This window comes from Cryobacterium sp., assembly GCF_025463825.1.
Lineage (GTDB): Bacteria > Actinomycetota > Actinomycetes > Actinomycetales > Microbacteriaceae > Cryobacterium.
Genome location: NZ_JAODBG010000093.1, coordinates 1 through 56,722, shown reverse-complemented (window position 1 = coordinate 56,722; position 56,722 = coordinate 1). Strand labels below are relative to the sequence as shown.

54 protein-coding genes, 7 tRNA genes and 4 pseudogenes (1 of these 65 cut by a window edge) are annotated in these 56,722 nt (G+C 68.3%); 51 read left to right on the top strand and 14 right to left on the bottom strand.

Annotated features, from left to right (window positions below; translation table 11 throughout):
- Both JWP54_RS11480 and JWP54_RS11475 read right to left on the bottom strand, forming a co-directional pair.
- A protein-coding gene (locus JWP54_RS11480) for an HRDC domain-containing protein (protein ID WP_297372063.1) crosses the window boundary here: on the bottom strand, window positions 1-334 show its start. It extends 863 nt beyond the left edge of the window; only the first 334 of its 1,197 coding nucleotides appear in the window; the start codon lies at window positions 332-334; the stop codon falls past the left edge of the window.
- Window positions 335-797: 463 nt separating this feature from the next.
- Window positions 798-1,352, bottom strand: a pseudogene (locus JWP54_RS11475) (DUF3000 domain-containing protein); the annotation flags it as partial.
- 65 nt (window positions 1,353-1,417) lie between these two features.
- On the opposite strand from JWP54_RS11475, the gene JWP54_RS11470 reads away from it, so the two are divergent.
- The gene (locus tag JWP54_RS11470; protein ID WP_297372001.1) at window positions 1,418-2,653 is read left to right on the top strand and encodes an alpha/beta fold hydrolase; all 1,236 of its coding nucleotides are present in this window, start codon (window positions 1,418-1,420) and stop codon (window positions 2,651-2,653) included.
- Window positions 2,654-2,686: 33 nt separating this feature from the next.
- Here JWP54_RS11470 and JWP54_RS11465 read toward each other — a convergent pair whose 3' ends face one another.
- Both JWP54_RS11465 and JWP54_RS11460 read right to left on the bottom strand, forming a co-directional pair.
- Complete coding sequence (locus JWP54_RS11465) at window positions 2,687-3,133, bottom strand: SufE family protein (RefSeq protein WP_297371997.1); 447 nt, start codon at window positions 3,131-3,133, stop codon at window positions 2,687-2,689.
- A gap of 75 nt (window positions 3,134-3,208) precedes the next feature.
- Window positions 3,209-4,111, bottom strand: coding sequence for a sulfurtransferase (locus JWP54_RS11460; RefSeq protein ID WP_297371995.1), 903 nt, complete (start codon window positions 4,109-4,111; stop codon window positions 3,209-3,211).
- Window positions 4,112-4,276: 165 nt separating this feature from the next.
- On the opposite strand from JWP54_RS11460, the gene zapE reads away from it, so the two are divergent.
- The 10 genes from zapE (at window position 4,277) to JWP54_RS11410 (ending at window position 13,492) form a co-directional block, all read left to right on the top strand.
- On the top strand, window positions 4,277-5,332 hold the full coding sequence (gene zapE, locus JWP54_RS11455; protein ID WP_297371992.1) for a cell division protein ZapE: 1,056 nt from the start codon (window positions 4,277-4,279) through the stop codon (window positions 5,330-5,332).
- A gap of 191 nt (window positions 5,333-5,523) precedes the next feature.
- Window positions 5,524-6,744, top strand: coding sequence for an ammonium transporter (locus JWP54_RS11450; RefSeq protein ID WP_297371989.1), 1,221 nt, complete (start codon window positions 5,524-5,526; stop codon window positions 6,742-6,744).
- A 169-nt stretch (window positions 6,745-6,913) separates the two neighbouring features.
- Entirely contained in the window at window positions 6,914-7,378 is a 465-nt protein-coding gene (locus JWP54_RS11445; protein WP_297371987.1) for a type II toxin-antitoxin system PemK/MazF family toxin, read from the top strand.
- A gap of 291 nt (window positions 7,379-7,669) precedes the next feature.
- Window positions 7,670-8,362, top strand: coding sequence for a hypothetical protein (locus tag JWP54_RS11440; RefSeq protein ID WP_297371984.1), 693 nt, complete (start codon window positions 7,670-7,672; stop codon window positions 8,360-8,362).
- A complete protein-coding gene (locus tag JWP54_RS11435) occupies window positions 8,284-10,119 on the top strand; it encodes a hypothetical protein (RefSeq protein WP_297371981.1) in 1,836 nt (611 codons plus the stop codon). Before JWP54_RS11440 ends, JWP54_RS11435 begins: the two co-directional genes overlap by 79 nt.
- Before the next feature lie 3 nt (window positions 10,120-10,122).
- Complete coding sequence (locus JWP54_RS11430; RefSeq protein ID WP_297371978.1) at window positions 10,123-10,383, top strand: LuxR C-terminal-related transcriptional regulator; 261 nt, start codon at window positions 10,123-10,125, stop codon at window positions 10,381-10,383.
- A gap of 146 nt (window positions 10,384-10,529) precedes the next feature.
- Window positions 10,530-10,970, top strand: coding sequence for a DUF6325 family protein (locus JWP54_RS11425; RefSeq protein WP_297371974.1), 441 nt, complete (start codon window positions 10,530-10,532; stop codon window positions 10,968-10,970).
- Window positions 10,971-10,980: 10 nt separating this feature from the next.
- Window positions 10,981-11,238: an SHOCT domain-containing protein gene (locus JWP54_RS11420; RefSeq protein WP_297371971.1), complete on the top strand. Its 258-nt coding sequence runs from the start codon at window positions 10,981-10,983 to the stop codon at window positions 11,236-11,238.
- 122 nt (window positions 11,239-11,360) lie between these two features.
- Window positions 11,361-12,794 carry an SPFH domain-containing protein gene (locus JWP54_RS11415; protein ID WP_297371968.1) on the top strand — a complete coding sequence of 478 codons (1,434 nt, stop codon included), beginning with the start codon at window positions 11,361-11,363 and terminating at the stop codon, window positions 12,792-12,794.
- Window positions 12,795-12,799: 5 nt separating this feature from the next.
- Entirely contained in the window at window positions 12,800-13,492 is a 693-nt protein-coding gene (locus JWP54_RS11410) for a DUF2071 domain-containing protein (RefSeq protein ID WP_297371965.1), read from the top strand.
- A 25-nt stretch (window positions 13,493-13,517) separates the two neighbouring features.
- Here the strand turns inward: JWP54_RS11410 and JWP54_RS11405 are convergent, their stop codons facing one another.
- From JWP54_RS11405 to JWP54_RS11380, 6 genes and pseudogenes are all read right to left on the bottom strand, one after another.
- Complete coding sequence (locus JWP54_RS11405) at window positions 13,518-14,237, bottom strand: bifunctional 2-polyprenyl-6-hydroxyphenol methylase/3-demethylubiquinol 3-O-methyltransferase UbiG (protein ID WP_297371962.1); 720 nt, start codon at window positions 14,235-14,237, stop codon at window positions 13,518-13,520.
- Window positions 14,234-14,803: a hypothetical protein gene (locus JWP54_RS11400; RefSeq protein ID WP_297371959.1), complete on the bottom strand. Its 570-nt coding sequence runs from the start codon at window positions 14,801-14,803 to the stop codon at window positions 14,234-14,236. Before JWP54_RS11400 ends, JWP54_RS11405 begins: the two co-directional genes overlap by 4 nt.
- 31 nt (window positions 14,804-14,834) lie before the next feature.
- The gene (locus JWP54_RS11395; RefSeq protein ID WP_297372059.1) at window positions 14,835-15,203 is read right to left on the bottom strand and encodes a hypothetical protein; all 369 of its coding nucleotides are present in this window, start codon (window positions 15,201-15,203) and stop codon (window positions 14,835-14,837) included.
- A 272-nt stretch (window positions 15,204-15,475) separates the two neighbouring features.
- Window positions 15,476-15,721: pseudogene (locus tag JWP54_RS11390) on the bottom strand (HNH endonuclease signature motif containing protein); the annotation flags it as partial.
- A gap of 294 nt (window positions 15,722-16,015) precedes the next feature.
- The gene (locus tag JWP54_RS11385) at window positions 16,016-16,378 is read right to left on the bottom strand and encodes a hypothetical protein (RefSeq protein ID WP_297371956.1); all 363 of its coding nucleotides are present in this window, start codon (window positions 16,376-16,378) and stop codon (window positions 16,016-16,018) included.
- Between the two features lie 200 nt (window positions 16,379-16,578).
- The gene (locus JWP54_RS11380; protein WP_297371953.1) at window positions 16,579-16,869 is read right to left on the bottom strand and encodes an antibiotic biosynthesis monooxygenase; all 291 of its coding nucleotides are present in this window, start codon (window positions 16,867-16,869) and stop codon (window positions 16,579-16,581) included.
- Window positions 16,870-16,935: 66 nt separating this feature from the next.
- On the opposite strand from JWP54_RS11380, the gene JWP54_RS11375 reads away from it, so the two are divergent.
- A complete protein-coding gene (locus JWP54_RS11375; RefSeq protein WP_297371950.1) occupies window positions 16,936-17,832 on the top strand; it encodes a fructose-bisphosphatase class II family protein in 897 nt (298 codons plus the stop codon).
- Window positions 17,833-17,880: 48 nt separating this feature from the next.
- Here JWP54_RS11375 and JWP54_RS11370 read toward each other — a convergent pair.
- Window positions 17,881-17,953 (bottom strand) — tRNA-Val (locus JWP54_RS11370).
- A gap of 160 nt (window positions 17,954-18,113) precedes the next feature.
- On the opposite strand from JWP54_RS11370, the gene JWP54_RS11365 reads away from it, so the two are divergent.
- The 20 genes from JWP54_RS11365 (at window position 18,114) to JWP54_RS11270 (ending at window position 33,361) form a co-directional block, all read left to right on the top strand.
- Window positions 18,114-18,185, top strand: a tRNA-Gly gene (locus tag JWP54_RS11365).
- Between the two features lie 58 nt (window positions 18,186-18,243).
- Window positions 18,244-18,317, top strand: a tRNA-Cys gene (locus tag JWP54_RS11360).
- Window positions 18,318-18,355: 38 nt separating this feature from the next.
- Window positions 18,356-18,427 (top strand) — tRNA-Val (locus JWP54_RS11355).
- A 221-nt stretch (window positions 18,428-18,648) separates the two neighbouring features.
- The gene (locus tag JWP54_RS11350; RefSeq protein WP_297371947.1) at window positions 18,649-19,080 is read left to right on the top strand and encodes a DUF4383 domain-containing protein; all 432 of its coding nucleotides are present in this window, start codon (window positions 18,649-18,651) and stop codon (window positions 19,078-19,080) included.
- Between the two features lie 100 nt (window positions 19,081-19,180).
- Window positions 19,181-19,252: transfer RNA gene (locus tag JWP54_RS11345), tRNA-Gly, on the top strand.
- Between the two features lie 58 nt (window positions 19,253-19,310).
- Window positions 19,311-19,384: transfer RNA gene (locus JWP54_RS11340), tRNA-Cys, on the top strand.
- A gap of 22 nt (window positions 19,385-19,406) precedes the next feature.
- Window positions 19,407-19,478: transfer RNA gene (locus JWP54_RS11335), tRNA-Val, on the top strand.
- A gap of 176 nt (window positions 19,479-19,654) precedes the next feature.
- Window positions 19,655-21,661, top strand: coding sequence for a threonine--tRNA ligase (gene thrS / locus JWP54_RS11330; protein ID WP_297372056.1), 2,007 nt, complete (start codon window positions 19,655-19,657; stop codon window positions 21,659-21,661).
- Window positions 21,662-21,664: 3 nt separating this feature from the next.
- Window positions 21,665-22,300: an HIT domain-containing protein gene (locus tag JWP54_RS11325; protein WP_297371945.1), complete on the top strand. Its 636-nt coding sequence runs from the start codon at window positions 21,665-21,667 to the stop codon at window positions 22,298-22,300.
- Window positions 22,301-22,420: 120 nt separating this feature from the next.
- Window positions 22,421-23,323 (top strand): pyridoxal 5'-phosphate synthase lyase subunit PdxS, encoded by a 903-nt coding sequence (pdxS, locus tag JWP54_RS11320; RefSeq protein WP_297371943.1) that lies wholly within the window; start codon window positions 22,421-22,423, stop codon window positions 23,321-23,323.
- A 10-nt stretch (window positions 23,324-23,333) separates the two neighbouring features.
- Entirely contained in the window at window positions 23,334-23,927 is a 594-nt protein-coding gene (gene pdxT, locus JWP54_RS11315) for a pyridoxal 5'-phosphate synthase glutaminase subunit PdxT (protein WP_297371940.1), read from the top strand.
- A gap of 39 nt (window positions 23,928-23,966) precedes the next feature.
- Window positions 23,967-24,413 (top strand): DUF1697 domain-containing protein, encoded by a 447-nt coding sequence (locus tag JWP54_RS11310; RefSeq protein ID WP_297371936.1) that lies wholly within the window; start codon window positions 23,967-23,969, stop codon window positions 24,411-24,413.
- A 123-nt stretch (window positions 24,414-24,536) separates the two neighbouring features.
- Window positions 24,537-25,301: a YebC/PmpR family DNA-binding transcriptional regulator gene (locus JWP54_RS11305; RefSeq protein WP_297371933.1), complete on the top strand. Its 765-nt coding sequence runs from the start codon at window positions 24,537-24,539 to the stop codon at window positions 25,299-25,301.
- Between the two features lie 7 nt (window positions 25,302-25,308).
- Complete coding sequence (gene ruvC, locus JWP54_RS11300; protein WP_297371930.1) at window positions 25,309-25,959, top strand: crossover junction endodeoxyribonuclease RuvC; 651 nt, start codon at window positions 25,309-25,311, stop codon at window positions 25,957-25,959.
- A complete protein-coding gene (ruvA, locus tag JWP54_RS11295) occupies window positions 25,956-26,609 on the top strand; it encodes a Holliday junction branch migration protein RuvA (protein ID WP_297371927.1) in 654 nt (217 codons plus the stop codon). The genes ruvC and ruvA overlap by 4 nt, the downstream gene beginning before the upstream one ends.
- Window positions 26,606-27,640, top strand: coding sequence for a Holliday junction branch migration DNA helicase RuvB (gene ruvB / locus JWP54_RS11290; RefSeq protein ID WP_297371924.1), 1,035 nt, complete (start codon window positions 26,606-26,608; stop codon window positions 27,638-27,640). Before ruvA ends, ruvB begins: the two co-directional genes overlap by 4 nt.
- A gap of 99 nt (window positions 27,641-27,739) precedes the next feature.
- Window positions 27,740-28,174: a preprotein translocase subunit YajC gene (gene yajC / locus JWP54_RS11285; protein WP_297371922.1), complete on the top strand. Its 435-nt coding sequence runs from the start codon at window positions 27,740-27,742 to the stop codon at window positions 28,172-28,174.
- A gap of 64 nt (window positions 28,175-28,238) precedes the next feature.
- A complete protein-coding gene (gene secD / locus JWP54_RS11280) occupies window positions 28,239-30,002 on the top strand; it encodes a protein translocase subunit SecD (RefSeq protein ID WP_297371920.1) in 1,764 nt (587 codons plus the stop codon).
- On the top strand, window positions 30,002-31,012 hold the full coding sequence (secF, locus tag JWP54_RS11275; protein ID WP_297371917.1) for a protein translocase subunit SecF: 1,011 nt from the start codon (window positions 30,002-30,004) through the stop codon (window positions 31,010-31,012). The genes secD and secF overlap by 1 nt, the downstream gene beginning before the upstream one ends.
- 96 nt (window positions 31,013-31,108) lie before the next feature.
- Entirely contained in the window at window positions 31,109-33,361 is a 2,253-nt protein-coding gene (locus tag JWP54_RS11270) for a bifunctional (p)ppGpp synthetase/guanosine-3',5'-bis(diphosphate) 3'-pyrophosphohydrolase (protein WP_297371914.1), read from the top strand.
- A 681-nt stretch (window positions 33,362-34,042) separates the two neighbouring features.
- Here JWP54_RS11270 and JWP54_RS11265 read toward each other — a convergent pair.
- A complete protein-coding gene (locus JWP54_RS11265) occupies window positions 34,043-35,275 on the bottom strand; it encodes a DUF349 domain-containing protein (RefSeq protein ID WP_297371911.1) in 1,233 nt (410 codons plus the stop codon).
- Between the two features lie 162 nt (window positions 35,276-35,437).
- Window positions 35,438-36,250 (bottom strand): peptidylprolyl isomerase, encoded by an 813-nt coding sequence (locus tag JWP54_RS11260; RefSeq protein WP_297371908.1) that lies wholly within the window; start codon window positions 36,248-36,250, stop codon window positions 35,438-35,440.
- A 185-nt stretch (window positions 36,251-36,435) separates the two neighbouring features.
- On the opposite strand from JWP54_RS11260, the gene JWP54_RS11255 reads away from it, so the two are divergent.
- The 13 genes from JWP54_RS11255 to JWP54_RS11195 all read left to right on the top strand — a co-directional run bounded on the left by JWP54_RS11255 (window position 36,436) and on the right by JWP54_RS11195 (window position 50,998).
- Entirely contained in the window at window positions 36,436-37,773 is a 1,338-nt protein-coding gene (locus tag JWP54_RS11255; protein ID WP_297371905.1) for a replication-associated recombination protein A, read from the top strand.
- 203 nt (window positions 37,774-37,976) lie between these two features.
- Window positions 37,977-38,606, top strand: coding sequence for a 30S ribosomal protein S4 (gene rpsD, locus JWP54_RS11250; protein ID WP_088456307.1), 630 nt, complete (start codon window positions 37,977-37,979; stop codon window positions 38,604-38,606).
- 133 nt (window positions 38,607-38,739) lie between these two features.
- Entirely contained in the window at window positions 38,740-39,105 is a 366-nt protein-coding gene (locus tag JWP54_RS11245; protein ID WP_297371897.1) for a DUF948 domain-containing protein, read from the top strand.
- Window positions 39,106-39,205: 100 nt separating this feature from the next.
- On the top strand, window positions 39,206-39,427 hold the full coding sequence (locus JWP54_RS11240) for a hypothetical protein (protein ID WP_297371894.1): 222 nt from the start codon (window positions 39,206-39,208) through the stop codon (window positions 39,425-39,427).
- An 83-nt stretch (window positions 39,428-39,510) separates the two neighbouring features.
- On the top strand, window positions 39,511-42,165 hold the full coding sequence (gene alaS / locus JWP54_RS11235; protein WP_297371891.1) for an alanine--tRNA ligase: 2,655 nt from the start codon (window positions 39,511-39,513) through the stop codon (window positions 42,163-42,165).
- A gap of 3 nt (window positions 42,166-42,168) precedes the next feature.
- Window positions 42,169-42,642 (top strand): Holliday junction resolvase RuvX, encoded by a 474-nt coding sequence (ruvX, locus tag JWP54_RS11230; RefSeq protein WP_297371888.1) that lies wholly within the window; start codon window positions 42,169-42,171, stop codon window positions 42,640-42,642.
- Window positions 42,643-42,722: 80 nt separating this feature from the next.
- Window positions 42,723-44,036: an endolytic transglycosylase MltG gene (mltG, locus tag JWP54_RS11225; RefSeq protein WP_297371885.1), complete on the top strand. Its 1,314-nt coding sequence runs from the start codon at window positions 42,723-42,725 to the stop codon at window positions 44,034-44,036.
- Entirely contained in the window at window positions 44,029-44,976 is a 948-nt protein-coding gene (locus tag JWP54_RS11220) for a shikimate dehydrogenase (protein WP_297371883.1), read from the top strand. Before mltG ends, JWP54_RS11220 begins: the two co-directional genes overlap by 8 nt.
- A 5-nt stretch (window positions 44,977-44,981) precedes the next feature.
- Entirely contained in the window at window positions 44,982-46,190 is a 1,209-nt protein-coding gene (gene aroC, locus JWP54_RS11215; protein WP_297371880.1) for a chorismate synthase, read from the top strand.
- Window positions 46,191-46,350: 160 nt separating this feature from the next.
- Window positions 46,351-46,848 carry a shikimate kinase gene (locus tag JWP54_RS11210; protein WP_297371877.1) on the top strand — a complete coding sequence of 166 codons (498 nt, stop codon included), beginning with the start codon at window positions 46,351-46,353 and terminating at the stop codon, window positions 46,846-46,848.
- Between the two features lie 5 nt (window positions 46,849-46,853).
- Window positions 46,854-47,942, top strand: a complete 1,089-nt coding sequence (gene aroB / locus JWP54_RS11205; protein ID WP_297372053.1) for a 3-dehydroquinate synthase — start codon at window positions 46,854-46,856, stop codon at window positions 47,940-47,942.
- An 89-nt stretch (window positions 47,943-48,031) separates the two neighbouring features.
- Window positions 48,032-49,537, top strand: coding sequence for a M1 family metallopeptidase (locus JWP54_RS11200; protein ID WP_297371873.1), 1,506 nt, complete (start codon window positions 48,032-48,034; stop codon window positions 49,535-49,537).
- A gap of 87 nt (window positions 49,538-49,624) precedes the next feature.
- The gene (locus JWP54_RS11195) at window positions 49,625-50,998 is read left to right on the top strand and encodes a transcriptional regulator (protein ID WP_297371870.1); all 1,374 of its coding nucleotides are present in this window, start codon (window positions 49,625-49,627) and stop codon (window positions 50,996-50,998) included.
- A gap of 161 nt (window positions 50,999-51,159) precedes the next feature.
- Here the strand turns inward: JWP54_RS11195 and JWP54_RS11190 are convergent.
- Window positions 51,160-51,684, bottom strand: a pseudogene (locus JWP54_RS11190) (DUF6518 family protein).
- Window positions 51,685-51,815: 131 nt separating this feature from the next.
- On the opposite strand from JWP54_RS11190, the pseudogene JWP54_RS11185 reads away from it, so the two are divergent.
- The 6 genes and pseudogenes from JWP54_RS11185 (at window position 51,816) to JWP54_RS11160 (ending at window position 56,523) form a co-directional block, all read left to right on the top strand.
- Window positions 51,816-53,309 (top strand): annotated as a pseudogene (locus JWP54_RS11185) (aldehyde dehydrogenase family protein).
- Between the two features lie 87 nt (window positions 53,310-53,396).
- Window positions 53,397-53,831: a DUF779 domain-containing protein gene (locus JWP54_RS11180; RefSeq protein WP_297371867.1), complete on the top strand. Its 435-nt coding sequence runs from the start codon at window positions 53,397-53,399 to the stop codon at window positions 53,829-53,831.
- Window positions 53,832-53,884: 53 nt separating this feature from the next.
- The gene (locus JWP54_RS11175) at window positions 53,885-54,334 is read left to right on the top strand and encodes a type II 3-dehydroquinate dehydratase (protein ID WP_297371864.1); all 450 of its coding nucleotides are present in this window, start codon (window positions 53,885-53,887) and stop codon (window positions 54,332-54,334) included.
- A gap of 78 nt (window positions 54,335-54,412) precedes the next feature.
- Window positions 54,413-54,973 (top strand): elongation factor P, encoded by a 561-nt coding sequence (efp, locus tag JWP54_RS11170; protein WP_297371861.1) that lies wholly within the window; start codon window positions 54,413-54,415, stop codon window positions 54,971-54,973.
- Complete coding sequence (nusB, locus tag JWP54_RS11165; RefSeq protein WP_265397809.1) at window positions 54,973-55,392, top strand: transcription antitermination factor NusB; 420 nt, start codon at window positions 54,973-54,975, stop codon at window positions 55,390-55,392. Before efp ends, nusB begins: the two co-directional genes overlap by 1 nt.
- 111 nt (window positions 55,393-55,503) lie before the next feature.
- Entirely contained in the window at window positions 55,504-56,523 is a 1,020-nt protein-coding gene (locus JWP54_RS11160) for a DUF4190 domain-containing protein (RefSeq protein ID WP_297371857.1), read from the top strand.
- Window positions 56,524-56,722: the final 199 nt, after the last annotated feature.

The following is a 56,722-nucleotide window of genomic DNA, read 5'->3' as shown; positions in this document are numbered from 1 at the left end:
GGCCGAGCAGGCGGGCGGCGAGCTCGGTGTCGAAGATGCGGCCGGGGTCCAGTCCGACCTCGCGCAGACAGGCGAGGTCCTGGCTGGCGGCGTGCAGGATCCATTCCTCCCCGGCCAGGGCTTCGTTGAGTCCACTGAAGTCGCCGATGGCCGGCGGGTCGAAGAGGAAGGTGCCGGCATCGCGGCGGTAGAGCTGGATCAAATAGGCGCGCTGGGAGTAGGTGAAGCCGGATGCGCGCTCGGCGTCGATGCCGATGGGGCCGGTGCCGGCGGCGAGTTTGTCGACGGCCGCAAGGTAGGCCGCGCGGCTGTCGATGACCTGGTGGCCCACCATCGCGCGGTCAGCCACGGGCTGCACGACGCGCCGACAGGTCTGCGACGCCGAGCATGCTCGGTGCACGGGTGCTCGGTACGGCCGCACCCGGGTCATGGCCGCCGGCGAAGAAACTGTGGCCGGTACTGCCCTGCGCGGTGGCGAGTCCGACCGGATCGGCTCCGCCCGTGTGTACTGCAATGACGTTCATTCCCACGGACTCCCTGGCGGTGCGCTCAGCGCCGCGCTCATCGGGGCCGGTGATCGGGGCACCGGCCGTTTCCTTGCCGCCGGGCTCCTGGCCGGGGGCGACCACTCCAAGCGTATGCAGTCCGGGGCCGCTGCGTCGCCCCGTGGGCGAAGTCGGGCCGATCCCTTCGAGGGGGCCGAGGGTGATTCCGTCCCCGGAATCGGTTCGGCTCTGGGGAGCAGGCGGGGCAGCCTCGGTGCCGGCCGGATGCGGCCCGCGGGGCGGGGTGGGCATCTCGCCGGCCGGGGGCAGACCGGCCAACATGCAGAGCAGCTCGCCCCAGCCTTCGACGTGGGCGGCGAGGTCGTTGTTCAGCGGGCTCCAGGAGGCGCGCAGTTCGATCTGTGCGCCGTCACCCTGACGGGCGAGTTCGCCGAAACCCGAGGACAGGATCTTGGTGGCCGTGCCGGATGCGGCGGTGTATACGGCGCCCCGGGTGTCCAGGGCGTCGACGAGCCAGGCCCAGGCCACCTCGGCGAGGAACGGGTCGATGCCGATGTCGGTCTCGAGGGGGGCCTGCGCGAAGCAGACCACCCGGAACGGTCCGCCCCAGCTGTCCGGTTCGTCGGGGTCGTAGAGCAGGATGAAGCGCCCGGTGCCGAAGTCCGAGTCGCTTCCGTGCCGCACCGGCGCCACATCGGCCGAGAGCGCGATAGCGTACGGCGCCAGGTTTCCCGGCGCCGGAATCTCGGTGACGACCAGCTCGGATCGCGGCCGGGCGTGACGGATGGCGTCGAGCGCCGCGGCGAACTGCGCGGGGCGCTGGGGCTCATCCTCTATATCGGGCACGTCTGCAGACTAGAGTTTTTTCCGTGCGCTGGTGCGAGGCACGCCGAGTAGCGCGGAGGTAGGTTATGGCCGATCACGAGGCACGACGCTCGTCCGGACCGTCCCTGGCATCGGCCGGGCTGGTGCTGCTGGGAGGGGTACTCGCCGTGTCGGCGGCCGCGTCACTCGCCGTCGGCGTCCTGACAGCTGTGATGGCACGCCGGATCGTGACGCCGCCCACCACAAGAACCGACGACACCAGGGTCTGGGGTGTGGACCTCGACGCCGGCACCATCACGCTCGCGCCCACCGCGGATTCGGTGCTGCCCGGCGACTATAGTTTCTGGTTCTCGGCCGATTCCGGCCACGCCCGCCTGGGCGGGATCGAGAACAGTTCGGCGACCAGTGTCACCCGCCGCATCCTAGGCGTCGACTACGGCGATCTCGCCGCCGCGGCAAGGGGTCGGCTGGGCGGGTATTCGTTCCTCGGGCCGTGGGACCTCGGCCTCGACTTCGAGGACGTGACGGTGAGCACCGACCGCGGCGAGGCCCCGGCGTGGCTGATCCCGGCTGCCACGCCGACCGGCCGCTGGGCGATCCTGGTGCACGGGCGCGGTGTGCGCCGGCAGGAGACCCTGCGCGCAGCCCCGGTGTTCCACGCGGCCGGCTATACGTCGCTGCTGATCTCCTACCGCAATGACGGGGACGCGCCGGCCAGCGCCGACGGCCGCTTCGGACTGGGGGACACCGAGTGGCGCGACGTGGAGGCGGCCATCGATTACGCCCTGCGGCACGGGGCCACTGGGATTGTGTTGATGGGCTGGTCCATGGGCGGCGCCATCTCCCTGCAGGCCGCCACCAGAGCCTCCCATGACGGCCGGCTGCTCGGGGTCGTGCTGGAGTCTCCTGTGATCGACTGGGCGGATGTCGTGGCCTACCAGGCGCTGCTGCTCCGGCTGCCCGCGCCGGTGGTGCGCGGTGCGCTGGTTGTGATGGGTAGGCGCTGGGGCCGAATCGTGACGGGTCTGCACCTGCCGATCGACTTCCCCCGCCTGGACTTCGTGGCCCGGGCGGACGACCTGAGCGTGCCGATCCTGATCCTGCACAGCGACGACGACGGATACGTGCCATCGGCGCCGTCCCGGAAGCTCGCCGAGCGCCGGCCGGACATCGTCACCCTGGTGCCGTTCGCCGGGGCACGGCACACCAAGCTCTGGAACTACGACCCTGCCGCCTGGAACGGGGCGATGCTGGGCTGGCTGACCGAACTGGCTTCCGCGCGTCCCGCGATCGAGTCGGCCGATACCGCGAGGGGTGCGTAGCGAGCCCGGCCGGCGCCAGCCGTAGGGAACCGGCTAGGCCAGTGCCGCCGTGCGCTCGCGCAGCTGCCGCTTGGTGCGGCCGAGCATCGCGGTCATGCCGCGAAGGCGCAGCGGCGACACCGCCTGGCTGAGACCGATCGTCTGTGGGAAGTCGTCGGGAACTCCCAGAACGGCATCCACTGAGAGCCCGTCGAGGCCCTGCGCCAGGATCGACGCGAAGCCGCGGGTGGTGGGGGACTCCGCCGGGGCGGTGGCGTAGAGGTGGACCAGGCCGGCCGGGTCCACCTCGACGAAGATGAACACCGGTGACTGGCACTCCACGACTCGCTCGAAGAGGTCGGGGTGGTCGCGGTACCGCTCCGGGAGGGCGGGAAGCTCGTTGGAGAACTCGAGCAGCAGTTGCAGTCGGTCCGGTTGTTCCAGTGCCAGGAAGTCCTCGCGAATCTCGGCGAGCTGGCTGGGCAGGTCACGTGTTGTCATCGTCTCAATTGTCCCACAGGCCGGCCTCGGAGTGTCCGGCGGCAGGCGCCGGGGCCGGCGTCGTCAGTGCGGCGCTCATCGCGGCTGCGGCGCCGCACCGGCGTCGGCGCCCTGCACGATCGGCACGCGGACGGCGCTGCCCCATTCGGTCCAGGAGCCGTCGTAGTTGCGCACGTTCTCCAGGCCCAGCAGGTGCGTCAGCACGAACCAGGTGTGGCTGGAGCGTTCACCGATGCGGCAGTACGCGATCACCGGCTCGTCCCCGGTGAGGCCGGCTTCGTCGCGGTAGATGGCGTCCAGCTCCGCCCGTGAGCGGAAGGTGGCGTCCTCGGCGGCCGCCCGGGCCCAGGGAACGGAGGCGGCGGAGGGGATGTGGCCGGCCCGCAGCGCGCCCTCCTCCGGGTAGGCCGGGGCGGTGGTTCGTTCGCCGCTGTACTCCTGGGGTGAGCGCACATCGATGAGGGGATGCCCGAAATGCGCCAGCACATCCTCCTTGTACGCGCGGATGGGAGCGTCCTCACGCTCCACCACCGGGTATGCAGTCGGTTCCGCCAACTCCCGGTCGGTGGTGACCTCCCGGCCCTCAGCCAGCCACTTCTCGCGGCCGCCGTCGAGCAGGCGCACATCGGAGTGCCCGAACAGGGTGAAGACCCACAGCGCGTATGCCGCCCACCAGTTGCTCTTGTCGCCGTAGATCACGACGGTGCTGTCCCGGCGGATGCCCTTGCGGCCGAGCAGCTCGGCGAAGGCCGCGCCGTGGATGTAGTCGCGCTCGACAGGGTCGTTGAGGTCCGTGTGCCAGTCGATCTTGACCGCACCCGGGATGTGGCCGGTCTCGTAGAGGATCACGTCTTCGTCGGATTCGACGACGACCAGGCCGGGGGTGCCCAGGTGCTCCTGCAGCCACTCGGTGGAGACCAGCCGTTCCGGATGGGCGTAGTCGGCGAAAGCGGGAGACGGATCTGTTGCGACGGTCATGGTTCCTCCTGGTGGGCCGGCCCACGCTCGCGGACGTGCATCGGTCTGCGGTGTTGCACGGGTCCAGCCCCGGTGTTCGTGCAATTAGGCTGGTGGACACCCTCTACAAGGATGAAGCCCCTACCGATATTCCGCGAGGATGCCGGGTGCACAGACAGGAACCGGATGCCAGAGAAGGCCGCCCCGACCCGCCAGCTTCCCCTCAGGCTCGTCGACAGGTCGCCGTCGATCACGGGCGCGGAGATCGTGGCCGAACTCGTGCCGCCGCCGCAATTCGAGCACGCGTCGTTCGAGTCCTACCGGCCCGATCTCGACTACCCCTCGCAGCTGGACGCCGTCGAACGGCTGAACGCCTTCGCGGCCTGGCGGGGCCGTCCGGGCGGCTTCTTCTCCCGTGCGCGCCGGGCCAAGCCCGAACTACCCGGCATCTACCTCGACGGCGGGTTCGGCGTGGGCAAGACCCACCTGCTGGCCGCACTCTGGCACGGTGCCCCCGGGCCCAAGTACTTCGGGACCTTCATCGAGTACACGGCCCTGGTCGGCGCGCTCGGCTATGCCGAGACGGTGAAGGAGCTCACCGGCGCGAAGCTCATCTGCATCGACGAGTTCGAACTGGACGACCCGGGCGACACCATGCTCATGACGCGGCTGCTCGCCGAACTGATCGCCTCGGGAACCCGGGTCGCCGCGACGTCCAATACCCCGCCCAACTCGCTGGGCGAGGGGCGCTTCGCGGCGGCCGACTTCCTGCGCGAGATCTCCGCCATGTCGTCGAACTTCGAGACCGTGCGCATCGACGGCCTCGATTACCGTCGGCGGGACGCCTCCGGCCAGGCCGCAACCGTTGGGCCCGAAGAGTTCGCCGCGATGACGGATGCCCTGGCCGGCCGCGGCTCACGGGTCAGTGTCGACGACTTCGGCGCGCTGATGCGGCACCTCAGCACAGTGCATCCGTCGAAATACATCAAGATGATCGCCGGAATCGACGTCATCGCCCTCCGCAATGTGTACCTGCTCACGGACCAGACGGATGCGCTTCGCCTCGTGGCGTTCATCGACCGCGTCTACGACGCCGAAATCCCCATCATCGCCAGCGGCATGCCCCTGCACGACGTGTTCGACGCCGAGATGATGGGCGGCGGCTACCGGAAGAAGTACCAGCGGTCCCAGTCGCGGATGGTGGCGCTGAGTACTGGGGAACTGCCGCCGCACGCGGAGTGAGGGCCTCCGGCGAAACACGCTATTAACGTTCGCGCCGACTGCGTAACATTCCCGAAACACGCCAGAACGGCCCGTGAAACGTCCTGGTCGGAGACTGGGTGGCGTACCCGGGACCGACACGGCACCATGCACGTTCACAGTGCGAGCCCTCGAGGTACACCCAGCAAAATCGAGAGGTGTGAGGACAGACTATGGACACGGGAAGCATTGCATGGGGGTTGACGGCCACCGCACTGGTGCTGTTCATGACCCCTGGGGTCGCGTTCTTCTACGGCGGACTGGTCAAGGCCAAGAGCGTCGTCAGCATGATGATGATGAGCTTCGGAGCCCTGGGCCTGATCAGTGTGCTGTGGATCCTGTACGGATTCAACATGAGCGCGGTCGACGGGCCCCTGCAGTTCGCGGGTAACCCCTTCTCCGACTTCGGGCTGGGCGCCCTGGCCACGGGGGAGAGCGCCAACCTCGACCTTCTCGGCGCCACCTACGGCGCGACCTTCGCGATCATCACCATCGCGCTGATCTCCGGCGCCGTCGCCGACCGTGCCAAGTTCGGTTCCTGGATGATCTTCGCCGGCATCTGGGCCACCCTGGTCTACTTCCCGGTCGCAGCCTGGGTCTGGGGCGGTGGCTGGATCATGGAACTCGGCACGACCCTCGGCCTCTCCGGCGTCATCGACTACGCCGGTGGTACCGCGGTGCACATCAACGCCGGTGCTGCCGCGCTCGCCCTCGCACTGGTCCTCGGCAAGCGCATCGGTTTCCAGAAGGGCATCACCAAGCCGCACAACGTGCCGCTGGTCCTGCTCGGCGCGGCCATCCTGTGGTTCGGCTGGTTCGGCTTCAACGCCGGTGCCGAATGGCTGAACGGCCTCGAGAACGTCGGCCTGATCGTGGTCAACACCCTCGGTGCGACCGCGGCCGCCATCCTCGGCTGGATGGTCGTGGAGAAGGTCAAGGACGGCAAGGCCACCTCGGTCGGCGCCGCCTCCGGCGCCGTCGCCGGCCTCGTCGCCATCACCCCGGCATGCGCCAACCTCGAACCGGGCTGGGCCCTGCTGCTCGGTGTCCTCGCCGGTGCCGTCTGCGCCATGGCCATCGAGATGAAATTCAAGTTCGGCTTCGACGACTCGCTCGACGTCGTCGGCATCCACCTCGTCGGCGGCATCATCGGCACCCTGTACCTGGGGTTCTTCGCGATCGACACCGGCCTCTTCGTCGGTGGCGACCTCGGCCAGTTGGCCGTACAGGCCATCGCTGCCTTCGCCGTGCTGATCTACTCGTTCGTCATCGCCTACATCCTGGGCCTAGCCATCGAGAAGACCATCGGCTTCCGCGTCAAGAACGAAGACGAAGTCGCCGGCATCGACACCTCGCTGCACGGCGAAGAGGGCTACGCCCTCGCCAATGTCTAGGTAGCACAACCCCGCTCGCGGCTTCGCGGCAATCAGGGCGGTGAGGTAGTGTTCGGGTGTGTCACGCACCCGGCGCTTCCTCACCGCTCTCAGTTCTGCCCTCTTCGGCAGCCGGCCGTCTGCTCGCCCGTATGCCCCACCACGAGCGCCCGCGCGGCAGGCGACGACGATGCCGGTCCCGAAGGGCACCCGGCGGGCCACGATCGAACCGGGCACCGGCCAGTCCGGGCCCGATGCCACGGTGCAGCTCGAACCTGCGGCCGTTCGCCGCCCCGGCTGGGGCTACGCTCCCCAGAACGACGGCGCGCTCGATCCCGGCGAGGTGGTCTGGACCTGGGTGCCCTTCGAAGAACGCGATGGGCGTGGCAAGGACCGGCCGGTGCTGGTAGTCGCGACACTCGCCCGCGGGGCCGTCCTCGCGGTGCAGCTGACCAGCACCGACCATTCCGGGGACGCCGATCACGTTCCACTGGGAATCGGGGCCTGGGACCGCGACCGGCGCCCGAGCTGGGCGGCCATCGACCGGATCTTCCGGCTGCGGCCGGGGGGAGTGCGCCGGGAAGGCACCTTCGTCGACGCCGCCCGCTATCGCACCGTCGAAATCGCGCTGCGCCGTCGGTACGGCTGGCGCTGACGATCCTGATGCGCCCGTGGCTCGGGGATGCGCGCAACGAGCGCAACCCCTTGACCGCCGGCTGCCCCTGCGGCAGGATCACTCCACTGGCGGTGACCCGAACGCCGCGAGAAGCTCCGTCAAGGTTCCGGAATGCCGGGGCCTTGACGGAGTCAACCAGAACCTCAGCCTGAGTGCCACAGACCCTGATTCTCGCCCAGAACCTCATACAGCCCCTCACGCAGCCGTCGAAAAAGCGTCCCGGCTCCCCACGCGGCGCCGCTGGAGGGAGGCAGATCGAGGACCTTCCGCATGACCTCTTCAGTCCACTTCGCCGGGCCAGGCGACCTCGAACCGGCCCCGCCGCACACCTTCGTCCTGTCGCCCGGCCTCACCGTGGAGCCCACGTGGTACCTGCACCGCCAGCGGCTGGATTCCCCGCTCGAGCGCCTGCAGAAACCCGACGCGCGCGTCCTCGTCCTCTGGGATGCGGCCGGCTCGGGCAAGACCACGCTGATGGCGGGACGGGCGCGGCGGCTGCTGGCAGCCGACCGCGTTGTCGAGTGGATCTCCGGGGCAGACCTGAACGACCCGGGCGTCGCGGACGAGGTTCGGGACCGGCTCACCGAGCAGGGCGGCGGTACTGACCTGGTCGGTGCCGGGCCTCGGTACCTGTTCGTCGACGACCTGCATCGCGCCCAGACGTCGCGGCAGACCGGTGCCAAGGACCTCAGCGGGCTCCTGGACGATCTGAGCGGAATACCCACCGGAGTGCGCCTGATCGTCTCCAGGCGCCACCGTCCAGCCGCCACCGTCCCGCCGCCGGCACCGCACCGCTGGAAGCGGCCGGGGTGCTCATCGAATGCTCGGACACCTCGCTGGCCTGCACCCTGGCTGAGACCTTGCAGCTTGCGGCACTCCACCACGTGGACCTCTCCGCAGACGATGCGACCGCTCTCTGGCGGCACACCGGTGGCTGGGCGACGGGCCTCGCGCTGGCCCTGACCTGGCGTCACGCCGACGGGCAGACGCTCGACCTGAGTCTTTTCGACGGGGACACTCCCGCCGTAGCCGACTACCTGGCGACAGAAGTGGTCACCGGTCTGGATGACGGAAATCGGGATGTCCTGATGCGGTCGGCCCTGAGCGAGGTGGTGGCGCTCGAGCTGGTTGTGGCGGTGTCGGACCGCTCCGATGCCGGGGACGTCCTCGAGCGGCTCGCCCGCCGAAACACGCTCATCGGACGGGAGCGCGGCGCCCATGGCGGTTCGGGGTACCGGTACCATCCGATCCTGCTCGCCTACCTCCAGGCCGAGGGTCGCCGGCGGGACGCAGGCGCAGCGACGGCCCGGCACCTCGTCGCGAGCCGCTGGTACTCCGACCGCGCGCTGGGCGCGGCGGCCCTCGAACAGTCGCTGCTGGCCCACGATCCCATCCACTCCCTCGAACTGCTCGAACGATTCGGCCTCGGGCTCATTCTGACCGGAGAGCCTGACCTGGTGCGCCGGGCCCTGGGGCTGCTGCGCGGCCGGTCGGACTCCCCGGCCACCGTGTGCCTCCGCGTGTTGCTCGAGCCCCTCTCGGACCCGGCCCGGCGAGGACCGCACCATCTCCTCGGGGCCGCCGCCGAGGCCGTGCGGGTACACGCCGACCGTACCCCGAACGCGGCGGCCGCCGACGCCTGGGCGTTCATGGTGGAGATTCTGCAGGCCCTCTACGCGACCGAACAGGCAGACGTCGCGCACCGGTATGCGGCTCTGCAAGTCAGTGCACTCGTAGCGACCGCGCGGCAGGACCCGTTCGTCGATCTGCTGGCGGCCCTGGCGGAAGGCCGCTGCCTCGACCGGCTCGGCCAGTCAGCCGCGGCCGAGGACATCCTCCGGCAGGTGTCCGAAGCGGCCAGAAGCTCCGGGCTGCCCTGGCTGTTCCTGCAGGCCAGCGACCTGGCGGCGACGGCGGCCGGGCACGCGGGCAACTGGCTGCACGTCGCCATGCTGGAGGGCCAGATGGCTGTGGCCCTCACCGGCCCGCCCCGGCCCACCGAACTGCTCACCGCCGGGCTCACCGCCGGAATCGCTGCCTGGCCGATCGCGCCCGGTGCGGGCCGGGCGCTCCTCTACGCCATGATCCACCGCTATGACCACTGCGAGGTCCTGGACGTTGACACCCTGATGGAGTTGGCTTCACCGGACGCCCTGATGGCGGATGTCGGCGTCACCGTTCCCGCCGAGGTCCTCCTCCTGCTCAGCCAGCTGGACAACGCGTCGCATTCTCGCCAGGCTCTCGACCGGTTGCTGCTGCTGATGCGTGAACTCGGTGCGGAGCATCCGCGGGCCCTGAGCCTGTGCTGCATACCCCTGATCGAGGTCAGCGAAGCACTGGACGGTAAGACCGAGACCCAGTCCATCGTCCGGTTGATCGAGCGAGCGCTGGGGGAGGACTGCCTCGAGGTGCTGCTGATCCGGTTCCTCCTGACTCCGCCCACCCGCGCCGGCCACCCGGCAGAGGAGCGGCTGCGGTCGGCCGCCCTCGAGGAGCGAACCGCATGGCGCGGGGCCACCATCGTCAGCGCCTGGATCGCCCTGGCCCACGTGGCCGAACTGACCGGTCGGCACGTCGAATCGGACCTCCGGCTACTGAAGGGCCTCCGGCTCGCCAGCAGGATCGGCTGTGAGCGCGCCTTCCTCGCCCGCGGGGGTGAAGGACTCGCCCTCCTCCGCGGGCGGCTGGGCCGGCTCGGTGATCTCGACGAGTGCGCGTGACACGTGCTGACCGCGGCCGACGGAACGCGCCCGGACGAGCATCCGCGCAGCCTGGAGCACCTGCAGAGCCCTCCGACACTCACCCCACGGGAACGGGAGGTGCTGCGGGAGTTGCCGTTCCACCAGTCGGTCGCGAATATCGCGCGCAAGCGCAATGTCAGTCCGAATACCGTGAAAACCCACCTGCGGAACATCTACCAGAAGCTCGAAGCGGCGAACCGGGCGGACGCCGTCGCCATCGCCCACGACCACGGGTTGCTGTGAGAGGACCCGCACATTCACCCGTTCCGGGTGACCCGGCCACCATCGCGCGCGGTGACACTGAGCCCAACCGGGTGGCAGAACCGAGCGCCCATCCGCCCGCACGACCGACGAGAGGACGAACGATGCCGGAATTCGAGTATGGACCCGTGGAGATACTCCTGATCTCGTTCGAAGGAGACAAGCCGGGGCCCGCCATCGGAGCGGCGCTGCAGAACCTGATCGAGGAGAAGACCATCACCTTGCTCGACCTGATCTTCGTGTCGCTCAGCGCGGACGGTGACCCGCGGATCGTCGAGATCGACGATCTGCCCGACAGGTCCCAATTACCCGACATCGAGTTGGGCGAACTCGGCCTGGCCGGCCTGGACGACGTCGAAGAGCTCGCGTCGGAGCTCCCTCCGGGCGCGTCGGCGGCGGTCCTCGTCGTGGAGCTCGCCTGGGCGCGGCACTTCGCGTCTGTCCTTGCGGCGTCCGGCGGGGCCGTCCTCCATCAGGAACGGATCCCCGCTCCGGTCGTCAACGCGGTGCTCGAAGCAGCGCGCTGGCGACTCCTCGTATCCAGCGCGCACAGCACCGCCGAACAGTAAGGATCCAATCATGTCACCACGTCGAATGGGGCGCCCAGGGCTCATCGGGATGGCTGCCCGCACGGCGGTTGTCGCCGGCACCGCCACCGCCGTCAGCGGCAACATGCAACGGCGCCAGCAGGCCCGCGCTCAGGACGCGCAGGCCCAGGCGGATGCCGAAGCCCAGGCCCAACAGCATTACGACTACGCGCAGCTGGCACAGCTGCACAGCGCCGGGGTGCTGAGCGCCTCGGAGTTCACGGCAGCGAAGGGGAAATTGCTGGCCTGAGCCGACAATCGACTTTCAGGACGCCCCACGGCGGGGTGTTGGACCGCCAGCCTACTGGGAGGGAGCGGGGCGCTTCTGGCTGCGCGACGTCATGTTCGCCAGGCGCGGACCGGAAGGAACACATGTTTGAATTCCTCAGTCCGATTCTCGGTATCGGCTTCCTCATCGTCGTGGTGGGGGTGATCGTCCTCGTCTACGCTCGTTCCGTCTACAAGAACGCCGGGCCCGACGAGGCACTCGTCATCACCGGTAAGAAGTCGAAGAAGACCATCGTCGACGGGGCCACCCTCGAGGAGTCCGGCCAGCGGGTCGTGCACGGCCAGGGTGTATTCATCACACCGTTCTTCCAGAAGGCGTTCAAGATCAGCCTGCGCAGCCGGGCCATCGAGATCACGGCGGTCGCGCAGGACCGCAACGGCATCACCCTCACCGTCGAGGCCGTCGCCATCGTCAAGGTCGGCGACGACCCCACCGCGATCCGGGCGGCCGCCCAGCGCTTCACCGGCCAGGACAAGAACATCGACAACTTCGCGCAGGAAGTGCTCAGCGGTTCACTGCGGTCGTCCATCGGCGCCACCGACGTCATGACCATCATCCAGAAGCGCGATGAGCTCGGCACGTCCGTGTTGGCCACCGCACGGGAGTCCCTCGCGAACCAGGGCGTCGACGTCGACTCCTTCGAGATCAAGGGCATCACCGACGCCAACGACTACATCCGCGACCTCGGTCGCGCCGAGCAGGCCAAGGTCCGCCGTCAGGCCGAGGTCGCAGAGCACCAGGCCAACCGAGAGGCGCAGGAAGCGTCCATCATCGCCGAGCAGGCCGTTGCCGAGGCCCAGAACACGCTCGCCCTGCGCAAGGCCGCGCTGCAACTGGACACCGACAAGGCGTCGGCCGAGGCCGCAGCCGCCAAGCCGCTTGCCGAGGCCAAGGCCCAGCAGAACATCGTGCAGGAGCAGGAACTGACCGCCAAGCGCCGCGCCAGCCTGCGCAAGGCCGAGCTGGACTCCGAGGTCAACGCCGTCGCGGATGCCGATGCGTACCGCGTGCGCATCTCCGCCGCCGCCGCCGCTGAGGCCCGCGTGGCCGCCGCCAACGCCGACAGGGACAGCCGCGTCGCGTCAGCGGAAGCCATCCGCGCGGAGGGCCAGGCCAACGCCGACGCCATCCTCGCCCGCGGTTCGGCCGAGGCCGAGGCCACCCGCCTCAGCGCCCAGGCCGTCGCCGAGCAGTCCGAGGCGCTCATCCAGTTGCGGCTGGTTGAGATGCTCCCCAAGATCGCGCACGAGCTCGCGGCGCCGATGAGCAACATCGACCAGCTCACCGTGATCTCGACCGATGGTGCCAGCCAGCTGAGCAAGAACGTCGCCTCGGGATTCTCCGAGGTCGACGCCGTGCTCACTTCGACCATGGGTGTGGGCATCAAGGACCTGCTCGGTGGCCTGATCGGTGGAACCGCCGCCGGTACCGCGTTGGCCACGGCGCACGCTGCCGACGGCTATGTGCCCGTCTACACCTCGGTCGGCACCCCGGTCGCAGTGGACGACGCCGTCTGACCCCCATGTCAGAGGCCTGGCCGATCTCGGCTGTCGCTCCGCCGCTGGTCGGCCGGGCGACGGCCAGCCAGCGCTGGTCGGATCTCGCCTTCCTGCACTGGCGGGTCGACGCCGATCAGGTGGTGTCGTTGCTTCCGGCCGGCCTCCGGCCCGACGTCTTCGACGGCTCGAGCTGGGTGGGGCTGATCCCGTTCGTGCTCGATCGGGCCACGGTGTTCGGCAGTGCTCCGATCCCGTACTTCGGCTCCTTCGTCGAGGTGAATGTGCGGCTTTACGCGGTTGACTCCCGGGGCCGGCGGGGTGTGGTGTTCGTGTCGCTCGAGGCCTCCCGGCTGGCGTCGGTACTCGCTGCCCGTGCGCTCTTCGCGATCCCGTACATGTGGTCGCGCACGCGAGTGGAGGTCGCGGCGGGGGAGTACCGGTACTCCTCCACCCGCCACTTCGCTCCCCGGGCGCGCAGCCGGATCGCCGTTCGCCCCACCAATCGCGCCGTCGTCGACGATCCGCTGGCCGATGTCCTCACGGCCCGCTGGGCCCTGTTCACCGGGGTGCGCGGCCGCACCATCCGTCTGCGCAACCATCACGAGCCGTGGCGGCTGTATTCCGCGGAGCTGGTGACCCTTGAGGACACCCTGCTGGCACCCGACTCGGTGCTGTACTCACCAGGGGTCACGACGTGGTTCGGCACCCGGGACTAGCAGCACGCCGGGACGCGTCGGCGGGCTAGCGCCGACGGGCGCTCAACACAGCATCCCTGAGGACGACTGACGCGCCGTCCGCACCCTTCGCCACGCGCGGCCTGGACTCGGCCACATCGATCTGCCACCGGGCGGGGTCGAGGAGGGCAGCCACCTCCGTCGCGGTGAAGAACAGGTCCGCTGGGGGCGCATGCTCCGAATGGTGCCCATCAGTGACATCGTGACCAACGATGAGCAAGGTCCCGCCCATCGCGACCGCCGCCGCGAGGTCCTGGAAGAGCACGTTCCGCTGCGCCGACGGCAGGTGCATGAACTGGGCGCTGACCAGGTCGAAGGCGCCCGCCGGGGGAGCCCACCGGGTGAGATCGTGCTGCTCCCACCGGATGCGGTCGGCACCGGCGGCGGAGTCGCCCGGGTCGGTGCTGCCCCGGTCGGTGCTGCCCGGGTGGGTGCTGCCCTGGTCGGTGCTGCCCTGGTCGGTGCTGCCCTGGTCGGTGCGGGCCAGCCGGCTGCGGGCCGCGGCGCGTTCGAGGGCCACCGCGGAGAAGTCCACGGCGGTGACCTGCCAGCCCCTGGTGGCCAGCCAGATGGAGTCGGCACCCTCGCCGCAGCCGATGTCCAGGGCGCGGCCGGCCGGCAGGGCCAGGGTCTCGCTGACCAGGACCGGGTTGGGTGCGCCGCTCCAGACATCGTCATCGGTGCCGTAGCGCTCGTCCCAGTAGGCCTGGTCGAAGTCATTGCTCATTCGTTCTGTCCTTGTCGGATGTGGTTCGGCTGGACGCCAATGCCGTGCCGGCGGTCGCCTAGTACGGTACTGCTGTTGCGGGCCTCGGCGGCGGCCGAAAAGGGTTGACGGTGGGAGGCGACGGCGCTCTCCACCTCTTCCGCGATGAGGTCAGCGTTGATGCCCACGGCCACTCCGAGGCCGGCGGCAGCTGACACCGCGACTTGCGCCATCAGGTTGGTGGCATTGCCGGCCGCCCAGACGCCGGGCACGACGGCGCCGTTCCTGAGCACCCGGCCGGTGTCGTCGCTGTCCAGGTAGGTGCCGACGCCCAGCGGGTGCGGGGACGAGGTCAGCCCCAGTCCGGCCAGGAACGTGGTGCGGGCAGTGAACGTCGGAGCAACCACGAGCGCCTGCAGGGGGATCATCCGACCGCTGGCCAGCCGGACCCCGGCCAGGGTGTCGTCCTGCACGTCGAGGCTCGCGACCGGCCCGATCACGACCGCGATACCGCGGGCTGCGAGTTGCTCCCACTCGGCCTCGGTGGGTCCGTTCTGCTCGGATATCGCGCCGCCGGCGTCGAGCATGGGGGTGTGCAGGAACAGGGTGACCGTGCTGCTAGTGCAGCACGTCCGTGCCCCAGCGCTCGGCGAGGCCGGGAACATCGGGAAGTTCGTCGACGAGACCGGTGGCGACCCGAAGGCGGCGCCCGGAGACGGCCGTGCCGTCGTCGAGCACCACCCTAAAGCCGGCCGGCACGCGTTCGGTGGTGACGGCCCGGCCCGGCACGGTCTCCGCTCCATAGGATCGGGCCTCGTCCTGCCCGATGCGGACGAACTCCGCGGGGCTCAAGCCATCGCGGGTGAGGAAGCTGTGCACGCCGGCGGCGGGGGCGTTGCGCGCCGGTCCGTCATCGACCACGATGACGGACCGGCGCGCCCGTCCGAGGACGACAGCGGCGCTGAGACCGGCTGCACTGCCTCCGATGACGACGACGTCGCAGGTCGGTGGATGCGATGGAGAGAGCGGGATGCGTGGCTGGTCATGTGACCATGGTGACCGGGCACACGGCAGCCGACAAATTAGATTGCCGAACCGGCAAGTGATCTAGAAGGGCGGGTCTTCGGGCGGGTCGCTCTGCCGGAGGGCGGCCGGGGCTTCCGGTGGTTGGGGTGCCTGGGTGGCGGGCGGGCCGAGGTAGGTCTCCGGGTAGGTGCGGTGGTCTGCCCGGCCGGGGAGGTCCAGACCAGCACGCCGCCGGGTTCCTGCTCGACGGCCCACAGGGTGTGGTGTTTCAACCGGTGGTGCATGCGGCAGAGGTGGGCGAGGTTGTCGTGGTCGGTGGGTCCGCCGTGTTCCCAGGCCTTGGTGTGGTCGATGTCGCTGCGGGCTGCCGGCCGGGTGCAGCCGGGGAACCGGCAGGTGCCGTCCCGCAGTCGCAGCCACCGGCGCAGGTCCGCCGGGACCGCGTACTGCTCGTTGCCGACGGAGAGCACCACCCCGGTTCTGCCGTTCACCGGCCTGGGTGGCCGTCGCGACGCTGGTCAACCGATCATGGGCGGCCATCGTCTGCTGCGCGGTGCCGTACCAGGTCAGGGTGCCCATCCCGTCGGGCCGGCCCTCCCACCACACGACCCGGTGCGGGAGGGCGGCGGTGGCGCGTTTGGTGATGGTCTCCGGATGCGCCCGTTGCCGCAGCCGCCGGGCCTGCCCTTCAGCGTGCCCACCGTGAAGTCTGTGGCCACCGGCAGCAGCTGCGCCTCGAACACCGCCGGTGCTCATCGCTGTCAGGATGGCCTTCATCGGGCCGGCGAACATGACGCCTCGCCAATCAGGCTCTCCGCGGTGCGCTCCGCGAGGTGCAGGGTGCAGGCGACCTCGCTGGTGATGGTGCGGCGGGCGATCTCCCGGTCCTCCCACGCGGCCATCTTCCGCGGGCTGGCATCCGCAGCCGCGAGGGCCTGGCCGGCCGCCATGCCGCCGGCCGCGACGCCGGCCGCGAAGTCGGGGCTGAGCAGCTTCGCGGTCACCGGATCGGAACTCCACCGCCGCAACTCGTCGAGGTCGCGGGCGCGTTGCGCGGTGGCCTCGGCGATCTTCCGGTGCGACTTCGCCGCCTTCGCGACCTTCCTCGCGAGAGCGGCCCGCGCCTGCTGCTGCAACGCCCGGCGCCGCCGGTGGATATGTTCCCGGGCGGACTCATCCTGGTCGCCGGACCGGTCGTCCGGATCGCCTGAGAACTGCTCTGCGGGGCTGCTCCTACCCCCATGGTCGCACCACCCACCGACACTGCCACCCGGCCGAAAGCGACTGTGGAAAGATCACCTGACCAGCATCCTGTGGAGGAACGGCGCGGGCCTGGTCATCCCACTTCGACGAAGTGCTGCACGTCCGGGAACGGGTCGTAGAACCGGTGCAGCAGCGCCTTCCAGCGGGCATACTCGGGGGAGCCCCGAAAACCCTCGGTGTGGTCTTCCAGCCGCTCCCAGTCGACCAGCAGCAGGAACGACGAGGGTGCCTCAACCGACCGGGACAAGCTCAGCCCGCCGAAGCCGGGCATCGATTCAATGAGCGGCCGAGCCGTCGTGAACGCGGCAATGAAATCAGCCTCGTGGCCTGGACGCACGGGCAGGATGGCGTGTTCTCTGATCACCCGTCGACCCTAGTCCAGCCGGCTACCGCGGCCGGCCTCCCGGCCCGGCGAGTACCATCGACTCCCATGAGCAGCAACACGACGGCAGGCGACATCTCCGCCAGCGGCAGCACCGTACTCGGCGCCGAGCACTACTCCGTCGAACTGGTCGACGCCGTGCGCGCGGCGACGAAGTCAGCGGCGCTGGCCGCCGGCGCCTGGTTCGGCCGCGGCGACAAGAACGCGGCGGATGAGGCGGCGGTGGCCGCCATGCGCGCGATGCTGTTGCCCGCTCCATTCGCCGGCTTCGTGGTGATCGGTGAGGGGGAGAAGGACGAGGCCCCGATGCTCGCCAACGGTGAGGAACTCGGCTCCGGTCGAGGTCCGGCGTGCGATATCGCCGTCGACCCGCTCGACGGGACCCGGCTCGTGCAGGAGGGTCTGCCCGGATCGGTGTGCGTGATCGCGCTCGCCCCGCGCGGGACCCTGTTCGACCCGCGGGACGTCTTCTACATGGACAAGCTCATCTCCTCGGCCCCGGCGCGCGGCGTCCTGGACCTGCGAGCCACAGCGACCGAGAACGTGCTCCGGCTCGCTGACGCTCTCGGCAAGCCGGTGACCGAGGTCACGGTGGCCGTGCTCGACAAGCCCCGGCACGCTGCTCTGGTGGCCGAACTCCGGGCGGCGGGCGCCCAGGTGGTCCTGGCGGGGGAGGGCGACGTGTCAGCGGCGATCATCGCGGCCACGACGGGCGGCGACATCGACCTGGCCATGGGCATCGGTGGCACGCCGGAAGGCGTCCTCACGGCCTGTGCCGTACGCGCCGTCAACGGGTTCATGGAGGGCCGCCTTGCCCCGCAGACCGACGACCAGTTGCGGATGGCGCTGGCCGCCGGCCACGACCTCGACCGGGTGTTGACGCTCGATGACCTCGTCGCCAGCACCACGGTGCTCTTCGCCTCCACTCGCGTGCAGCCGAACTAGACGGTCGGGTTAATGAGGAAAGCCCCCGGAGATCCGGGGGCCTTTCGGTGGGCGATGCGGGACTCGAACCCACGACCTCTTCCGTGTGAAGGAAGCGCGCTACCAGCTGCGCCAATCGCCCAGAACCACGATCGAAAACCTCTCGACTGCGACATCTGATACTAGACCAGACCGGGCGCCGAACGCACATCGAGAGGCCGCGACACGCTGCATTCGCTCGGTTTGAATATGCGTCGCACTATCGACTAGAGTCTTCAAAGCACGCAGAAATGCAGGCAGTTGCGGATGTGGCGCAGTGGTAGCGCATCACCTTGCCAAGGTGAGGGTCGCGAGTTCGAATCTCGTCATCCGCTCGAATTGAATCGGCCGAGAGGCCGATTCTCTTTGCTAGTAGTACGGCGAAACAAGCACGGTGGATTGGCCGAGAGGCGAGGCAGCGGCCTGCAAAGCCGTATACACGGGTTCGAATCCCGTATCCACCTCCAGCCTGAAAAACGTAGACGTCGAGCGTTTTGCAGGATCTGGGCGATTGGCGCAGCGGTAGCGCGCTTCCCTGACACGGAAGAGGTCACTGGTTCGATCCCAGTATCGCCCACAGAAACAAAACCCCCGGTTACCCCGGGGGTTTTGTCGTTTTTCCCTTGAGTGATCGGCCCGCTGGGTCTACCCTGTGCTGCACATCGGAAGAGTCTGACCGCTGACGCCGGATCGTCACCATCTCGAGAAGTTGCCGGCGACTCCGGAAGGGCTCCACCCGTCAACAAGGATGGAGGACACAGCATGTCAACATCATCGGGCAATTCGGCTACGAGGAGTATGACCGCCACAAACGTCCAACGGGCGTCCCTGGCAGTCGGCGTCGTATTCGTCGTTGTGGGCATCCTGGGGTTCATCCCCGGAATCACGTCGAACTACGACCAGTTACTCATTGCCGGTCACGAGTCGGGCGCCCTGCTCCTGGGCGTCTTCCAGGTGTCGATCCTGCACAACCTGGTGCACCTTCTGTTCGGTGTCGCCGGGATCGCCCTGGCACGCAGAGCGAGCACTGCCCGCAACTACCTGATCTGGGGTGGGGCGATCTACCTCGTCCTGTGGCTCTACGGTCTCTTCATCGATCACGATGCGCCGGTCAACTTCGTTCCGCTGAACGTCGCCGACAACTGGCTGCACCTGGTTCTCGGTATCGGCATGATCCTGCTCGGGGTCGTGCTGGGCCGCCGTTCCAACGCCACGTCGGGCACCGTTTAACCCGTCCGCCGGGTCCGGGCGCCGTGTCAGCACCGCATGTGCACACGGCGCCCGTCAGGATGCAGTAGAGTCTTTCAAGCACGCAGGAATGCGAGCAGTTGCGGATGTGGCGCAGTGGTAGCGCATCACCTTGCCAAGGTGAGGGTCGCGAGTTCGAATCTCGTCATCCGCTCGAAGTAGATCGGCCGAGAGGCCGATTTTCTTTGGGTGTACACGCTCGAAATGGACACGGTGGATTGGCCGAGAGGCGAGGCAACGGCCTGCAAAGCCGTCTACACGGGTTCGAATCCCGTATCCACCTCCAGCCCGCTCTCACCCGCGGACCTGGGCGATTGGCGCAGCGGTAGCGCGCTTCCCTGACACGGAAGAGGTCACTGGTTCGATCCCAGTATCGCCCACAGCACCCGTACCAGCGGGCACACCCCCGGTTCCCGTAACCGGGGGTTTTTTCGTGGTTTCCCGGGCCCGCATCCCCGCCTGCCCGACTCCACTAAAGTTGTCGGGTACGCAAAGACAGGGAGAAACACACGTGGCTGACGGCTTTGAGCTATTCACCGACCGATCCGTTGTCGCAATGCGCGTCAACGGCGAGCTCAGGGACCTCGCCGCCACGGTGACCGAGTCGGATGACGTCATCCCGGTGACCATCGACTCGCCCGACGGCCTCAGCATCCTGCGGCACTCCGCCGCGCACGTGCTCGCGCAGGCCGTGCAGACCGTGAACCCCGCGGCGCGCCTGGGCATCGGTCCGCCCGTCACCGACGGCTTCTACTACGACTTCGATGTCGCCGTCCCGTTCACCCCCGAGGACATCAAGTCGCTCGAAAAGGCCATGGACCGCATCATCCGCCAGGGCCAGCGCTTCGTGCGCCGCGTCGTGACCGATGACGAGGCCCGCGCCGAACTGGCAACCGAGCCGTACAAGCTCGAACTGATCGGCATCAAGGGCGGCGTCTCAGCAGGCTCGACCGCCGAGACCGGCGGCAACGAGTCCGTCGAGGTGGGCGGCGCCGAGCTGACCATCTACGACAACGTCGACCCGAAAACCGGGGAAACCCTGTGGAAGGACCTCTGCCGGGGCCCGCACCTGCCCAACACCCGCATGATCGGCAACGGTTACTCGCTCACCCGTCTGGCCGCCGCCTACTGGCGCGGCTCGGAAAAGAACCCGCAGTTGCAGCGCATCTACGGCACCGCCTGGCCCACCAAGGACGAACTCCGCGCCTACAAGGCGCGACTGGAGGAAGCCGCCAAGCGCGACCACCGCAAGCTCGGCCAGGAACTGGACCTGTTCTCGTTCCCCGAGGAGATCGGCTCAGGCCTCGCGGTCTTCCACCCCAAGGGCGGAATCATCCGCTCCGAGATCGAGAACTACATGCGCGAGCGCCTGCTCGCCAACGGCTACGACCTCGTCAACACCCCCCACATCACCAAGGGTCACCTGTTCGAGACCAGCCAGCACCTCAACTGGTACCGCGACGGAATGTTCCCGCCGATGCACCTGGATGAAGAGGTCGACGCGGAGGGCAACGTCACCCGCCAGGGCCAGGATTACTACCTCAAGCCCATGAACTGCCCGATGCACAACCTCATCTTCAAGGCCCGTGGCCGCAGCTACCGTGAGCTCCCGTTACGCCTGGCGGAGTTCGGCACCGTCTACCGCTACGAGAAGAGCGGCACCCTGCAGGGCCTCACCCGCGTGCGCGGCCTCACCCAGGACGACGCGCACATCTACGTCACCCAGGATCAGGTGCGCGCCGAGGTCGCCAGCCAGCTCGAGTTCGTCTTCGAGACCCTCCGCGGGTATGGCCTCACCGACTTCTATCTGGAGCTGTCCACCCGCGACCCCGCCAAGTCCGTCGGTTCGGACGAGCAGTGGGAGGTCGCCACGGAGACCCTTCGCCAGGTGGGACTGGATTCGGGTCTCGAACTCGTGGCCGATCCCGGCGGAGCGGCGTTCTATGGTCCGAAGATCTCGGTGCAGGCCCGTGACGCGATCGGCCGCACCTGGCAGCTGTCCACCGTGCAGCTCGACTTCAACCAGCCCGAGCTGTTCGGCCTCGAGTACACGGCGTCGGACGGATCACGCCAACAGCCGGTCATGATCCACCGCGCGCTGCTCGGGTCGATCGAGCGGTTCTTCGCCATCCTGCTCGAGCACTATGCCGGGGCATTCCCCGTCTGGCTCTCTCCGGTGCAGGTCATCGGCATCCCGGTGTCCGAGCAGTACGAGGACTTCCTCTGGGACGTCCTGGCGAAGCTCAAGACCGCGGGCGTCCGGGTGGAACTCGACTCGTCGAGTGACCGGATGCAGAAGAAGATCCGCAACGCCACCCTGCAGCGAATTCCGTTCCAGCTCATCGTCGGAGAAGACGACCGCGCTAACGGCGCAGTCAGCTTCCGATTCCGGGATGGTACCCAGGAGAACGGGGTACCCGTCGACGAGGCCATCCGCCGCATCGTCTCGTCCATCAGCACCCGTGCGCAGGTTGTCGGCGCCGCTGACTTCAGCGAGGGCGGCACCCCGGTCATCGAAGCCGACGAATCCGCCGACGCCGGGCTCCCCGCCGGATTGAGCTAGACGATGGCCGACGCCACCCCGGCTGGTCCCGAAACCGACGTGCCGCGCGACACCCCTTCGGATCGCTTGTCCGGGACCCCGCAGGACCTGGCCGACGGAGTCGAGGTCGAGAACTCCGGCGACTTCGCCGCGGTACCGGATGCTTTCCAGCGGCTGTGGACCCCGCACCGCATGGTCTACATCCAGGGCGGCCAGCAGCCGCATCCCGATGACTGCCCGTTCTGCATCGCACCGTCGATGGACGACGAGACGGCGCTTATCGTGGCGCGTGGCAGGTTCGCCTACGTACTGCTGAACCTCTTCCCCTACAACAGCGGTCACCTGCTGGTCTGCCCGTATCGGCATGTTGCGACGTATGACGAAGCCACGCCGGAGGAGGTCGCCGAGATCGGTAGCCTGACCCAGGTGGCCATGCGCGTGCTCAAGGCCACATCGGGTTGCGATGGGTTCAACCTCGGAATGAACCAGGGCCGTATTGCCGGCGCCGGCATCGCCGAGCATCTCCATCAGCACATCGTGCCGCGCTGGGCGCTGGACTCCAACTTCTTTCCGATCATCGCCGGCACCAAGGCCATTCCCCAGCTCCTGGGCGACGTACGCCGCTCCATTGCGGACGGTTGGCCCGCCGGAGGAGACTGACCGTGCCGTCCAGGTCCCGTCGCCCGCGTGACCGCATCGCAGTCCTGAACCGCTCTTCATCAACACGTGCCCACCGCCTCCTGCGGGCCGGCACCAGACGCAAGGAATAGAATCGTAGCTATGACTGACACCACTTCTACTGAGCAGTTCGGCTCGAGCCGCGTCAAGCGCGGCCTCGCTGAGATGCTGAAGGGCGGCGTCATCATGGACGTCGTCAACGCCGAGCAGGCCCGAATCGCCGAAGACGCCGGCGCTGTCGCCGTCATGGCCCTCGAGCGCGTCCCCGCCGACATCCGCTCGCAGGGCGGTGTCGCCCGCATGAGCGACCCCGACCTGATCGACAGCATCCGCGCCGAGGTGTCCATCCCGGTCATGGCCAAGGCCCGCATCGGCCACTTCGTCGAAGCCCAGGTGCTGCAGGCCCTCGAAGTGGACTACATCGACGAATCCGAGGTGCTCAGCCCCGCCGACTACGTCAACCACATCGACAAGTGGAACTTCACCATCCCCTTCGTCTGTGGTGCCACCAACCTGGGCGAGGCGCTGCGCCGCATCACCGAGGGCGCCGCGATGATCCGCTCCAAGGGCGAGGCGGGCACCGGCGACGTCTCGGAGGCCACCAAGCACATCCGCACCATCAAGGGCGAGATCGCCCGCCTGTCCTCGCTCACCAAGGACGAACTGTACGTCGCCGCCAAGGAACTCTCCGCACCCTACGAACTCGTCGCAGAGATCGCCGCCACCGGCAAGCTTCCCGTCGTCCTGTTCACCGCCGGCGGCGTGGCCACCCCGGCCGACGCTGCCATGATGATGCAGCTCGGTGCCGACGGCGTCTTCGTGGGCTCGGGCATCTTCAAGTCCGGCAACCCGCAGGAGCGCGCCAACGCGATCGTCAAGGCCGTCGCGTTCTACGACGACGCCAAGATCATCGCGGATGTCTCGCGCGGCCTCGGCGAAGCGATGGTCGGCATCAACGTGTCCGACCTCGCCGCCCCGCACCGCCTCTCCGAGCGCGGCTGGTAACACCCGCTTCATGACCGTTGGAGTACTCGCCCTGCAGGGCGACTTTCGCGAGCACGCCACCGTGCTGAGCTCGCTCGGCAGCGACGTGGTGCTCGTGCGCCGCCCCGAGGAGCTGGCCGTCGTCGACGGCCTGGTGATCCCGGGCGGGGAGTCCAGTGTTATGGACAAACTCTCCCGCATGTTCGGCTTGGCCGAACCGCTGCGCGCCGCCATCGGAGCAGGGCTGCCGGTCTACGGTACCTGTGCAGGCCTGATCATGCTCGCCGACACGGTGCTCGACGCCATCCGCGGGCAGCAGAGCCTCGGCGGCCTCGACATCAGCGTGCGCCGGAACGCGTTCGGCTCCCAGGCGGACTCGTTCGAAACCGACCTGGACATTCCGGCGCTCGGTGCGGTTCCCGTGCACGCCGCCTTCATCCGCGCACCCGTCGTCGAGAGCGTGGGGCCCCTGGCCACCGCGCTGGCCACGGTCGCCGACGGCCGCTGCGTCGCCGTCGAACAGGGCAACCTGCTCGGAACGTCCTTCCATCCGGAGATCACAGGGGAGCACCGCTTCCACGAGTACTTCCTGCAGAAGGTGCTTTCGGCGGCCTTCCGCGGCTAGGTTCTCCGCCCGGCGGGAATGCGGTGCCAAACTGGGCGGATGACCAGCGTCACCACCGTGCTCGCCAGCGGCAACGTGGTGTTCGACAGCGAGAAGTCCGATGCTGCCGCGGTCAAGGCGGGCCTCGAGGCCGCCCTCACCGACGCGTTCGGCTACGAGGCCTGGGTGGTGCTGCTCACCAGGGCTCAGCTGGCGGCGGCCGTGGAGGCCTACCCGTTCGAGGACCGGGAGGGCTGGCACTCCTACATCCTGTTCGGCTCGGCCCAGGAACGCCTGGACGAACTGCTCCAGGCCGCCCCGACCCTGGACCCCGCCGACGAGCGAGTGCAGCCCGGTTCCGGCGTACTGTACTGGCAGGTCCGCCGGGCCGTGGGCATCAAGAGTCCGCTCAGCCTCCTCGCGGCGAAGGCCAGGTTCAAGTCCACCACCACGAACCGGAACCTGCGCACCCTGCACAAGATCCTCGCCGTCCCCACCGACCGGTGAGGCGCGGGTCGGCCCTGGGGCACCCGGGCTAGACTGGCAGGGCACTGAGCGGTCAGCACGATCGTGGTGCCAGCAGACGACGCGTCACGCGCGTTGCACGAGTTAGCGACTATCGGGAGATTCATGTCCGGGCATTCCAAGTGGGCGACCACCAAGCACCAGAAGGCCGTTACCGACTCGCGTCGGGCCAAGGCATTCGCCAAGCTGATCAAGAACATTGAGGTCGCGGCGCGGATGGGCGGCGCCGACCTGTCGGGAAACCCGACCCTCGTCGACGCGATCCAGAAAGCCAAGAAGACCTCGGTCCCCAACGACAACATCGACCGCGCCGTCAAGCGCGGCGCCGGCCTCTCCGGTGAGGTCGTCGACTACACCACGATCATGTACGAGGGCTACGCCGCCAACGGCGTCGCCATCATGATCGAGTGCCTCACCGACAACAAGAACCGTGCCGCCGCCGAGGTTCGCACCACGGTCAGCCGCAACGGCGGAAACATGGCCGACCCGGGCAGTGTCGCCTACAACTTCCACCGCAAGGGCATCGTCGTGGTTCCGAAGGGCAACGACGTCACCGAAGACGACGTGCTCGCCGCGGTCCTCGACGCCGGAGCCGAGGAGGTCATCGACGACGGCGAGAAGTTCGAGGTCTTCAGCGAGGCCCAGGACCTCGTCGCCACCCGCACCGCGCTGCAGACCGCCGGAATCGACTACGACTCCGCCGACATCGCCTTCGTGCCGCAGCTCAAGATAGAGGTCGACGCGGCGACCGCCCGCAAGGTGTTCCACCTCATCGACGCGCTCGAGGAGCTCGACGACGTTCAGAACATCTACAGCAACTACGACCTGACCGACGCGGTCCAGGCCGAACTCGAAGCCGACAGCGAATAGTTCCCGGATGACGGTCAGGGTGCTGGGCATCGACCCCGGCCTGACCCGTTGCGGCGTCGGCATCGTCGACGTCGCGGCAAACCGTTCGGCCACTCTGGTCGACGTTCAGGTGCTACGCAGCTCTCCGGAGTTGTCCCTCGAGCGCCGGCTGCTGCTGATTAGCGAGGGCCTTGAGGAACTGCTGGACACGCACAAGCCGGCCTTCGTGGCCATCGAGCGGGTTTTCGCGCAACAGAACGTCAGCACAGTCATGGGCACCGCCCAGATCAGCGGGGTGGCGCTGATGCTCGCCGCCAAACGCGGCCTCACCGTCACCCTGCACACCCCCAGCGAGGTCAAGGCGGCGATCACCGGATACGGGTCCGCAGACAAGAAACAGGTGGGCACCATGGTGGCCCGGGTGCTGGGTCTTGCCGAGATCCCGAAACCGGCCGACGCCGCCGACGCGCTCGCCCTCGCCATCTGCCACGCCTGGCGCACCGGCGCGGCTGGGGGAGTGCTGCCCACGACCGGCGCCGTCGCCGCCGGCAAGCGCTCCACCCCCTCCCTGAGCCCCGTCGCGCTCACTCCCGCGCAGAAGGCCTGGCGAGACGCCGAGCGCAACGCGCCGGGTCCGGCGGCGGGAACGTCGGCGGCGCCCCGTAGGCTGAATAGGTGATCTCTTCTGTGCGTGGCCCAGTCCTTTCCGCCCTGGGCACGACCGTCGTGATCGAGGTCGGCGGCGTGGGACTCGCCGTGCAGGTCACCCCCGCCACGGCCCTCTCGTCACGCATCGGCACTGAAACCCGCCTTTCGACCACCCTGATCGTGCGCGAGGATTCCCTGACCCTGTACGGTTTTCCCAGCGCCGACGAACTCGCCGTCTTCGAGTTGCTCGTGGGCGTGACCGGTGTGGGACCCAAGTCCGCGCTCGGCGTCCTCGCCGTGCTCACCCCGAACCAGATCGCCACGGCCGTGAACGCGGAGGACGACGCGGTATTCCGTAAGGTCAGCGGCATCGGGCCCAAGACCGCCAAGCTCATCGTGCTGTCCCTGATCGGAAAAGTCGCCGTCACCGCGACTCCCGCCGCACCCGGCCGCCCCGGTGTCGCCACGGCCACCGTCGGCGCCAGCGTGCAGGCCGCCTTGATCGGTCTGGGCTGGTCGGAACGGGTGGCCGCGCAGGCCGTCGACGAGATCCTCGTCGGCAGCACCGCCGAATTCGACGTCGAGGAAGCCGGCGTCGCCGCCGTGCTCCGCCTCGCCCTCGCCAAACTCGGTCCTGCGCAACACGCCGGCACCGCCAACGCCGCGGAGCGCCGCTCATGACCCAGGATCCCGGCGTCGAACTGACCAACCCGGCCCTCGAGGGCGACGCCGAACTCGCCTTCGAGGGGGCCCTGCGCCCCAAGAGCCTGGCCGAGTTCGTCGGCCAGCAGAAGGTGCGCGGCCAGCTGCAGCTCCTGCTCACCGCCGCGTCGATGCAGCAGCGCACCCCCGACCACATCCTGCTAGCCGGCCCGCCCGGACTCGGCAAGACCACGCTGGCCATGATCATCGCCTACGAGGGCAACCGCCCGCTGCGGATGTCCAGCGGTCCGGCCATCCAGCACGCCGGCGACCTGGCGGCGGTGCTGTCCTCCCTGGTACCCGGCGAGGTGCTCTTCATCGACGAGATCCACCGGATGGCCAGGTCCGCCGAAGAGATGCTCTATCTGGCGATGGAAGACTTCCGCATCGACATCATGGTGGGCAAGGGCGCCGGCGCCACCTCCGTGCCCCTCGACCTGGCCCCGTTCACCCTGGTGGGCGCCACCACCCGCTCCGGCATGTTGCCCAACCCCCTGCGCGACAGGTTCGGATTCACCGCGCACCTGGAGTTCTACGCCGACGCCGAACTGGAACTGGTTCTCGTGCGGGCCGCAGCGCTCCTCGGGCTGGCCATCGACCGTGAGGCCATCGCCGAAATCGCCGGGCGCTGCCGCGGAACACCGCGCATCGCCAACCGGCTGCTGCGCCGGGTACGGGACTACGCACTCGTGCACGGCGGAGGCGCCGACCTGGCAGCGGTGCACGCCGCCCTCGAACTCTATGACGTCGACGAAATCGGACTGGACCGGTTGGACCGCGAGGTCATGAACATCGTCCTCACCCGCTTCGCGGGCGGCCCGGTCGGCCTGAACACCCTCGCCGTATCGGTCGGCGAGGAGCCGGAGACCATCGAATCGGTCGTCGAGCCCTTCCTGGTACGGATAGGCTTCCTCACGCGCACCCCGCGCGGACGGGTCGCGACTGCCGCAGCGTGGCGGCACTTCGGCCTGAGCAATCCTCAGGCTGCGCTCACCTTGGATGTCCTATAATTCAGGTTGGTCCGCATCTTTGTCGTGCCATTCCCCACATGCCCTGCACCACTACTCTGCTGCGGTCTTGAATCGCTTGCGGGAAGGTTTCCCAGTTCTATGGATCCGTTGACTCTTGTCATGCTCGCCGCCCTGGCGCTGCTCGTTTTCTTCATGTTCCGCAACGGCCGCAAGCGCCAGAAGGACACGCTGGCGTTGCAGTCCAAAATGGTGGCCGGCGCCGACGTCATGACCAACTTCGGCCTCTACGGCACCATCGTGTCGATCGATGAAGAAGAGAACAAGGTCGCCCTCGAGATCGCACCCGGCACGATCGTGCAGATCCACCGCCAGACCATCGCCCGCGTGGTCGAGCCCGTCGTCGTCGGCGACGATGTCGTCCTGGACGAGACCGCCGACACGGATGCCGGAACCCCGTCCGTCGTGGCCGAGCCGGAGTTCGGCCAGCGCACCGCGTTCGAGCAGGCTCCCTTCGAGCCCACGACCGACGAGGCACACGACACAAACACCGAACCCAAAAAGGGCGACGCGTAACAAACCCCTCTCCGTGCCCGCGCCGTTCGGCGTGGGCACGAGCAAAGAAAGCTGAGTTCAATAGGTGGCTAAGTCGTCTCCGACCAAGAAGGCCTGGCGCTCGCTGACCTGGCTTGGCGTGATCATCGTCGGTCTCATCGCTCTCAACGGAGCCGGGGTGCTGACCGGCGGCGGATCGTGGACGCCGAAGCTTGCCCTCGACCTCGAGGGCGGCACGCAGATCATCCTCGCCCCCAAGCTCGAGTCCGGTCAGACCGTCTCCAACGAGCAGCTGAACCAGGCCGTGTCGATCATCCGACAGCGCATCGACTCCTCCGGTGTCTCCGAAGCGGAGATCAACACCCAGGGCGGGCAGAACATCGTCGTGTCGATCCCCGGCACGCCCGACGAGGCCACCCTGAATCGCATCGAGTCGTCGGCCAAGCTGGAGTTCCGACCGGTGCTGGTGGCCTCGGCTCCCTCTGCTGACAGCGTCGGCGATGAGTCGACGGCGACTCCCGGTGCCACGGATGCGGCCATCGATCCAGCCACCGACGCCGCTGCTGATCCCGCGGCCGAGGCCACGCCCGAGCCGGCCACCACGCCCTCGGTCGCCCCGACCGACGCCAGCGACCTGAACAACATCACGCCGGCGTTGCAGGCGCAGTTCGACAGCTTCCAGTGCAGCGACATCGACACCACCGTCGTCGCACCGGCCGACCAGCCCCTCGTCACCTGCGAGACCGACGGCAGCGTCAAGTACATCCTCGGCCCGGTCGAGGTGAGCGGCGAGAACATCTCCGACGCCAGCAACGGCCAGGTCCAGACGCAGAGTGGCGCGACCACCGGCGAGTGGGCCGTCAACATCGTCTTCGACCGCACCGGCACCACGGCGTTCGCCGACGTGACCACCCGGCTCAGCGGCCTCACCGGCGCCCAGAACCAGTTCGCGATCGTGCTCGACGGCAGCGTCATCTCCGCCCCGCAGACCCTCGCCGTCATCACCGACGGCAAGCCGCAGATCACCGGCTCGTTCGACCAGGACACCTCGAAAGCCCTCGCCGACCAGCTCAAGTTCGGCGCACTGCCGATCAGCTTCACCGTGCAGAGCCAGGACACCATCTCGGCCACCCTCGGCTCCACGCAGCTGCAGAGCGGTTTGATCGCCGGCCTCATCGGCTTGATCCTCGTCGTGCTGTACTCCCTGGTGCAGTACCGGCTCCTCGGTCTGGTCACCGTCGCGTCGCTGGGTGTCGCCGCCGTGATCACCTACTTCCTGATCACGCTGCTCTCCTGGCGGGAAGACTACCGGCTGTCCCTTGCGGGCGTTGCGGGTCTGATCGTGGCCATCGGTATCACGGCCGACTCGTTCATCGTCTACTTCGAACGCGTGCGCGACGAGCTGCGGGACGGCCGCGGCCTGGTCTCGGCGGTCGAATCCGGCTGGCGCCGCGCCATCCGCACCATCATCGCGTCCGACACCGTGAACTTCCTGGCCGCCGCCGTGCTGTTCATCCTCGCCGTCGGCAACGTCCGCGGGTTCGCGCTCACTCTGGGCCTGACCACCCTGGTCGACCTGCTGGTGGTCGCACTGTTCACCCACCCGACGCTCCAACTCCTCGCCCGCACCAAATTCTTCGGCGACGGCCACAAGCTCAGCGGGCTCGACCCGCGCGCGCTCGGTGCCGTCTACCGCGGCCGGGCCCAGTTCCAGGCTCCCGCGGAGGTGGCCTCCCGCAAGCAGGCGGCCTCCGGTAAGGAAGCCGCGAAGCGCCAGACCATCGCCGAACGCAAGGCGGCTGAGCTCATCGGCACCGGCTCTAAGCCGACCGACGGGAAGGATTCCTAATGGCCAGCTTCAACCAGTTCGGTAACGACCTGCACACCGGCAAGCTGTCGTTCAACATCGTCGCCCGCCGGAAGCTTTGGTATTCGATCGCCGGCGTTATGATCCTCATCGCCGTCCTCGTCCCCGTCCTCCGCGGCGGCTTCTCGTTCGGCATCGAGTTCACCGGCGGATCGGAGTTCGAGGTCTCGGCGCTCTCCAGCCAAGACCAGGCTCCCGCAGCCGACGCCGTGGCCAAAGTGGTTCCTGCGGCCGCGCCGAAGATCTCCGCCGTCGGCACCGACGGCATCCGGGTGCAGACCGACCAGCTCACCAAGACCGAATCACGGGCCGTGAGCGAAGCCCTGGCCGAGGCGTACGGGGTTGACCCGGCCCAGGTCACCTCGTCCTTCATCGGCCCGTCCTGGGGCCAGGACATCACCGGCTCGGCCATCCGGGCCCTGCTGACCTTCCTGGTGCTCGCCGGAGTCGTGATGGCCCTGTACTTCCGCACCTGGAAGATGGCCGCCGCCGCGATGATCGCGCTGCTGCACGACCTCGTGATCACCGCCGGTTTCTACGGCATCACCGGGTTCGAGATCACCCCCGCAGCGGTGATCGGATTCCTCACCATCCTGGGTTATTCGCTGTACGACACCGTCGTGGTGTTCGACAAAATCCGTGAGAACACCAGGGAGGACGGACCCGAGTCCCGCCGGACCTTCGCCGACTCGGTCAACCTCGCCGTCAACCAGACCCTCGTCCGCTCGATCAACACGTCGATCGTCGCTGTGCTGCCCGTCGCGTCGATTCTCGTCATCGGTGCGTTCGTGCTGGGGGCCGGCACTCTGCAGGACATCTCCCTTGCCCTGCTCATCGGCATGCTGGTGGGAACCTACTCGACGATCTTCATCGCGGCCCCGCTGTACGCCCAGCTGCGCGAAAACGAGCCCGGGATCCGCAAGCGCGACAAGAAGGCGCTCGCCCTCAAGGCGAAAGCGACCGGAACCTCCCTCGCGGACGTTCCCGCGTGAGCTTCCCCTCCGCGCGGGAATACGCGGTCCGCCACCCGGGTTTCACGTTTATCCGCTAGTTCAGGGATAATTGGCGCCAGGGAATGAGGTAACGAGATGACTGAGATTACAACGCCATCCACCGCGTCCCTGCGCCGCCTGGTTCCCCGGATCTTCTCGCGGGCGCAGCCCGTCGGGGCTGTGGACACGCTGCTGAAGACCGTGCGCACCCACCACCCCAAGGTGGACCTCTCGATCATCGAGCGCGCGTACACCGCGGCAGAGCGGGCGCACGACGGCCAAAAGCGCCGGAGCGGCGAACCGTACATCACCCACCCCGTCGCGGTCGCGCAGATCCTCGCCGACCTCGGCATCGGGCCCAAGACCGTGGCCGCGGCCCTGCTGCACGACACCGTCGAGGACACCGACTACACGCTGGATGCGTTGCGTGCCGACTTCGGCGACGAGATCACCATGCTCGTGGACGGCGTCACCAAGCTCGACAAGGTCAAGTACGGCGACTCGACACAGGCCGAGACCGTGCGCAAGATGATCGTCGCGATGTCCAAGGACATCCGGGTGCTGATCATCAAGCTCGCCGACCGGCTGCACAACGCCCGCACCTGGGGTTTCGTCCCCGCCGAGTCCGCGATCCGCAAGGCCACCGAAACCCTCGAGATCTACGCACCGCTGGCGCACCGGCTCGGCATCCAAACCATCAAGTGGGAACTGGAAGACCTCTCCTTCGGCGTTCTCTATCCCAAGCTGTACGCCGAGATCGAAAGCCTGGTCAAGCAGCGCACGCCGCAGCGCGAAGAATTCGTGCAGTACGTCATCGACGCGATCAACGACGACCTCAAAGCCGCGCGCATCCGCGGCAAGGTGGCCGGCCGGCCCAAGCAGTACTACTCGATCTACCAGAAGATGGTCGTGCGGGGCCGGGAGTTCGACGAGATCTACGACCTGGTCGGCATCCGCGTCCTGGTGAACTCCGTGCGCGACTGCTACGCCGTACTGGGCGCCATCCACGCGCGCTGGACCCCGCTGCCCGGTCGTTTCAAGGACTACATCGCCACCCCCAAGTTCAACCTGTACCAATCCCTGCACACCACGGTGCTCGGCCCGAGCGGCCGGCCCGTCGAGATTCAGATCCGCACCCAGGAGATGCACGAGCGCGCCGAGTTCGGTGTCGCCTCGCACTGGAAGTACAAGGAGCAGGTCAACGGCAAGAGCTCGGGCCCCGGCCCGCAGAGCGACACCGACATGGCCTGGCTCGCCCACATCTCCGACTGGCAGGCCGAAACCGCCGACCCCAACGAGTTCCTGGACTCCCTGCGCTACGAGATCGGCGCCAAGGAGGTCTACGTCTTCACGCCGAAGGGGCGCGTGATCGGGTTGCCCGCCGACGCCACCCCGGTGGACTTCGCCTATGCTGTGCACACCGAGGTGGGCCACCGCACCATGGGGGCGAAGGTGAACGGCCGGCTGGTGCCGCTGGAGAGCTCCCTCACCACCGGTGACGTCGTCGAGGTGTTCACCTCGAAGAACCCCGACTCCGGGCCGAGCCAGGACTGGCTGAACTTCGTCAAGAGCCCCCGGGCGCGCAACAAGATCCGCCAGTGGTTCACCAAGGAACGCCGAGACGAAGCGATCGAGCAGGGCCGCGACGCCATTGCGCGCGCGATGCGCAAGCAGAACCTTCCGTTGCAGAAGCTGATGAACCAGGACTCCTTCGCCGAAGTGGCCGCTGTCATGCGCTACGAAGACGTGTCGGCGTTGTACGCCGCCGTCGGCGAGGGGCACGTTTCCACCCAGTCGGTTCTGGAGAAAGTGGTCGCAACCCTGCAGAGCGTGGAGGAGAGCGACGCCACCGACCTGCCGTTCACCCCGAACGGGCGCACCCAGACGCTCCGCAACAACGACTCCGGCATCCTGGTGCGCGGTGCCCCCGACATCCTCGTCAAGCTGGCCCGCTGCTGCACTCCCGTTCCCGGTGACAAGATCGTGGGCTTCATCACCCGCGGGTCCGGCGTCTCCGTGCACCAATTCGACTGTCACAACGTGCAGGAACTGCTCAAGGAACCGGAGCGGATGATCGATGTCGACTGGGCGCCGACCTCCAAGAGCCTGTTCCTGGTGCAGATCCAGATCGAGGCGCTGGACCGCTCGGGACTGCTCTCCGACGTCACCAGGGTGCTCTCCGAGCACCACGTCAACATCCTGTCGGCCACGGTGCACACGTCAAGCGACCGCCTGGCGATCAGCCGGTTCGTGTTCGAGATGGGGGACACCACCCACCTCGACCGGGTGCTGAACGCCGTGCGCCGGATCGACGCCGTCTACGACGTGTACCGAGTCAGCGACGGCTGAGCCGGCGGGCAACCGGGCCGGGTGATTCAACCGCGCGGCGGCGGCCAGCTGCGCGGCGGCAATCCGGCTGAACGACATTCCGCGCCGACCCGCCAGGACCGGTTCGCCAGAGTCGATCCCCGCCCGCGCCAGCAACGCGGCGATCAGGACGGTGTCGGCACGGTGGCCGGGTGCGGGCCCCCACCGGGCCAGGTCGATGGCGGTGCGCAGGGGAGTGGTCACCAGCAGGCGGCCCAACCGGACCGTGTCGGCGCTGCCGAGCCGCACCTCACGCAGCTGCGCTCCGGCACCGGGGCGGTTGCCGGTTCGAGCGCCCACGTCCACACAGAACTGGTGCTCCGCCGGTTCAGCCGCCAGGCCGAAGATCCAGGCCGCAGTGAGCCGTTCGGCGGCAGCGCGGCGGGGTGCGGACCGTTGGATCGCGCCGGCCCGGGTGACCGGCCCGTCCGGGGCATCGACCGGACACCAGGAACCGGCCAGCGCGAAGAGCTCCCCATCGAGGCGGGCACAGACCAGCTCGGCCAGCGGCAGGTCGGCTTCGGTCAGCGCAGCGGGCACCAGGGGAGTCATCGCACCAGCGTGCCGGATAACCGGCAGCACGAGAAACGGGACCGGCGAATCTGTGGATGGATTCGTCGGTCCCGTTCTGTGGACAACCGGGCCTCGGTGAAGGTCCGAGCGTTACTGGCCGATGGCCTTCAGCCACGCCTTGCGGGTCTCGAGCGCCTCGGTGGCGTCCTTGATCTTGCGGGCGTCCTTGGTCGCCTCCGCGGCGGCCAGTTCGGCCTCCAGCTTGGCGATCGCATCGTGCAGCTGGCCGGCGAGGCCCTCTGCGCGCGCCTTGGTCTCGGGGTTGTTGCGCTTCCAGTGGTCGTCGTCGAGCTTGCGGACGGCGGCTTCCACCTTGCGCATACGCTCCTCGACCGGCTTGACCTGGTCGCGGGGGACCTTTCCTGCGGCGTCCCAGCGGCGCTGGATGGAGCTGAGCTGCTCGCGCGCCTTGACCCGGTCGGTCTCGGTGAGCAGCGATTCGGCCTCGGTGAGCAGATCGAGCTTGACCACGAGGTTACCGGCGAACTCTTCGTTGTCCTGGGCGTCGATCTCACTCTTGACCGAGTAGAGCACGTCACCGGCAGCCTTGAACTTCGCCCACATGGCGTCGTCCTGCTTCTTGCCGGAGCGGCCGGCGGCCTTCCAGTCCTCGAGCAGATTGCGATAGGCGGGGATGCCGTCCGCACCCTGCGGCGCGAGGGCTTCGGCCTTCTCGATGAGCTGCTGCTTGCGGTTGCGGACGTCCTTGTGGGCGCTGTCCAGCTCGGCGAAGAACGCCTTGCGGTTCTGCTCGATGGTGGTGCGGGCGGCGCGGAATCGCTTCCACAGCTCGTTGGCTTCACCCTTGGGGATCCGCGGAGCGTCGTGTTGGTGGGCCTGCCACTTGGCGAAGAGCGCGTCGAGGGCAGCGCTGGTCTGCTTCCACTGCGTTTTGGCGGGGTCTTCGGCGGCGAGGCGTTCGGCCTCTTCGACGATCCCGGCACGTTCGGCGACGGCGGCAGCACCGGCCGCCTTGGCTTCTACGCTCTGCTGCTCGGTGAGCTCGGAGACGGTGCCACCCAGCGCGCCGAGGCGTTCGGCGAGGGCGGCGAGGTTGCCGACCGCGTTCGCCGAAGCAACCGACTTGGAGAGGTTCGCGACCGACTTGGCGATGTCCGCAGCGGGAGCACCACCCTTCGCGCGCTGCTCGAGCAGGGTGACCTGCCCGTTCAGCTCGACATATTTACGCTCGAAGTAGGCCAGTGCCTCCTCCGGGGTCGCATCCGGGTACTGGCCGACGGCGCGTTCCCCGTCGGCTTCGCGCACGTAGACAGTGCCGGATTCGTCTACGCGACCCCATGGTTGCTGATCTGTCGTAGTCAAGAGCCTCACCTTAATGATTTGGTTGATTCCCCGCGGCGTTGATACCCGCAGCGGGTGAATCCCTGGACAAGCCAGTACTGACACAAGCCAATACCCGCACAAGCCTATTGCAAGCGTGCGCGTCGGTCGGCGGAATCGACCGAACTGTTATCGCAGGACGGGTTACTGGAGCGTGAATGCGGTGATCGTGGTGGGGACCGTCGGTGCGCCGTCTGTGCTGCCGTCGGCGATACCGGCGTCGACGATGCCCGCCTCGAGCTCGTCCAGTCCACTGGTGACCGTGCCGATCACCGTGTACCCGCCGGCCTCGCCGGCCGGAATGGTGGTGTCGTCGTAGACGATGAAGAATTGGCTGCCGTGGCTGTAACCGTCGTCGGACCTGGCCATGGCGATGGTGCCGGCCGGGTAGAGGTCGTCGGCCGGGGCGTTCTCCACCGGGCCGTAGAAGTAATTCGGGCCGCCGGTTCCGTCGCCGGCCGGGTCGCCGCACTGCAGCACGGAGAAGCCGCCGTTGGTGAGCCGGTGGCAGCTGACCCCGTCGTAGAAGCCGGATTGCGCGAGGCTGATCGTTGACGACACGGCCTGGGGCGCGAGCGCGCCATCCAGTGCAACACCCAACGGGATGTCGTTGAGGGTCAGCGTTCCGGTCCAGGTGCGGCCCTCGGCGAGCTCACTGGAGGGCACCTCGCCGGCGTTCGCGCCAGCGGTCGGCGTGACCGTGCCCGCCGTGGGAGTCGGTGTCGGGGTTGCCGTGGCCGCGGCTTCGGGCGAGGGGGTGCCCGGGCCGCCGTTGAAGTAGAACAGCTGCGCGCCCACCAGCAGCACGAGAACGACCAGCAGCGCCGCGCCGGCGATGATGTTGTCGCGCACCCGGCGCTTCTGCTGGTGCTCGTTCACGGCCTTGCGGGCCTGGAACGCGCGAACGCGGCCTCGTGCTTCGCGGGCTTCGCGTTCCTGTTTGCTGCTCGGTGCCACGGAAATCCTCCAGGTGCCGCCTGCGGCGGTAGATAGGCATCCGGGCGTCGACGGCCCGGAACAACCGCAACTCTACGCACCCGTGGCCGGCGGCGAAAACCGGTGTCGGTTTCCTGTCCACGGTGGCCTGCGCCGCCCGACCGGCGCGGGATCGGGCTGTCGGCGGCACAAACTACGCTGGAGCCATGTCTTCTGCCCAGCCCGGCCTTCGTACCGGCGCGACGCCGCTCGCGGTGCGCATGCGCCCCAAGAGCCTGGCCGAGGTCGCCGGCCAGCGCCACCTCCTGACCCCGGGGTCGCCGCTGGTGAGTCTCGCCAATGACAAGTCGGGGGAGCAGGGCTCCGTGTCGGTCATTCTCTGGGGGCCGCCCGGAACAGGCAAGACCACCCTGGCGCAGACGATCGCGCACAGCTCCGGCCGCCGGTTCGTCGAATTGTCCGCCGTCTCCGCCGGGGTGCGGGACGTGCGGCAGGTGATGGAGGAGGCGCGCACCAGCCGGGACCTGTACGGGCTGTCGACGGTGCTCTTCCTCGATGAGATCCACCGGTTCAGCAAGGCCCAGCAGGACGCCCTGCTGCCGGGCGTGGAGAACGGCATCATCATCCTGGTCGCGGCCACCACCGAGAACCCATCGTTCTCGGTGATCTCGCCGCTCTTGTCCCGCTCGCTGCTGCTCACCCTGGAAACCCTCAGCGACGACGACCTCGGCATCGTCGTGGACCGCGCCGTCACCGACGCCAGGGGCCTGGCCGACAGGTTCGTGCTCGACCCCGAGGCCCGCGGCGCGATCATCAGGCTCGCGTCCGGGGACGCCCGCCGGGCGCTGACGGCCCTCGAGGCGGCCTCGGTGTCCGCCGCCACGACCGAGGTCGTCGAGGGCGACAAGCCCGTCATCACCACCGAGATCGTCTCGCTCGCCGTCGACCGGGCACTGCTGCGCTACGACCGGAACGGTGACGAGCACTACGACGTCATCAGCGCCTTCATCAAGTCGGTGCGCGGCTCAGACGTGGATGCGTCCCTGCACTACCTGGCCCGCATGATCGAAGCCGGCGAGGACCCGCGCTTCATCTGCCGGCGCATCATCGTGCTCGCCTCGGAAGACATCGGCATGGCCGACCCGCAGTCGCTGGTCATCGCCATCGCGGCCGCCGACGCCGTGCAGTACATCGGCATGCCGGAAGGCCGCATCCCGCTGGCGCAGGCCGTGGTGCACCTCGCCTGCGCCCCGAAGTCCAACGCCGCCTATATGGCCCTGGACGCCGCCATCGCCGACGTGCGCAACGGCAACACCGGCCGGGTGCCCAAGCACCTGCGCGACGCGCATTATCCGGGCGCGAAGCGACTGGGGCACGGCAAGGGCTACAAGTACCCGCACGACGACGCGCTCGGCGTGCTGCAACAGGACTACCTGCCCACCGAACTCCGCCGCACGCAGTATTACCAACCGACCGAACACGGCAACGAACGCGATGTTTCAGCGCGCCTGGCCAAGCTGCGCAAAATCATCCGGGGTCAGTAGACACGTGCTAACCTTGACCTCGCCTACAACTGGTTTCGTCATGCGGCTGCGTCGCGACACCACCGTTGGAGTGGATTCGCCCTGTAGCCGGGCGGCCCGTGGCACCCACCCCTCTGATCTCCCGAGACGCTCCGGCTTGCCCTTCACCAGGTTCGCCCGATCCGCCTCGGTATCCATTTTCCAATTCCATCCGAAAGGACACTGTGTCTACCAAGTCACGCACCCGCAGCAAGACCCGCCTCTCGCGGGCCCTGGGCATCGCCCTCACCCCGAAGGCCGCCAAGTACCTCGAGAAGCGTCCCTACGCTCCGGGCGAGCACGGCCGCACCAAGCGCAAGACCGATTCGGACTACGCCGTGCGTCTGCGCGAGAAGCAGCGCTTACGCGCCCAGTACGGCATCCGCGAAGCCCAGCTCAAGATCGCCTTCGAAGAAGCGCGCCGTCGCCAGGGACTGACCGGTGAGAACCTGGTTGAGATCCTCGAGACCCGTCTCGACGCCCTCCTCGTGCGCTCGGCCATCGCCCGCACCACCGCCCAGGCCCGTCAGATGGTTGTGCACCGCCACATCCTCGTCGACGGCCAGCTCGTCGACCGTCCCTCCTTCCGCGTGAAGCCGGGCCAGCTCATCCACGTCAAGGCCAAGAGCGAGGGCACCGAGCCCTTCCAGGTTGCCGCGGCCGGCGGTCACGTCGACCTGCTGCCCAAGCTCCCGCCGTACCTCGAGGTCGAGCTCGACAAGCTCCAGGCCCGCCTCGTGCGCGCTCCGAAGCGCATCGAGATCCCCGTGACCTGTGAAGTCCAGCTCGTCGTTGAGTACTACGCAGCACGCTAGTCACCGTCCGGGCGGCCAGCCGCACCGGAACTGAACTACGCTGGAGGGCGGATCACCTACGTGATCCGCCCTTTTGCGTTCTGTGCGCATGTTCGGTGCCCGAGATCGGTCGACCTGAGATGGATGGTGTCCTATGACTGGTGGAGATATTGCCGGCCTGATTGCCGCGGGAGTGTTCGCGATCCTCGTGGCATTCCTCGCCATCCCGCTGATCAAGCTGGGCCGCGTCTTCGATGAGACGACCCTGGCGATCCGCGACCTGAGTTCCAATGTGACGCCGCTCCTGGAGGAAACGACCAGCACGCTCGCACAGACGAACCATCAGCTGGCAACCCTGGATACCATCACCACCAACGTGGCCGAGCTGACCGGGAACGTGTCGGCCATGGTCGCACTCTTCGCCGCCACCGTCGGCGGACCCCTGATCAAGCTGGCCGGGTTCTCCGCCGCCGTGCGTGCCGCGCTCACGGCCTCCCGACCCCGCCGAGGCAAGAAGTAGTCCACTACGCTTGAAACCCTGACCGTCCGGGCCGCGCCCGCATACACCAGCCAGCCTCCGGCCGTCGGTCACCACATCCACAACACAGGGAGAAAATGCCATGAAGAACTTCATCTGGTTGCTCGTCGGCGTCGGTATCGGCTTCGTCGTCGCCCACGAGGTCAATAAGACCCAGCAGGGCAAGCGCTTCTTCACCGACCTGGACGCCAAGACCCGCGAGTTCGGTGAGGCCATCTCCGAGGGCTACCGCAAGCGGGAGGCCGAGCTGCACGCCGCCCTCGGCGACGCCGAGGACACCATCGAAGAGCTGTCCAAGCCGTAACCTCCTTTTTCCTTTCACCGCACTCCTTCCCACCGCATTCCCAGGACCGGGTTCTCACCGGTCCGGCAAACAGTACGGACCCCATGCAGACTGCCGACATCCGCGGGCGCTGGCTCGACTTCTTCGCTGACCGTGGACACACCGTTGTCCCGTCGGCGTCGCTCGTGAGCGATGACCCCACCCTCCTCTTCACCGTGGCCGGCATGGTGCCGTTCGTGCCCTACCTCACCGGTCTGGTGCCCGCGCCGTACCCGCGCGCCACGAGCGTGCAGAAGTGCATCCGCACCAACGACATCGAAGAGGTCGGCAAGACCCCCCGCCACGGCACGTTCTTCCAGATGAACGGCAACTTCTCGTTCGGCGACTACTTCAAGGAGCAGGCGATCAGCTACGCCTGGGAACTGCTCACCTCGAACGAGGCCGACGGCGGCTACGGTTTCGCCGAGAAGGACCTCTGGGTCACGGTGTACGAGAACGATGACGAGGCCTTCGGTTACTGGCGGGCGCTGGGCCTGCCGGAGAACCGCATCCAGCGCCTCGGTATGGACACCAACTACTGGTCCACCGGCCAGCCCGGCCCGGCCGGCCCCTGCAGTGAGATCTTTTTCGACCGCGGCCCCGAATATGGCATCGACGGCGGTCCGGCCACGGACGACGACCGCTACGTGGAGATCTGGAACCTCGTCTTCATGCAGTACCTGCGCGGCGAGGGCAGGGGTAAGAACGACTTCGAGATCCTCGGCGACCTGCCCAAGAAGAACATCGACACCGGCATGGGCCTGGAGCGGGTCGCGTTCCTCAAGCAGGGCGTGCAGAACATGTACGAGATCGACCAGGTGCGCCCGGTTCTGGACCGTGCCGCCGCCCTCTCCGGTCGCCGGTACGGCGCCGACCACGAGGACGACGTGCGGATGCGCATCGTCGCCGACCACGTGCGCTCCTCGCTGATGCTGATGAGCGACGGGGTCATGCCGTCCAACGAGGGCCGCGGCTACATCCTGCGCCGCCTGATGCGCCGGAGCGTGCGGGCCATGCGCCTGCTCGGCGTCGACACCGCCTCCTTCACCGAACTGTTCCCGGCTTCCCGCGACGCCATGAGCGCCGCCTACCCCGAGGTCGCCACCGACTTCGACCGGATCAGCCAGGCCGCCTACGCCGAGGAGGAGACCTTCCTGCGCACCCTCGCGAGCGGCTCCAGCGTGCTCGACATCGCCGTCGCCAAGACCAAGACCGCCCAGAAGACCGAGCTCGCCGGCGACACCGCGTTCCTGCTGCACGACACCTACGGCTTCCCTATCGAGATCACGCTCGAAATGGCGGAGGAAGCCGGCCTCAGTGTCAACCGGGAGGCTTTCGACACCCTGATGGCCAAGCAGCGCGCCATGGCCAAGGCCGACGCCAAAGCGAAGAAGACGCACCTGGCCGACCTGTCGGTGTACAGCGCCTTCCGCGCGCACGGTGAGACGGTGTTCACCGGCTATCACACGCTGCAGACGGAGTCCAGCATCCTCGGCCTGATCGTCGACGGCGCCTCGGTGACCCGAGCGGTCGCCGGCGACATCGCCGAGGTCATCCTCGCCGAAACCGCCCTGTACGCAGAGTCCGGCGGCCAGGAGGCCGACGCCGGCCTGATCGTGGGACCCGGCTATGAGCTCGAGGTGCTCGACGTGCAGAAGCCCGTCAAGGGCCTGATCAGCCACAAGGTTCAGGTCTCCAGCGGCGAGGTGGGTGTGGGCGACTCCGCCACCAGCGTCGTCGACCCGAATTGGCGGCGCGGCGCCCGCCAGGCGCACTCCGGCACGCACATCCTGCACGCTGCGCTGCGGCAGGTGCTCGGCCCGAACGCCCACCAGTCCGGCTCGTACAACAAGGCCGGCTTCTTCCGTCTGGACTTCTCCTGGAACCAGGCGCTCTCGCCGGCGACCCGCAGCGAGATCGAGGAGATCTCGAACAATGCGATTCGCGACAACCTCGAGGTGACCACCCGGGAACTGCCCCTCGACGAGGCCAAGGCGCTCGGCGCTATGGCTCTGTTCGGCGAGAAATACGGTGACCGCGTTCGGGTCGTCGACATCGGCGGCCCCTGGTCGCGGGAACTCTGCGCCGGCACCCACGTGGGCTCCAGCGCCGAGATCGGCATGATCAACCTCGTCAGTGAGGCCTCCGTCGGGTCCACCAACCGCCGGGTGGAGTCCCTCGTCGGCCTTGAAGCGTTCCGCGACCTCGCCGCCGAGCGAGCCATCGTGTCGCAGCTCACCAGCAATCTCAAGACCCCGCGGGAGCAATTGCCCGCCAAGATCGCGGACCTCATGCAGAACCTGAAGGCGGCGGAGAAGAAGATCGCGTCGTTCGAGGCCCGCGCCCTGACCGACCGGGTCCCGGCCCTCGTCGCCCAGGCCGGCCGGGTCGGCGAACTCACCGTGGTCGCCGAGGACCTCGGCACCCTGGGCTCCGCCGATGACGTGCGGATGCTCGTCACCGCCACCCGGGAACGGCTCGGCTCCGACCCCGCCGTGGTGGCCCTCGCCGCGACGGTCGCCGACAAGCCCGTCGTGATCGTGGCGACCAACGCTGCGGCCCGCGACGCCGGTGCGAAGGCCGGCGCGCTGGCCAAGCACCTCGCCGGGATCCTCGGCGGTGGCGGCGGCGGCAAGGACGACCTCGCCCAGGGCGGCGGCACCAAGGTGGAGCTGATCCCCGAGGCGCTCAGCACGCTGCGAACGCTTCTGGCCCGCTAAGCCATGCGGACTGGCGTGCGGGTGGGCATCGATGTCGGGACAGTCCGGATCGGTGTCGCCCGGAGCGACTTCCACGGCATGCTCGCCACCCCGGTCGAGACCGTGCCCCGGGTGAAGGGTGCGCCGGCCGGTGACCTGGCCCGGGTCGCCCATATCGTCACCGAACTCGACGCCGTCGAGGTGATCGTGGGGTTGCCCCTGGCCCTGTCCGGGCGGCACACCGCGTCGACCGAGGACGCCGTCGGGTTCGCCGACGCCCTGGCCGGCACGGTGCCGGTGCCGGTGCGGCTCGTCGACGAACGGCTGTCTACCGTGTCGGCCCAGGCCGCCCTGCGCACCTCGGGACGCAGCACGCGCACCCAGCGTCCAGTGGTCGATCAGGTGGCCGCGACTATTATCTTGCAGCACGCACTTGACACCGAACGGGCCTCTGGTAGACCCGCCGGTGCGCTCGTAGCACAGACCGAGAGGCCGTAATCGTGGCGAAAAGTCCGCCGGAAACCCCTGACGCAGCAAGCGGCAGCGCGGGCGAGGCGTCGTTGCCCTCCCGTCGCTCCATGCGCGATGCGGCCAGGGCCGCAGAGGCCGAGCGCGAGCGTGCGGACGGCACCGCGGCCCCAGCGGATGTGGACGATTCGGCCGCGGCCCGCGCAGCCAGGAACAACCCGTTCGCCGGGCTCGGCTACCAGGCCGAGGGGACGCCGGCGGCAACCGCCCCGACCCGGCCCAGCCAGCCGAGCTCCCGCACCGACCGGCGCGCCCAGGTCTCCTCCCAGCTGGCCGACCGGGTGCCCGCTCCCCGGAAGTCCCGCCGGGGCGGCTGGGGCTGCCTCATCGTCGTGCTCATCGTCCTCGGCCTTATGGCCGCGGCGGCGTTCGCGCTGCAGGGCCCGATCACCCAGCTGATCGCGGCCACCCAGGAGCCCGAAGACTACGAGGGCGGCGGCAGCGGCGAAGTGCTCGTGATGATCCACGACGGTGATACCGGCTCCGACATCGCCGACACCCTGCTCGAGCAGGACGTGGTGAAGAGCTACAGCGCGTTCTACGACCTGCTGCTCGCCCAGTCGGCGGACCCCGTCTTCCAGCCTGGCGCGTACCTGTTGGCCAAGCAGATGAGCGCGCAGGCTGCGCTCGAATCGCTGCAGGACCCCGAGACCCGCCAGGAACTCACCGTCGTGATCCCGGAGGGCACCGCCGCCGTCGACGTGCTCGTCTCGCTCTCCGAGGGCACCGAGATCCCGCTCGCCGAGCTGCAGGCCGCCGCCGCAGACCTGTCAGTTTTCGGGCTGCCGGCGGAGGCCACCAGCCTGGAAGGGTTCCTCTTCCCGGCCACCTACACGTTCGAACCGGGCACCACCGCGGTCGACGTGCTCAAGACGCTGGTCAACCGTCAGTTCCAGGCACTCGACGAGGCCGGGGTCGCACCCGCCGACCGCTGGAAGACCATCGTGATGGCCTCGCTGATCCAACGGGAAGCCGGGCTGCGGGACGACTATTACAAGGTCGCCCGCGTGTTCTACAACCGGCTCGACCCGAACCAATGGGAGAGCGGGCTGTTGGAGTCGGACGCCACGGTCGCCTACGGCACCGGGAACACCCACCTCGTCACCACCACGGATGACGAACGTGAGGACCCGAACAACGCCTACAACACCTATCTGCACCCCGGGCTGCCCGTCGGGCCGATCAGCAACCCCGGCGACCTCGCGATCGACGCGACCCTGCACCCGGCGGACGGGACCTGGCTGTTCTTCGTGACCTGGAACCTGGACACCGGAGAGACGATCTTCTCCACCACCGTCGACGAACACGATGCCGGCGTTGCCAAATGGCTGGACTGGATGGAGGAGCACCCCGAATATGGCTGACCCCACCACATCCCCTGACGCCACAGCCTCCCGTCCCGCACTCGACCGGCGCCGACTGGCCGTGCTCGGCTCCCCGATCGCGCATTCCCTGTCGCCGGCCCTGCACACCGCGGCGTACCGGGCGCTGGGGCTGCCCTGGCAGTACACCGCGACCCGGGTGGACGCCGGCGAGTTGGCTGGATTCATCGACGGGCTCACTCCGGAGTGGCTGGGCCTGTCGCTCACCATGCCGCTCAAGCACAGCGTGCAGTCCCGGCTGAACGACCTCGACCGGGTCGCCACCCTCACCGGCGCCGTCAACACCGTGCGGATCGAGAACTGGCCGGCGGACGGTTCCACCCCGGCCCGCACCGGCTACAACACGGATGTGCCCGGCCTCGTCCGGGCCCTCGCCGAAGCCGGCATCGACCGGGCGGTCCGCGTGACCCTGCTGGGTGCCGGTGCAACGGCCGCATCCGCCCTGGTCGCCGCCGCGGAGCTCGGTGCGGAGACGGTGGACATCATCGCTCGCACTCCCACCCGCGCCGACACCCTGGTTGACCTCGGCCGACGGCTGGGCCTGGTCGTGACGGTGTCGGGGCTCTCCGCCGTCGCCGACGCCGCCCGGGTCAGCGATCTGGTGATCAGCACCCTGCCCGGCGACGCCCGACTGGCCGCCGAATTCCCCGCCGCTCTCCGCGCGAACACGCTGCTCTTCGACGTGGGCTACGCGCCCTGGCCGACGGCCCTGGCCGGTTCCTGGGCTGCGGCGGGAGGGCGCGCCAACTCCGGCCTGACCATGCTGCTGCACCAGGCGCTCATCCAGGTGCGCATCTTCGTGGGGAACGACCCGTTCCTGCCCCTGCCGGACGAGGACCAGGTCCTGCTGGCCATGCGGGCCGCGCTGCCCGCCGACGGCCGCACCGGTGCCGATTCGGCCGGCCACCCTGTGGAAGGATAGAACCCATGCTTCGTTGGCTCACCGCCGGAGAGTCCCACGGCCCCGAACTCCTCGCCATTGTCGAGGGTTTGCCCGCAGGGATCCCGGTCACCCTAGATGACATCCGCCTCGACCTTGCGCGCCGCAAACTCGGCTACGGCCGGGGCGCCCGCATGAAGTTCGAGCAGGACGAACTGAACATCTCCGGGGGAGTGCGCCACGGCCGCACCCTCGGCGGCCCGGTCGCCCTGCGCATCGGCAACACCGAATGGCCTAAGTGGGTCGACGTGATGAGCCCCGAACCCATCGAGGGCGACAAGCTCACCCGCGGCCGCGGCGCTCCGCTGGTGCGTCCGCGCCCGGGCCATGCCGACCTCGTCGGAATGCAGAAGTACGACTTCGACGAGGCCCGCCCGGTCCTGGAACGCGCCAGCGCCCGGGAGACGGCCGCCAGGGTCGCCCTCGGCGCCGTCGCCCGCGCCTTCCTGGCCGGCCTCGGTGTCGAACTGGTCAGCCACACCCTCTCCATCGGTCCGGTTCGCGTGCCGGAGGGCTCACCGTTGCCGCGCCCGAGCGACGTCGACGCCCTCGACGCCGATCCGTTGCGCTGCTTCGACGCCGCCACCAGCGCGCTCATGGTCGCGGAGGTGGACGCCGCCCACAAGGACGGCGACACCCTCGGCGGCATCGTGGAGGTGCTCGCCTACAACCTCCCGCCCGGGCTCGGCTCGTTCGTGCACTGGGACCGGCGCCTCGACTCGCAGCTCGCCGCCGCCCTGATGGGCATCCAGGCGATCAAGGGTGTCGAGGTCGGCGACGGTTTCCTCACCACCACCCGCCGCGGTTCGGATGCGCACGACGAACTCGTGCAGGTCGACGACCAGATCCTCCGCTCCAGCGACAAGGCCGGCGGCACCGAGGGCGGCATGAGCACCGGCACCGTGTTGCGCGTCCGCGCCGGCATGAAACCCATCGCCACCATTCCGCGGGCCCTGCGCACCGTGGACATCACCACGAGCGAAGCCGCCCCCGCGCACCACCAGCGCTCGGACGTCTGTGCGGTGCCCGCCGCGGGCGTCGTGGCCGAGGCCATGGTCGCGCTGGTGCTCGCGAACTCCATGCTCGAGAAGTTCGGCGGCGACTCGCTCACCGAAACCAAGCGCAACCTGGACGCCTACCTCGCCAGCATCCCGGCGAACCTGCGCACCGGGGCGTCCAGCGACGCCACCGTCTGACGTGCTGTTCCTGAGCCCGGAGGCGTCCCGGCCGGCCGAGGGCTGGCCGGCCGCTCCGTCGCCGCACCAGCCGCCGCGACCGACGCGAGCCGCTGACGATACGACCGATCCTGACGCTGGACCCGTAAGCAGCGAACCGCCACGGGAGACCGAAACACCGTTGTATCCGTTGGTCTTCGTCGGTCCCATGGCGTCGGGCAAGTCGAAGATCGGTCGCCGGGTGGCGCGCACCCTCCGGGTGCCGTTCGTCGACACCGACAAGGTGATCGTGGCCACGAACGGTGCGATCACCGAGATCTTCGCCCGGCACGGCGAGGACCACTTCCGGGCGCTCGAACGTGCCGCGGTGGCGGCCGCGCTGCAGCGGCAACGGGTGATCGTGTCCCTCGGCGGGGGAGCGGTCCTCGACCCGGCCACCCGCGCCGACCTCCGCCGGGCCACGGTGGTCTCGCTCAGCACGACCGCGGACGCCGTGCGCAACCGTACCAAGAACGCCAAACGGCCCCTGCTCGCCGCGGGCCCTGACGCCTGGCAACAAATTTATGACGAGCGCCGCCCGCTCTACGAGGCGCTGGCCAGCATCTCCTTCGATACGTCGACCAGGCCGGTCGACGCCATCGCCGCCGACATCGTGAAATGGGTTAGAAAACAATCGTGACCGACATCATCCCCGCAGAGTCCGGCACCACCACCATCACCGTCACCGGCGTCGACAGCTACCCGGTCTCGATCGGTCGCGGCATCGTCGCCGACGTTGCCCAGCAGCTGGGCGACACCGTGAAGAAGGTGCTCATCGTGCACACCTCGCACCTCGGCGCTCGCGCCGTGGCGCTACGGGAGAGCCTGCTGGACCGCTACGAGGTGCTCATCGCCGAGGTACCCGACGCCGAAGCCGCCAAGCGCGTGGAGGTGGCCGCCTTCTGCTGGCAGGTGATGGGCCAGTCCGACTTTACCCGCACCGACGCCGTGATCGGCTTCGGTGGCGGCGCGGTGACCGACCTGGCCGGTTTCGTGGCCGCGACCTGGCTCCGCGGTGTGAAGCTCGTGTTGATTCCCACCAGCGTGCTCGGCATGGTCGACGCCGCCGTCGGCGGCAAGAACGCGATCAACACGGCTGAGGGCAAGAACCTCGTCGGCACCTTCTACGCCCCCGCCGCCGTGGTCTGCGACCTCGAGATCCTGAACGACCTGCCCCGCAACGAGATCCTCGCGGGCTTCGCCGAGATCGTGAAGGCGGGATTCATCCAGGTCCCGGAGATCCTCGACATCGTCGAAGCCGACGTCGCCGCGGTCACCGACCCGACCACACCCGAATTCCGCCGGGTACTCGAACTGGCCATTGGGATGAAGGCCCGCGTTGTCGGCGTCGACTTCAAGGAGGCGGGCCTGCGGGAGATCCTCAACTACGGGCACACCCTCGGCCACGCCGTCGAGCACGCCGAACGGTACGGCTGGCGGCACGGCGCCGCGGTGGCCGTTGGCATGATGTTCGCCGCGGAACTCGCCCGGCTCAGCGGCCGGCTCTCCGACGAGGCCGTCGACCGGCACCGCCGCATCCTGGAATCACTGACCCTTCCGATCAGCTACCCGGCAGGCCGCTGGCCCACCCTGCTGGCCACCATGCAACGCGACAAGAAGACCCGCAGCGGCATGCTGCGCTTCATCGTGCTGGACGACATCGGCAAGCCCACCGTGCTCGAGGGACCGGATGCGTCCCTGCTGTTCGCCGCGTACCAGGAGATCGGCTCCTAGCCGACCGTGCTCCCGGGCAGGGGCCGTTGCCGGATCGGGAAGGCCGCAGTAAGTTGTGGATTCCTTGTATGCAACGAAGGAGTTGTCCCGTGCAGTCACTCAGCAAGCTCCACACCATAGCGCTCGCGAGCCTGTCCGTGTTCGCCCTCACCGTCTGCGGAATCGGAACAACGGCACAAGCTCACCCCGGAAACGGGGGCGGGCGCTACGTCGCCGGCGCCGACGGGAGCGGTGACGCATACTTCCCTTACGCCGGCAACGGCGGCTACGACGTGCAGAACTACGACCTGGCGCTCCGCTACGCGCCACCGGCGGATCCCACGGTTCTCACGGGCCGGCTCGACGGGGTGGCGACCATCACCGTCCGTGCCCTGCAGGACCTCAAGTCGCTCAATTTCGACCTTCGCGGACTCGAGGTCACTTCCGTGCAGGTGGACGGCAAGGCCGCGGCCCACGGGAAGTCGCTCGGCAATGCCAACGCCGAATGGTCACAGACGCAGGACGAGGCAAACCGGTACTGGGAACTCACGGTCGCTCTGCTGCCGAAGCTCAAAGCCGGCCAGACGACGACCATCGTCATCGAGTACGGCGGAAGCACCGGGCAGCCGCTCGACACCACCGGCGCCCTCTACGGGTGGGTCACGACAGCCGACGGCGCCATGGTGGTCAACGAGCCCGAGGGCGCGGCCACCTGGTACCCGGTGAATGACGACCCGCAGGACAAGGCAACGTACTCGTTCCACATCACGGTGCCGGACGGGAAGACGGCCGTGGCGAACGGGCTACCCGTCGGCGAGCCCCGGGCTGCGGCAGGCTGGACGACGTGGGAGTGGCAGGCGTCCGACCCGATGGCCAGTTACCTGTCGACGGCGAGCGTCGGCGACTACACCTTCTCGCGCGACGTGGGCCCGGACGGTCTACCGATTCTCAACGCCATCGACTATGGCGTGACCGGTGAGGACCTGGCAGAGTCGACCGCGTCACTCGCATTGCAACCCGAGATGATCGCCTTCCTCGAGAGCCAGTTCGGGCCGTACCCCTTCGAGACGTTCGGCGCGATCGTCGATGACGACACGGTCGACTACGCACTGGAGACCCAAACCCGACCGGTCTATTCCGAGGTTGCGGACGAGTACACCGTGGTGCACGAAATGGGGCACCAGTGGTTCGGGAACTCCGTCTCCCCGTCGGACTGGCGTGACATCTGGTTGAACGAAGGCTGGGCGACCTACATCGAATGGCTGTGGGCCGAGCGTCAAGGCACGGCGACGATTCCCGACCAGTTCGCCGACACGGTGGCCTACCTGGACGCGAACGACGGTTGGGCGCTCAACATCGCGGACCCGGGTCGCGACAGCCTGTTCGACGCTCCGGTCTACCTGCGCGGAGCGGCCGCCCTGTACGCGTTGCGCGCGACGATCGGTGACACCGCATTCTTCGACGGCGCCCGGCTGTGGCTGACCCGGTACAGCGACTCGACAGCGACCACCGAGGACTTCGAAGCGGTGATGGAAGAGAGCTCCGGCCAGCAACTCGACAGCTTCTTCGACGACTGGCTGCGCGAAGCCGACCGCCCGACAATGCCGGAGTCCTGAGCACAGCGGAGCATCCTGTGCCTAGAATGAAGCACCCGACCGGCCCGTGAGCAGGTCGCCGACGACCAGCGCTGATCGGAGGTGGATGTGAGCAGCCCGTGGACCGTCGCCGGCACCGACTCGGCTCACGCATCCTTCGCCCGGCAGGAGCGTCAGCACGAGGCCGTGATCGGGGACCGGACGGAGCTGCCGCCCACGAACGTCGCCGGTGCCGGGGTGCGACGCCTCGTCCGGGAGTCCTGGCAACGCTCGCTCTCGCTGCGGCTGGACCCGCTCACCGCCCAGGCCGCGCCGACCCTCAGCGCGGATGACCTGGGCCGGCTGCGGCCGCACCATCCGCTGGCCGCCGTATTGCCGGTGATCAACCGCCTGCTCGTGCGGCACGCGGCCGAGTTCGGCCTGATCGTGGCCGTGGCCGACGAGACGGGCCGGCTGCTCTGGATCGACGGCGACAGCGCCGTGCGCACTCGTGCGGAAGACATGCACTTCGTGGTGGGCGCGGACTGGTCGGAGGCGCGGGTGGGCACCAGCGCACCGGGCACCGCACTCACCCTCGACCACGGCATCCAGATTCAACGCGCGGAGCACTTCAGTCAGCTGGCGCACTCGTTCAGCTGCACGGCGGTTCCCGTGCACGACCCGGTGACCCAAGCGGTGCTCGGCGTCATCGACATCACCGGGGGAGACGGTGCGGTCGCCCCACAGACCCTGCCGCTGATGGAGGCCGCCGTCGCCGCTCTCGAGGCGGAGCTGTGCATCAACAGCCTTCGCGCACCCGGGCCGGCACGGGGCCGACCGTCCGGCTTCGCCGCCTCGAACGTGCTGCTCAGCGTGCTGGGCACCGAGCACGGTGTGCTGCACGGCGCGGCCGGGCCCGGCACCCCCGGCCGGTTCGGCGCGCCGGTACCCGGCGCACACCCCTCCGCTGACCTCAGCCGGCGGCACGCCGAGATCCTGCTGCTGCTCGCCTGGCACCGGCAGGGGCTCTCCGCCGAGCGCCTCGCGGCCTACCTCAGCGACGACCAACCGCATGCGGTGGAGAACCTGCGTGCCGAGATGGTGCGGTTGCGCCGGGTGCTGGCGGGGAGCCATCCGACCCTGCGCATCGCGTCCAGGCCCTACCGGCTCGAAACCGGCATCGACACCGATGCCGGGCGGCTGCTGGCGCTGCTGGGCCGCGGCGCCCACCGGATGGCTCTGGCCGCCTACCGCGGGCCGGTGCTGCCCGGCTCGAGCGCGCCGGGCGTGACCGAGATCCGGGCCGAGGTGAGCCGGCGGCTGCGGCAGACCCTACTCAGCGACGCCTCGGTGGAGGTGCTGCTCGATTACGCCCGCAGCGACGAGGCCACCTGGGACAACGAGGTGTGGCGGGCCTGCCGGGAACTGCTACCCGCCCGGTCACCGCAGCGGGCCGCCGTGGTGGCGCACCTGGGCGGGATCGAGGCGGAATTCGCCGCGTAGGCCTGCCGTGGTCAGTTCAGGATGGCCACGACCACGCTCACGTAGGCCAGAGCGCCGACCAGCCACACGCATCCCACCAGGGGGATCAGGCGTGCGGTCAGCCCGGTTCGCAGTATCGCTGCTGCCAGGAAGGCGACGGACAGGGCGATCTCCAGGGACCGTTACATCGGACTGGTGGTGTCCGCGATTGTGTTCAGCGCCCAGATGCCCTCGCCGAGAAGGACCGCGCTGAGCGGCGTGACGCCCAGCGAGCGCCACACCGGGCCGCCGTGCCGCACCAGGCCGGCCGAGACGCCGAGCACGGGGCCCGCGATCAGGCTGACGACTGTTCAGATCGAGGTGAAGGTGTCCCCGTCGTCGAACCCGCGCCATTCCGACACCACGCTGTAGGACTCGGTGAGCAGCAGGAAGACCAGCACACCCGAAAACAAGCCGAGGAGGGGCTTGGCGCGGCCCAGCCAGACCAGCAGGAAGCTGAGCATGGTCCAGCCGCCGACGGAATTGGCCAGCGAGTTGATCCAGGCCGGCAGGTATTGCTGGCCGAAGCTGGTCAGCCCACCGACCAGCATGGCGCCCGGACCGGTCACCAGCACCGCCCGAAGCGCTGAGGGCACGCTCTCGCGGTACCACCAGAGCGCTCCCGAATGCACCGGCGCGACAGAATGGGACGCTTCGAGGGTTTCCATGTTCTCGACGTTAGGCAGTCCGTCCGGGCGGCGGCGTCCTCCCGGCGGATGACAGCCGCGGACCTCAGGAATAACTCTCGCAACGTTTCGCAACCGTTTACGCCGCCCCCGGCACACCGAATGCGAAAGTCATCTTCAAGCCCCGCTACGAGAACTGGATCGGAGGCGAATGGGTGCCGCCGGTGAAGGGGCAGTACTTCGAAGACATCTCTCGGGTCAACGGCAAACCATTCACCGAGGTCGCCCGCAGCACCCACGAAGACATCGACCTGGCCCTCGATGCCGCCCACAAGGCCGCGCCGGCCTGGGGGAAGACCACCGCCACCCCACGCGCCGCCGTGCTCAACAAGATGGCGGATGTCATCGACGCGAACCGGGAACTCCTCGCCGTCGCCGAAACCTGGGACAACGGCAAGCCCATCCGGGAGCCGTTGAACGCCGACCTACCCCTGGCCGCGGACCACTTCCGGTACTCCGCCTCCGCCATCCGGGGCCCAGGACGGCGACCACGCCGAACTCGACAACGACACCATGTCGTACCAGTTCCACGAGCCCCTCGGCGTGGTGGGCCAGATCATCCCGTGGAACTTGCCGATCCTGATGGCGGTCTGGAAGCTCGCGCCGGCGCTGGCGGCCGGCAACGCGGTGGTGCTCAAGCCCGCCGAGCAGACGCCCGCGTCGATCCTGGTGCTGATCGAACTCATCGGCGACACCTGCCGCCCGGGGTGCTGAACATCGTCAACGGCTTCGGCATCGAGGCCGGCAAGCCGCTGGCCTCGTCGAACCGCATCCGCAAGATCGCCTTCACCGGCGAGACCACCACTGGCCGGTTGATCCTGCAATACGCCAGCGCCAACATCATCCCGTCGACGGTGGAGCTGGGCGGCAAGAGCGCCAACATCTTCTTCGAGGATGTGGCGCAGAAGGACGACAGCTACTACGACAAGGCGCAGGAAGGCTTCGTGTTGTTCGCGTTGAACCAGGGCGAGGTATGCACCTGCCCCAGCCGGGCCCTGCTGCACAAGCCGATCTACGACAGCTTCCTCGGCGGCGCGATCGAGCGCACCAAGCTGGCCAAGCAGGGTGATCCGCTGGACACCGACACCCAGGTCGGCGCCCAGGCCAGCAACGACCAGCTGGAGAAGATCCACTCCTACATCGACATCGACATCGACGTCGGCAAGAAGGAGGGCGCCAAACTCCTCCTCGGCGGCGATCGGGTGGACCTGGGCGGAGACCTCAGCGGCGGCTACTACGTGGAGCCGACCATCTTCGAGGGCCAGAACAAGATGCGCATCTTCCAGGAGGAGATCTTCGGACCCGTCGTGGCGGTCACCAGCTTCGATGATTACGACGATGCCATCTCCATCGCCAACGACACCCTCTACGGGCTCGGTGCCGGCGTCTGGTCACGGAACGGCACCACCGCGTGCCGGGCCGGCCGGGACCTGCACGCGGGCCGGGTCTGGGTGAACAACTATCACAACTACCCGGCTGGGGCGGCCTTCGGCGGCTACAAGAGTTCGGGGATCGGGCGCGAGAACAACAAGCTCGCCCTGGGCCACTACCAGCAGACCAAGAACCTGCTGGTGAGCTACTCCGAGGACGCGCTGGGCTTCTTCTAACCCGTGCTGCCGGCCGGGGGGCCATACCCGGTCGCCCGGCCGGCACCCACACTGACCAGCACCACCCGCTTCCCCCTGGAGGACGACATGACAGATCTGATCACACCGGCACCCGTCGCGGCAGTCGAGGCGAGTATCACCATCGCCGGCGAAACCCGTTCACGGGTGGCGCTGACCCAGCCGACGGTCGAGCTGTTGCAGAGCCTCTGGGAGGAGTACGGTCCGCTGATGTTCCACCAGTCCGGCGGTTGCTGCGACGGCAGTTCGCCGATATGCTTCCCGGCGGGGGAGTTCATCACCTCCGACCAGGACGTGCTGCACGGTCGGCTCGACATCGCGCCGGCGGGGGAGCCGGAGCAGCTCATCGACTTCTGGATCTCGGCCGAACAGTTCGAATACTGGAGCCACACCGCCTTGCTGATCGACACGGTGAAGGGGCGTGGCGGCGGTTTATCGGCCGAGGCGCCGCGCGGGGTCCGGTTCATCATCCGGTCGGAGCTGATGGAGACGTTCAGCGGCTGACCGGCGCCCGAGTGGAGCGACCGTGATAGGTGGCGGCCCTCTAGGCTGGGTCCATGCGCACAGTCCTCGTCCTCAACGGCCCGAACCTCGGACGCCTCGGCAGCCGGGAGCCGGATGTCTACGGCTCAGCGAACCTCGGCGACCTGCGCGTGCTGCTCACCGAGGCGGCGCCCGACGACGTCACGGTGGACGTGCGCCAGACGGACGACGAAGCCGAGCTCATTCACTGGCTGTACGAGGCCGTCGACACGAGCACCCCGGTGGTGCTCAACCCGGCCGCGTTCACCCACTACAGCTACGCGCTGCGCGACGCCGCCGCCCTGGTCACCAAGGCCGGCATTCCGCTTGTAGAAGTGCACATCTCCAACCCGCACGCCCGGGAAACCTTCCGGCACACCAGCGTGGTCAGCGCCGTGGCGACCGGCGTCATCGCCGGCTTCGGCTTCGACTCGTACCGGCTGGCCCTCGACCACATTGTCCGGCTGCCCCCGGCCGTCGGCTAGAATGCTCTGAGGCCTCCTGGGCCCTTCAGGCCTCACGGCCGCGCACCTTACCAATTGAATCGAACGGAACACCTTTTCATGGCATCTACCGCCGACATTCGTAATGGCGTCGTCCTCAACATCGACAAGCAGCTGTGGGCCGTCATCGAGTTCCAGCACGTCAAGCCCGGCAAGGGTGGCGCCTTCGTGCGCACCAAGCTGAAGAACGTCGTCACGGGCAAGACCGTTGACCGCACCTTCAACGCCGGCGCCAAGATCGAGACCGAAAACGTCGACCGCCGCGACTTCCAGTACCTGTACGCGGATGGCGACTCCTACGTCTTCATGGACGTCTCCGACTACGACCAGCTCACCGTTTCCTCCACCGTCGTCGGCGACGCCGCCAACTTCATGCTGGAGAACCAGGCCGTCACCGTGGCGCTGCACGACGGCAACCCGCTCTACGTCGAGCTGCCGGCGTCAGTGGTGCTCGAAATCACCTACACCGAGCCCGGCCTGCAGGGCGATCGCTCCACCGGCGGCACCAAGCCCGCCACCGTGGAAACCGGCTACCAGATCCAGGTGCCGTTGTTCCTCGAGCAGGGCACCAAGGTCAAGGTCGACACTCGTAACGGTGACTACCTCGGCCGCGTCAGCTAGTGAGCGCCCGTACCAAGGCGCGTAAGCGCGCGATCGACATCCTCTACGCCGCCGACATCCGCCAAACGACGATCCCGCAGTCCCTGGCGATGGAGGCCGAGCGTGCCGCCAACGAGCCCGCCCGCATGGTGTCGTGGCTGTACGCCCGCGACATCGTCGACGGGGTCGTGGACCACCGCGACGAGATCGACGAGCTCATCGAGACGTACTCGCAGGGGTGGACGTTGTCGAGGATGCCCACCATCGACCGTGCGATCCTGCGGATCGGCATCTGGGAAATCCTGTACAACGACGCGGTGCCGCACGCCGTCGCGATCGACGAGGCCGTCGAGGCAGCGAAGGTGCTCTCCACGGATGACTCGGCGGGATTCGTGAACGGGCTGCTCGGCCGCATCGCGCAGACGGCGCCATCCGCCTGACCGGCATCGTCGCCAGAACCGCACCGCCGCGGGAACGACCAGCACGATCAAGCACGACGAGTGCCCGTCCGGTGGCCTGAGCCACCGGACGGGATGACCGAGGGGGAGAGCTTGACTGCAGACAGCCACGACGAGACCGGGGAACCGACGCCGCAGGCGCCGCTTGCTCCTCCCACCCAGGGCGCCGTGCAGGTGCAGGGCTATCCGGCACCGACCGGCCACGGCTTCCCTGCCGTGCCGACGCCCGGGAACGGCCCGCTCGGGGTTCCGGCCGCGCCGCGCACAAACACGATGTCGATCGTCTCCCTGATCACCGGTTTTTTCTGCTCCATTGCCGCCGTGATCACCGGGCATCTCGCGCTCGGCCAGATCCGGCGCACCGGCGAGAACGGGCGAGGGCTCGCCATCACCGGTCTGGTGTTGGGCTACCTGGGCATCGTCGCCGGCGCCGTGGCGCTGATTTACGCGATCCTGTTCGCGGCCTCGATCGGTTCGATCTTCTCCGCGATAATCGGCTCGACGTCGTCCTCGTCGTCGTCGCCGTCCGTCATCACCGCGGGCCAGGTCGGTGCCGCGCACCTTGATGAGGGCTACCTCGAGGTGGGCGCCGGCAGCGTCGTCGTCGACCTGTATATCGACCCGATGTGTCCGTTCTGCGGCCAGTTCGACACGGCGAATGGTGACGCCCTCGCCGCGCTCGTGGACGATGACAGCATCACCCTGCGCCTGCACCCGCTGACCTTCCTGGACAGTGCGTCGCAGGGGAGCGAATACTCCTCACGGGCCTCGGCCGCTCTCACCTGCGAGGCCGCGCTCAACCCGGGCTCCACCTTGGACTACCTGGCCGCCATGTTCGCCAATCAGCCGGCGGAGGGCACGGCAGGCCTCACCGACGACCAGCTGGTAGACCTGTCTTCGGGTAAGGAATCAATCGCGGACTGCGTCGCCGGCGGCGAGTACCAGGCTTGGGTGCAGTGGAACACCGACAACGCAGTCAACGGACCGATCGAAGACGCCGAGATCACCTCCATTCAGGGCACGCCCACCGTGCTCGTGAACGGTCGCCAGTACACCGGCGCGATCGACGACCCGACCGCCCTGACCGAGTTCATCTCAGGCACCGTCTCCTAGCTCGCCAACCGTGAGCTGAGCCCCGAAAACGCGACGTTTTCGGGGCTCTTCGCAGTTCTCCCGGGCCCGTTCTTCAGTGTCGGTGGTAGGTGAGACGATCTCACTATGAGTAGCCCCGATCAGGCACCACCGCCAGTTCCAGACGATGACGACGACCACTCTCCGGAACCCGCTCCACCAGATCCACCACCACCCACAC

Bases quoted from the DNA above. Each gene is read 5' to 3' on its own strand.
- JWP54_RS11470 (WP_297372001.1), top strand. From the start codon at position 1,418: ATGGCCGATCACGAGGCACGACGCTCGTCCGGACCGTCCCTGGCATCG.
- JWP54_RS11465 (WP_297371997.1), bottom strand. From the start codon at position 3,133: ATGACAACACGTGACCTGCCCAGCCAGCTCGCCGAGATTCGCGAGGAC.
- JWP54_RS11460 (WP_297371995.1), bottom strand. From the start codon at position 4,111: ATGACCGTCGCAACAGATCCGTCTCCCGCTTTCGCCGACTACGCCCAT.
- zapE (WP_297371992.1), top strand. From the start codon at position 4,277: ATGCCAGAGAAGGCCGCCCCGACCCGCCAGCTTCCCCTCAGGCTCGTC.
- JWP54_RS11450 (WP_297371989.1), top strand. From the start codon at position 5,524: ATGGACACGGGAAGCATTGCATGGGGGTTGACGGCCACCGCACTGGTG.
- JWP54_RS11445 (WP_297371987.1), top strand. From the start codon at position 6,914: ATGCCGGTCCCGAAGGGCACCCGGCGGGCCACGATCGAACCGGGCACC.
- JWP54_RS11440 (WP_297371984.1), top strand. From the start codon at position 7,670: ATGACCTCTTCAGTCCACTTCGCCGGGCCAGGCGACCTCGAACCGGCC.
- JWP54_RS11420 (WP_297371971.1), top strand. From the start codon at position 10,981: ATGTCACCACGTCGAATGGGGCGCCCAGGGCTCATCGGGATGGCTGCC.
- JWP54_RS11415 (WP_297371968.1), top strand. From the start codon at position 11,361: ATGTTTGAATTCCTCAGTCCGATTCTCGGTATCGGCTTCCTCATCGTC.
- JWP54_RS11410 (WP_297371965.1), top strand. From the start codon at position 12,800: ATGTCAGAGGCCTGGCCGATCTCGGCTGTCGCTCCGCCGCTGGTCGGC.
- JWP54_RS11405 (WP_297371962.1), bottom strand. From the start codon at position 14,237: ATGAGCAATGACTTCGACCAGGCCTACTGGGACGAGCGCTACGGCACC.
- JWP54_RS11400 (WP_297371959.1), bottom strand. From the start codon at position 14,803: ATGCTCGACGCCGGCGGCGCGATATCCGAGCAGAACGGACCCACCGAG.
- JWP54_RS11375 (WP_297371950.1), top strand. From the start codon at position 16,936: ATGAGCAGCAACACGACGGCAGGCGACATCTCCGCCAGCGGCAGCACC.
- JWP54_RS11350 (WP_297371947.1), top strand. From the start codon at position 18,649: ATGACCGCCACAAACGTCCAACGGGCGTCCCTGGCAGTCGGCGTCGTA.
- thrS (WP_297372056.1), top strand. From the start codon at position 19,655: ATGCGCGTCAACGGCGAGCTCAGGGACCTCGCCGCCACGGTGACCGAG.
- JWP54_RS11325 (WP_297371945.1), top strand. From the start codon at position 21,665: ATGGCCGACGCCACCCCGGCTGGTCCCGAAACCGACGTGCCGCGCGAC.
- pdxS (WP_297371943.1), top strand. From the start codon at position 22,421: ATGACTGACACCACTTCTACTGAGCAGTTCGGCTCGAGCCGCGTCAAG.
- pdxT (WP_297371940.1), top strand. From the start codon at position 23,334: ATGACCGTTGGAGTACTCGCCCTGCAGGGCGACTTTCGCGAGCACGCC.
- JWP54_RS11310 (WP_297371936.1), top strand. From the start codon at position 23,967: ATGACCAGCGTCACCACCGTGCTCGCCAGCGGCAACGTGGTGTTCGAC.
- JWP54_RS11305 (WP_297371933.1), top strand. From the start codon at position 24,537: ATGTCCGGGCATTCCAAGTGGGCGACCACCAAGCACCAGAAGGCCGTT.
- ruvC (WP_297371930.1), top strand. From the start codon at position 25,309: ATGACGGTCAGGGTGCTGGGCATCGACCCCGGCCTGACCCGTTGCGGC.
- ruvB (WP_297371924.1), top strand. From the start codon at position 26,606: ATGACCCAGGATCCCGGCGTCGAACTGACCAACCCGGCCCTCGAGGGC.
- yajC (WP_297371922.1), top strand. From the start codon at position 27,740: ATGGATCCGTTGACTCTTGTCATGCTCGCCGCCCTGGCGCTGCTCGTT.
- secF (WP_297371917.1), top strand. From the start codon at position 30,002: ATGGCCAGCTTCAACCAGTTCGGTAACGACCTGCACACCGGCAAGCTG.
- JWP54_RS11270 (WP_297371914.1), top strand. From the start codon at position 31,109: ATGACTGAGATTACAACGCCATCCACCGCGTCCCTGCGCCGCCTGGTT.
- JWP54_RS11255 (WP_297371905.1), top strand. From the start codon at position 36,436: ATGTCTTCTGCCCAGCCCGGCCTTCGTACCGGCGCGACGCCGCTCGCG.
- JWP54_RS11245 (WP_297371897.1), top strand. From the start codon at position 38,740: ATGACTGGTGGAGATATTGCCGGCCTGATTGCCGCGGGAGTGTTCGCG.
- JWP54_RS11240 (WP_297371894.1), top strand. From the start codon at position 39,206: ATGAAGAACTTCATCTGGTTGCTCGTCGGCGTCGGTATCGGCTTCGTC.
- alaS (WP_297371891.1), top strand. From the start codon at position 39,511: ATGCAGACTGCCGACATCCGCGGGCGCTGGCTCGACTTCTTCGCTGAC.
- ruvX (WP_297371888.1), top strand. From the start codon at position 42,169: ATGCGGACTGGCGTGCGGGTGGGCATCGATGTCGGGACAGTCCGGATC.
- mltG (WP_297371885.1), top strand. From the start codon at position 42,723: ATGCGCGATGCGGCCAGGGCCGCAGAGGCCGAGCGCGAGCGTGCGGAC.
- JWP54_RS11220 (WP_297371883.1), top strand. From the start codon at position 44,029: ATGGCTGACCCCACCACATCCCCTGACGCCACAGCCTCCCGTCCCGCA.
- aroC (WP_297371880.1), top strand. From the start codon at position 44,982: ATGCTTCGTTGGCTCACCGCCGGAGAGTCCCACGGCCCCGAACTCCTC.
- JWP54_RS11180 (WP_297371867.1), top strand. From the start codon at position 53,397: ATGACAGATCTGATCACACCGGCACCCGTCGCGGCAGTCGAGGCGAGT.
- JWP54_RS11175 (WP_297371864.1), top strand. From the start codon at position 53,885: ATGCGCACAGTCCTCGTCCTCAACGGCCCGAACCTCGGACGCCTCGGC.
- efp (WP_297371861.1), top strand. From the start codon at position 54,413: ATGGCATCTACCGCCGACATTCGTAATGGCGTCGTCCTCAACATCGAC.